At 70.5% G+C, this 56,233-nt stretch carries 58 protein-coding genes (2 of these 58 cut by a window edge); 34 read left to right on the plus strand and 24 right to left on the minus strand.

Going from position 1 to position 56,233, the window contains the following annotated elements; all coding sequences use genetic code 11:
* Positions 1–12, plus strand: partial view of a 2Fe-2S iron-sulfur cluster-binding protein gene (locus COA17_RS05880; RefSeq protein ID WP_096611593.1) — the 3' end only. 306 nt of this gene lie to the left of the window's left edge; the window shows 12 of its 318 coding nt (coding positions 307–318); its start codon lies off the left edge, out of view; the stop codon is at positions 10–12.
* 45 nt (positions 13–57) lie between these two features.
* On the opposite strand, the gene rlmB is transcribed toward COA17_RS05880, so the two are convergent.
* The 3 genes from rlmB to lepB all read right to left on the minus strand — a co-directional run bounded on the left by rlmB (position 58) and on the right by lepB (position 2,419).
* Complete coding sequence (rlmB, locus tag COA17_RS05885; protein ID WP_066711443.1) at positions 58–804, minus strand: 23S rRNA (guanosine(2251)-2'-O)-methyltransferase RlmB; 747 nt, start codon at positions 802–804, stop codon at positions 58–60.
* A gap of 89 nt (positions 805–893) precedes the next feature.
* Complete coding sequence (gene rnc / locus COA17_RS05890; RefSeq protein ID WP_096610941.1) at positions 894–1,595, minus strand: ribonuclease III; 702 nt, start codon at positions 1,593–1,595, stop codon at positions 894–896.
* Entirely contained in the window at positions 1,592–2,419 is an 828-nt protein-coding gene (gene lepB, locus COA17_RS05895) for a signal peptidase I (protein ID WP_096610943.1), read from the minus strand. Before lepB ends, rnc begins: the two co-directional genes overlap by 4 nt.
* 73 nt (positions 2,420–2,492) lie before the next feature.
* On the opposite strand from lepB, the gene pgi reads away from it, so the two are divergent.
* From pgi to gorA, 4 genes are all read left to right on the plus strand, one after another.
* On the plus strand, positions 2,493–3,983 hold the full coding sequence (gene pgi / locus COA17_RS05900; RefSeq protein WP_096610945.1) for a glucose-6-phosphate isomerase: 1,491 nt from the start codon (positions 2,493–2,495) through the stop codon (positions 3,981–3,983).
* A 44-nt stretch (positions 3,984–4,027) separates the two neighbouring features.
* Positions 4,028–4,240: a type II toxin-antitoxin system VapB family antitoxin gene (locus COA17_RS05905; RefSeq protein ID WP_066486393.1), complete on the plus strand. Its 213-nt coding sequence runs from the start codon at positions 4,028–4,030 to the stop codon at positions 4,238–4,240.
* The gene (gene vapC / locus COA17_RS05910) at positions 4,237–4,644 is read left to right on the plus strand and encodes a type II toxin-antitoxin system VapC family toxin (protein ID WP_096610947.1); all 408 of its coding nucleotides are present in this window, start codon (positions 4,237–4,239) and stop codon (positions 4,642–4,644) included. Before COA17_RS05905 ends, vapC begins: the two co-directional genes overlap by 4 nt.
* A 124-nt stretch (positions 4,645–4,768) precedes the next feature.
* Positions 4,769–6,118 (plus strand): glutathione-disulfide reductase, encoded by a 1,350-nt coding sequence (gene gorA, locus COA17_RS05915; RefSeq protein ID WP_096610949.1) that lies wholly within the window; start codon positions 4,769–4,771, stop codon positions 6,116–6,118.
* A 70-nt stretch (positions 6,119–6,188) separates the two neighbouring features.
* On the opposite strand, the gene COA17_RS05920 is transcribed toward gorA, so the two are convergent.
* The 5 genes from COA17_RS05920 to COA17_RS05940 form a co-directional block, all read right to left on the minus strand.
* Positions 6,189–6,650: a hotdog fold thioesterase gene (locus tag COA17_RS05920; RefSeq protein ID WP_066486401.1), complete on the minus strand. Its 462-nt coding sequence runs from the start codon at positions 6,648–6,650 to the stop codon at positions 6,189–6,191.
* A complete protein-coding gene (locus COA17_RS05925) occupies positions 6,647–7,126 on the minus strand; it encodes a vgr related protein (RefSeq protein ID WP_096610951.1) in 480 nt (159 codons plus the stop codon). Before COA17_RS05925 ends, COA17_RS05920 begins: the two co-directional genes overlap by 4 nt.
* Positions 7,123–7,578: a copper chaperone PCu(A)C gene (locus COA17_RS05930; protein WP_245857474.1), complete on the minus strand. Its 456-nt coding sequence runs from the start codon at positions 7,576–7,578 to the stop codon at positions 7,123–7,125. The genes COA17_RS05925 and COA17_RS05930 overlap by 4 nt, the downstream gene beginning before the upstream one ends.
* Positions 7,579–7,617: 39 nt before the next feature.
* Complete coding sequence (hrpB, locus tag COA17_RS05935; RefSeq protein ID WP_096610953.1) at positions 7,618–10,044, minus strand: ATP-dependent helicase HrpB; 2,427 nt, start codon at positions 10,042–10,044, stop codon at positions 7,618–7,620.
* A gap of 182 nt (positions 10,045–10,226) precedes the next feature.
* Positions 10,227–11,219, minus strand: a complete 993-nt coding sequence (locus tag COA17_RS05940; protein ID WP_096610955.1) for an adenosine kinase — start codon at positions 11,217–11,219, stop codon at positions 10,227–10,229.
* Between the two features lie 95 nt (positions 11,220–11,314).
* Here COA17_RS05940 and COA17_RS05945 point away from each other — a divergent pair, with 95 nt between their 5' ends.
* The 11 genes from COA17_RS05945 (at position 11,315) to COA17_RS05995 (ending at position 26,071) form a co-directional block, all read left to right on the plus strand.
* On the plus strand, positions 11,315–11,983 hold the full coding sequence (locus COA17_RS05945; protein ID WP_096610957.1) for an EI24 domain-containing protein: 669 nt from the start codon (positions 11,315–11,317) through the stop codon (positions 11,981–11,983).
* On the plus strand, positions 11,980–12,363 hold the full coding sequence (locus COA17_RS05950; RefSeq protein ID WP_066491313.1) for a hypothetical protein: 384 nt from the start codon (positions 11,980–11,982) through the stop codon (positions 12,361–12,363). Before COA17_RS05945 ends, COA17_RS05950 begins: the two co-directional genes overlap by 4 nt.
* Positions 12,364–12,426: 63 nt before the next feature.
* Positions 12,427–13,371 carry an ABC transporter ATP-binding protein gene (locus COA17_RS05955; protein WP_096610959.1) on the plus strand — a complete coding sequence of 315 codons (945 nt, stop codon included), beginning with the start codon at positions 12,427–12,429 and terminating at the stop codon, positions 13,369–13,371.
* Complete coding sequence (locus tag COA17_RS05960; protein WP_096610961.1) at positions 13,368–14,609, plus strand: ABC transporter permease; 1,242 nt, start codon at positions 13,368–13,370, stop codon at positions 14,607–14,609. The genes COA17_RS05955 and COA17_RS05960 overlap by 4 nt, the downstream gene beginning before the upstream one ends.
* Before the next feature lie 68 nt (positions 14,610–14,677).
* Positions 14,678–15,910 (plus strand): cytochrome P450, encoded by a 1,233-nt coding sequence (locus COA17_RS05965; protein WP_096610963.1) that lies wholly within the window; start codon positions 14,678–14,680, stop codon positions 15,908–15,910.
* Between the two features lie 183 nt (positions 15,911–16,093).
* Positions 16,094–19,438 carry a TonB-dependent receptor gene (locus COA17_RS05970; RefSeq protein ID WP_096610965.1) on the plus strand — a complete coding sequence of 1,115 codons (3,345 nt, stop codon included), beginning with the start codon at positions 16,094–16,096 and terminating at the stop codon, positions 19,436–19,438.
* Between the two features lie 109 nt (positions 19,439–19,547).
* Positions 19,548–20,738, plus strand: coding sequence for a sensor histidine kinase (locus COA17_RS05975; RefSeq protein WP_096610967.1), 1,191 nt, complete (start codon positions 19,548–19,550; stop codon positions 20,736–20,738).
* On the plus strand, positions 20,738–21,541 hold the full coding sequence (locus COA17_RS05980) for a LytR/AlgR family response regulator transcription factor (RefSeq protein WP_066711150.1): 804 nt from the start codon (positions 20,738–20,740) through the stop codon (positions 21,539–21,541). Before COA17_RS05975 ends, COA17_RS05980 begins: the two co-directional genes overlap by 1 nt.
* Positions 21,538–22,467 carry an oxygen-dependent tRNA uridine(34) hydroxylase TrhO gene (trhO, locus tag COA17_RS05985; RefSeq protein WP_245857477.1) on the plus strand — a complete coding sequence of 310 codons (930 nt, stop codon included), beginning with the start codon at positions 21,538–21,540 and terminating at the stop codon, positions 22,465–22,467. The genes COA17_RS05980 and trhO overlap by 4 nt, the downstream gene beginning before the upstream one ends.
* A gap of 191 nt (positions 22,468–22,658) precedes the next feature.
* The gene (locus COA17_RS05990; RefSeq protein ID WP_096610971.1) at positions 22,659–24,515 is read left to right on the plus strand and encodes an ABC-F family ATP-binding cassette domain-containing protein; all 1,857 of its coding nucleotides are present in this window, start codon (positions 22,659–22,661) and stop codon (positions 24,513–24,515) included.
* Positions 24,516–24,736: 221 nt separating this feature from the next.
* Positions 24,737–26,071, plus strand: coding sequence for a NupC/NupG family nucleoside CNT transporter (locus tag COA17_RS05995; protein ID WP_096610973.1), 1,335 nt, complete (start codon positions 24,737–24,739; stop codon positions 26,069–26,071).
* A 15-nt stretch (positions 26,072–26,086) separates the two neighbouring features.
* On the opposite strand, the gene COA17_RS06000 is transcribed toward COA17_RS05995, so the two are convergent.
* On the minus strand, positions 26,087–26,635 hold the full coding sequence (locus COA17_RS06000) for a DUF1993 domain-containing protein (protein WP_096610975.1): 549 nt from the start codon (positions 26,633–26,635) through the stop codon (positions 26,087–26,089).
* 82 nt (positions 26,636–26,717) lie between these two features.
* On the opposite strand from COA17_RS06000, the gene aguB reads away from it, so the two are divergent.
* On the plus strand, positions 26,718–27,569 hold the full coding sequence (gene aguB / locus COA17_RS06005) for an N-carbamoylputrescine amidase (protein WP_096611597.1): 852 nt from the start codon (positions 26,718–26,720) through the stop codon (positions 27,567–27,569).
* 4 nt (positions 27,570–27,573) lie between these two features.
* Here the strand turns inward: aguB and COA17_RS06010 are convergent, their stop codons facing one another.
* Together COA17_RS06010 and COA17_RS06015 are read right to left on the minus strand one after the other, a co-directional pair.
* Positions 27,574–28,323 carry an ankyrin repeat domain-containing protein gene (locus tag COA17_RS06010; RefSeq protein ID WP_096610977.1) on the minus strand — a complete coding sequence of 250 codons (750 nt, stop codon included), beginning with the start codon at positions 28,321–28,323 and terminating at the stop codon, positions 27,574–27,576.
* A gap of 70 nt (positions 28,324–28,393) precedes the next feature.
* Positions 28,394–30,079: a Tle-like phospholipase domain-containing protein gene (locus COA17_RS06015; RefSeq protein WP_096610979.1), complete on the minus strand. Its 1,686-nt coding sequence runs from the start codon at positions 30,077–30,079 to the stop codon at positions 28,394–28,396.
* Between the two features lie 234 nt (positions 30,080–30,313).
* On the opposite strand from COA17_RS06015, the gene COA17_RS06020 reads away from it, so the two are divergent.
* Genes COA17_RS06020 through COA17_RS06040 form a run of 6 tightly spaced genes read left to right on the plus strand, consistent with a single transcriptional unit; the run spans position 30,314 to position 36,113 of the window.
* A complete protein-coding gene (locus COA17_RS06020) occupies positions 30,314–31,138 on the plus strand; it encodes a 3-oxoacyl-[acyl-carrier-protein] synthase III C-terminal domain-containing protein (protein ID WP_176484818.1) in 825 nt (274 codons plus the stop codon).
* The gene (locus COA17_RS06025; protein ID WP_176484819.1) at positions 31,135–32,079 is read left to right on the plus strand and encodes an NAD-dependent epimerase/dehydratase family protein; all 945 of its coding nucleotides are present in this window, start codon (positions 31,135–31,137) and stop codon (positions 32,077–32,079) included. Before COA17_RS06020 ends, COA17_RS06025 begins: the two co-directional genes overlap by 4 nt.
* Positions 32,067–32,894 (plus strand): MBL fold metallo-hydrolase, encoded by an 828-nt coding sequence (locus COA17_RS06030; protein ID WP_096610983.1) that lies wholly within the window; start codon positions 32,067–32,069, stop codon positions 32,892–32,894. The genes COA17_RS06025 and COA17_RS06030 overlap by 13 nt, the downstream gene beginning before the upstream one ends.
* The gene (locus tag COA17_RS06035) at positions 32,891–34,033 is read left to right on the plus strand and encodes an ATP-grasp domain-containing protein (RefSeq protein WP_096610985.1); all 1,143 of its coding nucleotides are present in this window, start codon (positions 32,891–32,893) and stop codon (positions 34,031–34,033) included. Before COA17_RS06030 ends, COA17_RS06035 begins: the two co-directional genes overlap by 4 nt.
* Positions 34,009–35,139 (plus strand): hypothetical protein, encoded by a 1,131-nt coding sequence (locus COA17_RS18730; protein WP_176484820.1) that lies wholly within the window; start codon positions 34,009–34,011, stop codon positions 35,137–35,139. Before COA17_RS06035 ends, COA17_RS18730 begins: the two co-directional genes overlap by 25 nt.
* On the plus strand, positions 35,136–36,113 hold the full coding sequence (locus tag COA17_RS06040) for a Rieske 2Fe-2S domain-containing protein (protein ID WP_141397033.1): 978 nt from the start codon (positions 35,136–35,138) through the stop codon (positions 36,111–36,113). The genes COA17_RS18730 and COA17_RS06040 overlap by 4 nt, the downstream gene beginning before the upstream one ends.
* Here the strand turns inward: COA17_RS06040 and COA17_RS06045 are convergent.
* From COA17_RS06045 to sctU, 13 genes are all read right to left on the minus strand, one after another.
* Entirely contained in the window at positions 36,089–37,303 is a 1,215-nt protein-coding gene (locus tag COA17_RS06045; RefSeq protein WP_141397034.1) for a CoF synthetase, read from the minus strand. The two genes, COA17_RS06040 and COA17_RS06045, sit on opposite strands and share 25 nt — an antisense overlap.
* Before the next feature lie 62 nt (positions 37,304–37,365).
* Positions 37,366–38,214: a hypothetical protein gene (locus tag COA17_RS06050; RefSeq protein ID WP_096610991.1), complete on the minus strand. Its 849-nt coding sequence runs from the start codon at positions 38,212–38,214 to the stop codon at positions 37,366–37,368.
* Between the two features lie 83 nt (positions 38,215–38,297).
* Positions 38,298–38,810, minus strand: a complete 513-nt coding sequence (locus COA17_RS06055; protein ID WP_096610993.1) for a hypothetical protein — start codon at positions 38,808–38,810, stop codon at positions 38,298–38,300.
* 207 nt (positions 38,811–39,017) lie between these two features.
* A complete protein-coding gene (locus COA17_RS06060; RefSeq protein WP_066485476.1) occupies positions 39,018–39,212 on the minus strand; it encodes a hypothetical protein in 195 nt (64 codons plus the stop codon).
* A 27-nt stretch (positions 39,213–39,239) separates the two neighbouring features.
* Positions 39,240–40,088, minus strand: coding sequence for a DUF6683 family protein (locus COA17_RS06065; protein ID WP_141397035.1), 849 nt, complete (start codon positions 40,086–40,088; stop codon positions 39,240–39,242).
* Between the two features lie 131 nt (positions 40,089–40,219).
* Positions 40,220–40,828 (minus strand): hypothetical protein, encoded by a 609-nt coding sequence (locus COA17_RS06070; RefSeq protein WP_070321664.1) that lies wholly within the window; start codon positions 40,826–40,828, stop codon positions 40,220–40,222.
* Positions 40,829–40,972: 144 nt separating this feature from the next.
* Positions 40,973–41,323 carry a LuxR C-terminal-related transcriptional regulator gene (locus tag COA17_RS06075; RefSeq protein ID WP_096610997.1) on the minus strand — a complete coding sequence of 117 codons (351 nt, stop codon included), beginning with the start codon at positions 41,321–41,323 and terminating at the stop codon, positions 40,973–40,975.
* Positions 41,320–42,096, minus strand: coding sequence for a type III secretion system export apparatus subunit SctT (sctT, locus tag COA17_RS06080; RefSeq protein ID WP_096610999.1), 777 nt, complete (start codon positions 42,094–42,096; stop codon positions 41,320–41,322). The genes COA17_RS06075 and sctT overlap by 4 nt, the downstream gene beginning before the upstream one ends.
* A 1-nt stretch (position 42,097) precedes the next feature.
* Positions 42,098–42,367, minus strand: coding sequence for a type III secretion system export apparatus subunit SctS (gene sctS, locus COA17_RS06085; RefSeq protein ID WP_066485463.1), 270 nt, complete (start codon positions 42,365–42,367; stop codon positions 42,098–42,100).
* A gap of 13 nt (positions 42,368–42,380) precedes the next feature.
* Positions 42,381–43,109 carry an EscR/YscR/HrcR family type III secretion system export apparatus protein gene (locus COA17_RS06090; protein ID WP_066485459.1) on the minus strand — a complete coding sequence of 243 codons (729 nt, stop codon included), beginning with the start codon at positions 43,107–43,109 and terminating at the stop codon, positions 42,381–42,383.
* 6 nt (positions 43,110–43,115) lie between these two features.
* Positions 43,116–44,126: a FliM/FliN family flagellar motor switch protein gene (locus tag COA17_RS06095; protein WP_096611001.1), complete on the minus strand. Its 1,011-nt coding sequence runs from the start codon at positions 44,124–44,126 to the stop codon at positions 43,116–43,118.
* The gene (locus COA17_RS06100) at positions 44,123–44,470 is read right to left on the minus strand and encodes a FliO/MopB family protein (RefSeq protein ID WP_245857479.1); all 348 of its coding nucleotides are present in this window, start codon (positions 44,468–44,470) and stop codon (positions 44,123–44,125) included. Before COA17_RS06100 ends, COA17_RS06095 begins: the two co-directional genes overlap by 4 nt.
* A 1-nt stretch (position 44,471) precedes the next feature.
* Positions 44,472–45,623 (minus strand): type III secretion system export apparatus subunit SctU, encoded by a 1,152-nt coding sequence (gene sctU / locus COA17_RS06105; RefSeq protein ID WP_066485456.1) that lies wholly within the window; start codon positions 45,621–45,623, stop codon positions 44,472–44,474.
* Between the two features lie 573 nt (positions 45,624–46,196).
* On the opposite strand from sctU, the gene COA17_RS06110 reads away from it, so the two are divergent.
* The 11 genes in view from COA17_RS06110 to COA17_RS06160 are tightly spaced (at most 43 nt apart) and all read left to right on the plus strand, a layout consistent with a single transcriptional unit that may run on beyond the window.
* Entirely contained in the window at positions 46,197–46,895 is a 699-nt protein-coding gene (locus COA17_RS06110; protein ID WP_070321663.1) for a lytic transglycosylase domain-containing protein, read from the plus strand.
* On the plus strand, positions 46,892–48,907 hold the full coding sequence (locus tag COA17_RS06115; protein ID WP_096611005.1) for a flagellar biosynthesis protein FlhA: 2,016 nt from the start codon (positions 46,892–46,894) through the stop codon (positions 48,905–48,907). The genes COA17_RS06110 and COA17_RS06115 overlap by 4 nt, the downstream gene beginning before the upstream one ends.
* Positions 48,908–48,924: 17 nt before the next feature.
* Complete coding sequence (gene sctC / locus COA17_RS06120; protein ID WP_096611007.1) at positions 48,925–50,898, plus strand: type III secretion system outer membrane ring subunit SctC; 1,974 nt, start codon at positions 48,925–48,927, stop codon at positions 50,896–50,898.
* Positions 50,895–52,016, plus strand: a complete 1,122-nt coding sequence (locus COA17_RS06125; RefSeq protein ID WP_096611009.1) for a hypothetical protein — start codon at positions 50,895–50,897, stop codon at positions 52,014–52,016. The genes sctC and COA17_RS06125 overlap by 4 nt, the downstream gene beginning before the upstream one ends.
* Before the next feature lie 43 nt (positions 52,017–52,059).
* Positions 52,060–52,371, plus strand: coding sequence for a hypothetical protein (locus COA17_RS06130; RefSeq protein ID WP_231738799.1), 312 nt, complete (start codon positions 52,060–52,062; stop codon positions 52,369–52,371).
* Positions 52,372–52,383: 12 nt separating this feature from the next.
* Positions 52,384–52,794 (plus strand): hypothetical protein, encoded by a 411-nt coding sequence (locus COA17_RS06135; RefSeq protein ID WP_176484821.1) that lies wholly within the window; start codon positions 52,384–52,386, stop codon positions 52,792–52,794.
* Between the two features lie 26 nt (positions 52,795–52,820).
* Complete coding sequence (gene sctJ / locus COA17_RS06140; protein ID WP_217990992.1) at positions 52,821–53,591, plus strand: type III secretion system inner membrane ring lipoprotein SctJ; 771 nt, start codon at positions 52,821–52,823, stop codon at positions 53,589–53,591.
* Positions 53,588–54,097, plus strand: coding sequence for a hypothetical protein (locus COA17_RS06145; RefSeq protein ID WP_066488639.1), 510 nt, complete (start codon positions 53,588–53,590; stop codon positions 54,095–54,097). The genes sctJ and COA17_RS06145 overlap by 4 nt, the downstream gene beginning before the upstream one ends.
* The gene (locus tag COA17_RS06150; RefSeq protein ID WP_066488644.1) at positions 54,094–54,690 is read left to right on the plus strand and encodes a FliH/SctL family protein; all 597 of its coding nucleotides are present in this window, start codon (positions 54,094–54,096) and stop codon (positions 54,688–54,690) included. The genes COA17_RS06145 and COA17_RS06150 overlap by 4 nt, the downstream gene beginning before the upstream one ends.
* Positions 54,687–56,024, plus strand: a complete 1,338-nt coding sequence (locus COA17_RS06155; protein ID WP_245857482.1) for a FliI/YscN family ATPase — start codon at positions 54,687–54,689, stop codon at positions 56,022–56,024. Before COA17_RS06150 ends, COA17_RS06155 begins: the two co-directional genes overlap by 4 nt.
* Positions 56,021–56,233, plus strand: the start of a protein-coding gene (locus tag COA17_RS06160; protein ID WP_096611011.1) for a hypothetical protein. 246 nt of this gene lie beyond the right edge of the window; 213 of the gene's 459 nt are visible here — the first part of the coding sequence; its start codon is at positions 56,021–56,023; its stop codon lies off the right edge, out of view. Before COA17_RS06155 ends, COA17_RS06160 begins: the two co-directional genes overlap by 4 nt.

Consider the following 56,233-nt stretch of genomic DNA (forward strand, 5'->3'; position numbering starts at 1 on the left):
GCCGAAGACTAAGGTGGTGTGCGCATCGTGGCGGGCGCCGCCGCGATGCGCATCCGATCACCCGCGCGCGGTCACCGCATAGAGCGCGATCGCCGCGGCATTCGACACGTTCAGACTCTCGACCTTGCCGGATATCGGCAGCTTGGCCAGCTCGTCGCAATGCGCCTCGGTATTCTGGCGCATCCCCTCGCCCTCCGCGCCCAGCACGATCGCGATCCGCTGCGTGCCCATCGCCTGCGCCAGCGTCTGCGTGGCATGGCCCGTCAGCCCGATCCGCCAGAAGCCGGCCTCGGCCATCTCCTCCAGCGCGCGCGCCAGGTTGACGACGCGCACCCACGGCACGCTTTCCAGCGCCCCGCTCGCCGCGCGCGCCAGCGCCCCCGATTCGGGCGGCGAGTGGCGGTCCTGCGTGACGATGCCCAGCGCGTCGAACGCCGCGGCGGAGCGAAGGATCGCGCCGACGTTATGCGGGTCGGTCACCTGGTCCAGCACGATGAGCGGGCGCTGGTCGCCCTCGCCCTGCTGCAACAGGTCGCCCAGCCATACGTCCTCCAGCGGGTCGACCTCCGCCACCAGCCCCTGGTGCGGCGCGTCGGACGGGACCAGCCGACCCAGGTCGGCGACATCGGCATAGACGATCGGCAACACCGGCGGCAGGTCCAGCGCCGCCAGCGCCTCGCGCGTGCCCCAGATCTTGCGCACCACGCGCTCGGGATTGGCGAGCGCGGCCAGCACCGCGTGCCGCCCCCACAGGCGCGTCCGGTTGCCCTGCTGCTGGCTCGGGCGGTGGCCACGGCGCGCCATCAGCGGCGCCCCGCGCGGGTCAATAGGTGATATCTGATACAGACCATGCGCGCGCTATGCGATGCGCGCCGACGCGACGCAACCGCCCGCTATTTCCGCCGCCGCGGCTTCGCGCTGGCCGCCGCCTGTTCCTCCAGCGTCGCCAGCAGCGTGCGCGCCGCTTCGGTCTCCGCCTCCTGCTTGCTCGCCCCCTGCGCGGTCACGCTGTCCTTGCCGACGCTTGCCGCCACGGTGAAGCGTGGCGCATGGCCGGGGCCGGAGCGGTCGACGATCGCATAGGCGGGCACCCCGCGCCGGTTCGCCGCCGCCCATTCCTGCAACGCCGACTTGGGGTGCTGCGGCGCACGCGCATCGGCGTGGAGCCGCTCGGCCCACAGCCGCCGGATCGCATCGCGCGCCGCGTCCAGCCCGGCGGTGCGGTACAGCGCGCCCAGCAACGCCTCCATCACGTCGCCCAGCACGTTGTCGCTGTGCTGCGCGCCGTCGCTATGCGCCTGCTTGCCCAGCCGCACGCGCGCTTCCGCGTCGATCGAGCGCGCGACGTCGGCGCACACCACGCCGGTCACCAGCGCGTTGAACCTTTTGGTCAGCTGCCCTTCGGGTTCGTCGGGGAAGGTCTCGTACAGCCATTCGGCCATCACCAGCCCCAGCACCCGGTCGCCCAGGAACTCCAGCCGCTCGTAACTCTCGCCTTCGCGGCTGGAATGGGTCAGCGCGCGCACGAACGACGCAGTGTCCGCCGGCCGGACGCCGAACGCGCGCTCGACCCAATCGGCCAGATCGTCGCTCAAAAGCCCTCACCGATCCGGTCGAGTCGCGCCGCCGATACCCAGGTCCAAGGCTTCAGCCACGATGCCGAACCGTCGGTGGACCAGAAATTGACGATCGCCTTGCCCTCGATCCGCTCCATCGGGATATACCCCATCCCCTCGGGCGGGGCGAAGCGGCTGTCGGCCGAATCGTCGCGATTGTCGCCCATCAGGAATACCGCGCCCGCGGGCACGTGATAGACGTCGGTATCGTCGGCCTGCGGGATGTTCTCCTGGTCGAGCACGTTATAGCTCTTCCCGTCGGGCAGCGTCTCGCGGAACTGCGGATAGCGGCAGATCGCGCGCCCGGTGCTGTCGACGTCCTGGAACGGCGTGCCGCATTTCTCGGTCGGGAAATTGGGCGAGATCGGCACGATGAAGTCGGCGACCCGCTGCTTGGGGATCGCCTTGCCGTTCAGAAACAGCTGCCCGTTCCGCATCTGCACCCGGTCGCCCGGCAGGCCGATGACGCGCTTGATGACGTCGTGGTCATCCGGCCCCATCGACCGGAACACCACCACGTCGCCGCGCGCGGGATCGCGTGCGAAGAGCCGCCCGGGGATCAACGGCAGCCCCCATGGCAGCGACCAGCGCGAATAGCCGTAATTCCACTTCGACACGAACAGATAGTCGCCGATCAGCAGCCGCGGCAGCATCGATTCGGAGGGGATCGAGAAGGGCGAGAAGATGAAGCTGCGCAGCACGAACACGAACAGCGCCAGCTTCAGCAGGAACCGGATCGTCTCGCTGGTTTCGGAACGGGCGGGGCGGCCGGCGGTTTTGCCGGCGACAGGAGGGGTGGCCATGACGCTTCGCGTCGCCTAACGGCGCGGGCGCGTCAAGCGAAGGCTTGGCACGACAGCATAGGGAAGACGGACAATGGCGGACTGGTCCCGGATCGAAACACTCCCCCCCGAACGGCTGGAGGCGCTGTTCGCCGCCGACGCCGACCGGCTGAAGCGCCTGTCGCTGGACGTCGCGGGCATTCATTTCGACTGGTCGAAGACGCATCTGACCCCCGATGCCGTCGCCGCGTTCGAGGCGCTGGCCAAGGACGCCGACCTCGCCGGCCGGCGCGAGGCGATGTTCGCGGGCGACCATGTCAACGTGACCGAGGACCGCCCGGTCGAGCACACCGCCGAACGCGGCGAGGGCAAGGCCGACAGCGTGTCGCGCGCCGCTTCCTATCACGCGCGGATGCGCGCGGTGATCGACGCGATCGAGGCCGACGCCTTCGGTCCCGTCCGCCACGTCCTGCACGTCGGCATCGGCGGGTCGGCGCTCGGGCCGCACCTGCTGGTCGATGCGCTGGGCCGCGACCATGATCGCTACGACGTCGCGATCGTCTCCAACGTCGACGGCATGGCGCTGGACGACGTGTTCGACCGGTTCGACCCCGCCGCCACGTTGCTGGTCGTCGCGTCGAAGACCTTCACCACGACCGAGACGATGATGAACGCCGAAAGCGTCATCGCCTGGATGACCGGCGCGGGGGTCGAGGATCCCTATGGCCGCGTCATCGCGCTCACCGCCTCACCCGACAAGGCGGTCGAATGGGGCGTCGACGAAACGCGCGTCCTGCCGTTCTCCGAAGGGGTCGGTGGGCGTTACTCGCTGTGGTCGTCGATCGGCTTTCCCGCCGCGATCAAGCTCGGCTGGGAACAGTTCGAGGAATTGCTGGACGGCGCGGCGGAGATGGACCGCCATTTCCGCCTGTCCGCGCTGCACGAAAACGCCCCCGCGCTCGCCGCCTTCGCCGACCTATATTACACCCAGGTCCGCCATTGCGAGACGCGCGCCACCTTCGCCTATGACGAACGGTTGCGCCTGCTGCCCAGCTACCTGCAACAGCTGGAAATGGAATCGAACGGCAAGGGCGTGACGGTGGACGGCAAGCCGGTCGGCCGCCCCACCGCGCCGATCACCTGGGGCGGGGTGGGCACCGATGCGCAGCATGCGGTGTTCCAGCTGCTCCACCAGGGCACGCACATCGTCCCCGTCGAATTCGTCGCGGTGACCGAGGCGGGCGACACCCTGCCCGCCGAACATCACCGCCAGCTGCTGCTCAACGCCTTCGCGCAGGGCGCGGCGCTGATGAAGGGCAAGCAGGCCGACGATCCCGCGCGCAGCTATCCGGGCGACCGCCCGTCCTCGACACTGCTGCTCGACCGGCTCGACGCGCGCACGCTGGGCGCGCTGATCGCCTTCTACGAACATCGCGTATTCGTGGCGGGCGTACTGCTGGGGATCAATTCCTTCGACCAGTTCGGCGTCGAGCTGGGCAAGGAAATGGCCAAGGCCGCGGCGAAGGGCGGCGGAGACTTCGACCCCTCCACCACCGACCTGATCGCCCGCGCCGGTCTGGCGTAAGCGCGGGCGACCGACTATGTGTATGGCTCTGCGGAGCCATACACATGCGGACGAATATCGACATCGACGACGCGCTGATGGCGCAGGTCATGCGGATCACCGGCAAGCGTACCAAGCGCGACGCCATCCACGCCGCGATGGCGCGGCTGGTCGAGTTGGACCAGCAGACCGCGATCCGCGACCTGCGCGGCACGATCGAATGGGTCGGCGATCTCGACGACATGCGGACCAGCAAATATATCGCTGCCGACATATGATCCTCGTCGATACCGGCGTGTGGATCGACTATTTCGGCGGCATCCGAACGCCGCAGACCGATTGGCTCGACGATCATCTGGCGGTTCGCCGTTTCCTGGTCGGGGACCTCGTCCTTGCCGAGGTCCTGCAGGGCTGCCGTACCGACCGGCAGTTCGATACGCTTCATGCCGCGCTGGACAGATTTCGCCTGCTTTCCATCGTCGACGGGCAGGTGGCCGTGGCCGCCGCCCGCCATTATCGCACGCTACGCGCGCTCGGCATCACGATCCGCAAGACGATCGATACGCTCATCGCCACCCGGTGCATCATCGCCGATATACCGCTGCTCTACGGCGACCGGGACTTCGATCCGTTCGTCCAGCATCTCGGGCTTCGCTCTGCGATGCAGCTGCCCGCGCACTGACCACCCTGTCCTACTGCCCGTGCCGCTGTTACCAGCGCGGGCACGAACCGGCCTCCCGCCGGTTCAGCACTAACCCCGCGACCGTCTCAACATTCGCAACATTCGCGCACGCCGGAGCCTGAATATGTCCGACTACGATTACGACCTTTTCGTCATCGGCGCCGGTTCCGGCGGCACGCGTGCGTCGCGGGTTGCGGCGGCGCATGGTGCGCGCGTGGCGGTGGCGGAGGAATATCGCGTCGGCGGCACCTGCGTCATCCGCGGCTGCGTGCCCAAGAAGCTGCTCGTCTATGGCGCGCATTTCGCCGAGGACCTGCGCGACGCGCGGCATTTCGGCTGGGATGTGCCCCCCGACTGTGCGTTCAGCTGGCCGCGGCTGCGCGACAACGTGCTGAAGGAAGTCGACCGGATTAACCAGGCCTATACCACCACGCTGGAATCGAACGGGGCCGAGATCATCCACCAGCGCGCCACCGTCTCCGGCCCGAACGAGGTAACGCTGGCCGACGGCACGACGAAGACAGCGAAGACGATCCTGATCGCGGTCGGCGCGCATCCCGCGGTGCCCGAATGTCCCGGCCATGAACATGGCATCACCTCGAACGAGGCGTTCCACCTCGATGCGGTGCCCCAGCGCGTGCTGATCGCGGGCGCGGGCTATATCGCCAACGAATTCGCCGGCATCTTCCACCAGCTGGGCGCGCACGTCATCCTGATGAACCGGTCGAAGGAGATATTGCGCGGCTACGACCTGCAGATCCGCGACCGGCTGCTCCAGATCAGCATGATGAAGGGGCTGGAGTTCCGCTTCGACGCCACCTTCCAGGGGATCGAGAAGCTGGATGACGGCTGCCTGAAGGTCAGCATGGCGAATCACGAGCCGGCGGTGGTCGACATGGTGATGTTCGCCACCGGGCGCAAACCGAACACGCACGGACTGGGCCTCGACACCGCAGGGGTGGAGCTGGACGATATGGGCGCGGTGAAGGTCGATGCCGACAACCGCTCCACCTGCCCGTCGATCTACGCGATCGGCGACGTCACCAACCGCATCCAGCTGACCCCGATCGCGATCCGCGAAGGGCAGGCGTTCGCCGACAATCTGTTCGGCGGGAAATCGACAATGGTCGACTACGATTGCGTGCCCTCCGCGGTGTTCAGCCACCCGCCGATCGCCGGCGTCGGCATGACCGAGGCGGAGGCGCGGCAGAAGCTGGGATCGGTGAAGATCTATTCGTCCGATTTCCGCCCGATGAAGAACGTGCTGGCCGGCCGCGACGAACGCGCGCTCTACAAGATGGTGTGCGACGGGGAAACCGACCGCGTCGTCGGCATCCACATGATCGGCCCCGACGTGCCGGAAATCATCCAGTCCGCCGCCGTCGCGGTGAAGGCGGGACTGACCAAGGCGCAATTCGACGCCACCGTCGCGCTCCATCCGACCATGGCGGAGGAACTGGTGCTGCTGAAGTAGCGGCGCTCCCAATACGTCACCCCAGCGAAAGCTGGGGTTTCCCGGTAAGGGAACGAAGCGCGGCGCCCGCCTATCCCGCTGCCACCGCGCCGCGCTGCGCCGGGATCACCGCGGCGGTCATCCGCGCGATGCACACCAGCCGCTCGGCCGCGTCGGTGATGCGGATCGTCCAGACCTGACTGGTGCGGCCCAGGGATTCGGCGCGCGCGGTGGCGTGGACATATCCGTCGCCGGCGGGGCGCAGGTGGTTGGCGTTGATCTCCATGCCCACCGCCGCCGACACCGCCGGGTCCAGCGTCGCCATCGCCGCGACCGATGCGACCGTCTCGGCCAGCGCGACGGAGGCGCCGCCGTGCAGCCGCCCGTAGGGCTGCTTCGTCCGCTCGCTCACCGGCATCCGCGCGGTCAGCCAGTCGTCACCGGATGCGACGAATTCGATCCCCAGGAAACCGGGCATCGACGTCGCGCCAACCGCGGTCAGCCGCGCCAGATCGGGAGTACCGCCGTGCCAGATCGTCGTATTCGTGGTCATGCCCGCCTCGTGGTTCCTGAATCGGTGGGAAAGGGAAGGATCGTCTCGTACCGCGCCAGTTCCGGCGCACCGGGTATCCGCGCGCCCCGCCGCAGCAGGAAGGCGTGGCGGACGATCTCCGCCTGCTGCTCGATCCCGTATCGCTCCAGCCGCCAGCCGGGGCGGATCGCATAATGGTAACGGCAGAACGAATGGCGCGCGAGCGGCAGGCAGATGCCGCGCTGGTGCTGCCAGATGTGGCACATCTCGTGGATGAACAGCCCCTGCGCATCCAGCGGCGCATCGGCGAAATCGTCACGCCACAGGTCGCCGCGCGGATGGAAGTGGATCGTGCCGGCCGGCGCCATCACCACGCCGCGCGGCTGGAAGAACGCCCATTTGCGCCGTGCCAGCGCCACCTGCCCATAATCGATCGTGTCGCCGTACACCGACCGCGCCAGCGCCACCTCGCCCTCGGTCAGCGCGCGCCGTGTCACTCCGGCGCCGCCTCGCCCGCGCCGATCACCGTGGCGGGCACCTCCACCGCGGTCCCGTCATCGAAGCGGAAGGTAAGCGGCAACTTGCCATTCGGGGTCACGCCGGCGGGCACGCCGAACAGCATCGCATGAAAGCCGCCGGGCGCCAGCTTGACCGTTCCCGCCTTGGGCACCGGCACCGCCTTCACCGCGTCCATCGCCATCATGCCGTTGCCGGTCATGCGGCTGTTGTGCAGTTCGATGCGCGCGACGCCGGGCGCGGTGATCTGCACCAGCGCCGCGTCCTTCACCCCGCCGTGCAGCACGGCATATCCCGCCGCCGGCCGCCCCGGCACCGCCGCGAGCCGGACATAGGCATCGCCCGCGACCGGCGCCTGCGGCGCGCCGGAACAGGCGGCAAGGATCAGTACCGGTGCAAGCGCCATCATCCGCATCGCATCATCTCCCATCATCTCGCCCCTGCCTACGAAGCCGTGGCCGCGCCCGCAATCCTACCGCCGCGCATCCGCCTTCTTGGTGCGCAGCGTCGCGCTGGCGGCGGCGGGATCGTCGGGCCACGGGTGGCGCGGGTAGCGGCCGCGCATCTCCTTGGCCACTGCGCTCCAGCTGCCGCGCCAGAAACCCGGCAGGTCGCGCGTCGTCTGGATCGGGCGTCCTGCGGGGCTGGTCAGTGACAGGACCAGCGGCACGCGCGCTTCCCCCACCACAGGATGCTCGTCCAGCCCGAACAGCGCCTGGACACGCAGCTCAACGGTCGGCCCGGCCTCCGCGCCATAGTCGATCGCATGGGTCGATCCGGCGGGGCTGGTGAAATCGGCCGGCGCCAGCCGGTCGGTCTGGCGCAGTGCGTCCCAGCCCAGCAGGTTGCGCAACGCATCGGTCAGCGCCCCCGGCGCGATCGCGTCCAGCCGACGCTTGCCGGCCACCAGCGCGGGCAGCCATTCGTCGATCCGCGCGATCAGCACCGCATCGTCCAGCGGCACCCCGGCATAGGCCGCGCGCGTCCGCAGCGCCTGCGCCCCCGCCGACCAGGGGAGCAGCGCCGGCCCGTGACGGCGTACCCCCTCGACCAGCGCGGCGGCGATCGTCGCGGGATCGGCGGTGCTGTCCGGCCCGCTCGACACGCGGATCGCGCCCAGCCGCCGTTCGCGCAGCGCCTGCACCGCACCGGTGGCCGGATCGAAGGTGGCGGTGCGATGGGTGGCGATCCGGTCGGCGAACATCCCCTCCACTGCGTCCGCGCCGATCGCGGCGGCGGACAGGATGCGCGCGCCCGCCGCCATCCCCTGCGTCTCTGCGACCGCCAGCCATTCCTGCCGCGCCAGCGGCGAGGTCGGGTCGAGCCGGAAACCGCGCCCGCCCGCCGAGGCCCAACGCTCGCCATTCGCATCGCGGCGCTTCGCCACCCGATCGGGGAAGGCCAGCGCGATGCACTCCGCGATCGTCCCCTCCCCGTCCCCGGCCCCGTCGCCGCGCCCGCGCACCAGCGCCGCCCAGCGCTTCGCCAGCCCGCGCGCGCTTTCAGCCTTCGCCGACCGATCGCCGCGCCAGCGTCGCCAGCGCACCTCCAGATCGGCATCGGGACCGCCCAGCCCGCGCTCCTGCAACAGCGCCGCGACCTCGGCGGCCAGCCGCTTGTCGGGGGCGAGCAGCAGCATGTGCGCCAGCCGCGGCGCCATCGGTAGCGCCGCCATCGCGCGGCCATGCGCGGTCGGCCGCCCATCCTGGTCCAGCGCGCCCAGCACCGTCAGCCGCGCGCGCGCCTCCGCCACCGCCGCCTCGGGCGGGGGGTCGATCCATGCCAGCTGGCGCGGATCGGCGACGCCCCAGATGGCGGTGGCCAGCAGCAGCGCCGACAGGTCCGCCTCCAGGATCTCCGGCGGGTCGAACCGCGGCATCCCCGCGGTGGCCGCGGCCTCCCACAGGCGATAGGCGACCCCCGGACCCTGTCGCGCGGCACGACCGGCGCGCTGGGTCGCCGCCGCCTGGCTCTCGCGTTCGGTCACCAGCCGCGTCATCCCGACCGCGCGATCGTAGCGCGGGCGCCGCGCCAGCCCGGAATCGACCACCACGCTGATGCCGTCCAGCGTCAGGCTGGTTTCCGCGATCGACGTCGCCAGCACCAGTTTGCGCGCGCCGTCCGGCTCGGCACGGATCGCCCCGCGCTGCGCCGCCGGGTCGAGGCTGCCGTGCAGCCGGTGCAGCCGCACCCCCGGCAGATCGCCCAGCCGTTCGGCGGTCCGCTCGATTTCCGCGATGCCGGGCAGGAAGGCGAGCACCCCGCCCGCCTCCTCCGCCAGCGACCGGCGGATCGCGGCGGCCATGTCGTCCTCGATCCGCGCCTCGCCCGCGCGGCCGATGTGGCGCAATTCCAGCGGGAAGCTGCGCCCGGCGCTCTCCACCACCGGCGCATCGCCCATCAGCGCGGCGAAACGCGCGCCGTCCAGCGTGGCGGACATCGCGACGATGCGCAGGTCAGGACGCAGCGCACCCTGCGCATCCAGTGCCAGCGCCAGCCCGAAATCACCGTCGAGGCTGCGTTCATGCACCTCGTCGAACAGGATCGCGGACACGCCGGCCAGTTCGGGGTCGTTCTGCAACCGCGCGGTCAAGATCCCCTCGGTCACGACGGTGACGCGCGTCGCCGCCGACCGCTTTGTATCGAGCCGCGTGGCATAGCCGAAGGTGCGTCCGACCGGCTCGTCAGCCAGCGTCGCCATCCGTTCCGCCGCCGCGCGCGCCGCCAGACGGCGCGGCGAGGTGACCAGCACCTCGCCGGTGCACCATGGTTCAGCCAGCAGCGCGGGCGCGACCGCGGTGGTCTTTCCCGCCCCCGGCGGCGCGACCAGCACCGCCGCCGCGCCGACGCGCAGCGCGGCGAGCAGATCGGGCAGGACGGCATGGATCGGCAGGGTCATGGGGCGGCCCTACCGCGATCGATACGCTCGGCGAAAGCGCGCGCCCGTGTTCCGGCAATCGCCGGAACCCAGGGCCGGACGCGGCAATGACGGCTGGCGATCATGACCCTGGGCTCCTGCCTTCGCAGGAGCACGGCGGCGCTGTCCGGATCGTCACCCCGGGCGTGACCCGGCATGACGCGTCATACGTGCCCGGTCAGCGTCTTCAGGTCGACCATCGGCCGCGCGCCGAAATGCTGGATCACCTCTGCCGCGCAAATCGCGCCCAGAGTCAGCGACGCCTCCAGCGACTGGCCGCGCGCCTGGCCGTGGAGGAAGCCGGCGGCGAACAGGTCGCCCGCGCCGGTGGTGTCCACCACCTTGTCGATCGGCTGCGCCGGGACGCACACCCGCGCCTCGCCCGCGATCGCGCACGCGCCGCGCTCGCTCAGCGTGACGACCAGCAGGGGCACCTTGCCGCGCACCGCGTCGATCGCCGCCTCGACATCGCCCGTCTCGGTAAGCGACATGATCTCCGCCTCATTGGCGAACAGCACGTCGATCAGCCCCTGGTCGATCAATTCGTGGAATGCCGCGCGGTGGCGGTCGATGACGAATTCGGCCGACAGCGTGAACGCCACCTTGCGTCCCGCGGCGCGCGCGACGTCGATCGCGGCGCGCATCGCCGCACGCGGCTCTTCGGGGTCCCACAGATAGCCTTCGAGATAGAGGTAGCGCGCATCGGCGATCAGATCGCGGTCCAGCGCCGCCTCCGGCAGATAGTGCGAAGCGCCCAGGAAGGTGTTCATCGTGCGCTGCCCGTCGGGCGTCACGAAGATCAGGCAGCGGCCCGTCGTCGGCGCACCGGCGCGCGCGGGCGTGTCGAAGCGGATGCCCGCGGCGCGGATGTCGTGCGCGAACACTTCGCCCAGCTGGTCGTCGGCGACCTGCCCGATGAAGGCGCAGGCGTCGCCCAGCGCGGCCATGCCCGCGATCGTGTTCGCCGCCGAACCGCCCGACACTTCCTGCCCCGGCCCCATCTTGGCATAGAGCGCGTCGGCTTCCTCGGGGGAGAAGACCAGCGCCATCGCGCCCTTGGTCATGCCGTTGTCGGCGATGAAGGCATAGGTGGCGGGGGCAAGGATGTCGACGATGGCATTGCCGATCGCGACCACGTCGTAGCGGGGTTCGGTCAAGGAATTGATCCTGGATGGGGAAAGCGCAAGGTCGCCCGCGTAAAGCGCCGCGTGCCCTTGCGCAACCGCGTCGCGCGGCGCAACGCTGGCGCGCGATGATCCGCGCGTTCTTCCTCGCCGTCGGGCAATTGGGCGATCCGCCGGTGCGCCGCGTGCTGTTCGCCTCGCTCGCGATCACGCTGGCGATCTTTGTCGTCGCAGGCGCGGTGCTGTGGTGGGGGATCGACGCGCTGCTGGCCAACGTGGCGTGGCACGGCGCGCTGGCGGGCGTGGCGGCGACGCTCGTGACCGTGCTGGCGTTGTGGCTGCTGTTCCGCGCGGTCGCGATCCTGGTCGTCGGGCTGTTCGCCGACACGATCGTCGCCGCGGTGGAGCGGCGCCATTATCCCGATCGCCTCGCCGGCGCGCGCGCCGTGCCGTTCCACCGCGGGCTGGCGATGGGCGCCGGATCGGCGGCGCGGTTCGTGGGCGTGAATCTGCTGATGACCCCCGTCTATGTCGCCTTGCTGGTTTCCGGGGTGGGCACTGCGGCGGCGTTCTTCGTCGTCAATGCCTGGCTGCTGGGACGCGACCTGACCGATATGGTCGCCGCTCGGCACATGGACGCTGCGGCGATGCGGGGCTGGCGCGCGGCGACCGCCGGGCGGCGGTTCGCGCTGGGGCTTGCGGGCACCGCCCTGTTCGTGGTTCCGCTGCTCAACATCCTGGCGCCGGTGATCGGCGCCGCGATGGCGACGCACCTTTATCACGGGACCGACCGATGACACCGCAGCCGCGGGCCTGCCGCCTGATCCTGCCGTTCGCGCTGGCGCTGCTGGGCGGCTGCGCCACCACCGGCACCACGGGCGGGGCCGCGCGCGCACCGCTGATCCCGATCCCGCAGACCGGGCTGACGCATATCGTCGGGCAGGATGCCGCCGCGCTGGTGCGGCAGTTCGGCCAGCCCGACGCCGACGTGCGCGAAGGCACCGCGCGCAAGCTGCAGTTCACCAGCGCGATCTGCGTCATGGACGCCTATCTCTATCCCCCCAAACAGGGCGCGGAGCCGCGCGTCACCTGGGTCGACACCCGCCAGCGCGACGGCAGCAGCATCGATCGCGCCAGCTGCGCGGCCGCGATCGCGCGCCGCACCGGCGGCAAGTAAGCGATTGGCGCGGCGCGGCGGCGCCGCTACCACCCCGCGCTGGGCAATCAAAAGGGGCGCTACGTGTCATCCCATCCGTCAGCCGTCGTCGCCGACGGCCTGGTGAAGCGATTCGGCGATCGGCGGGTCGTCGACGGCGTCGACCTAGTGGTGCCGCGCGGTGCGATCTACGGTGTGCTGGGCCCCAATGGCGCGGGCAAGACCACGACGCTGCGCATGTTGCTGGGCATCATCGAACCCGATGAGGGCGAACGCATCCTGCTGGGCGCGCGCCACCCGCGCGACGCCGGCGACCGCGTCGGCTATCTGCCGGAGGAACGCGGCCTCTATCCCGCGATGAAGGCGCGCGAGGCGATCGCGTTCATGGGCGCGCTGCGCGGACTGGACTGGGCCACCGGCCGTGCCCGCGCGGCGGAGATGCTGGAAGCCGCCGGGCTGGGCCATGCGGTGGACGAGAAGATCCGCAAGCTGTCGAAGGGCATGGCGCAGCTGGTCCAGCTGCTCGGCTCGGTCGTGCATCGCCCCGACCTGATCGTGCTGGACGAGCCGTTTTCCGGGCTGGACCCGGTCAACCAGGAACGGCTGGAGGCGCTGATCCTGGCCGAGCGCGATCGCGGCGCGACGATCCTGTTTTCCACCCACGTCATGGCCCATGCGCAGCGGCTGTGCGACCGGCTGGCGGTGATCGCGGGCGGGCGCCGCCGGTTCGAGGGGACGGTCGACGAGGCGCGCGGGCTGCTGCCGCCGCAGGTCCGATACGTTCCCCATCATACCGATGCCGCGCTGGCCGACCTGCTGCCCGGCGATGCGACGCGCGACGGCGACAGCTGGCGTTTCCAGCTGCCAGCGGAGGGGATCGAGGGGCTGCTGACGCGGCTGATCGCCGCCGGATACGGCATCGCCGGCCTCGCCATCGAACGCCCCGGCCTGCACGAGGCGTTCGTGCGCATCGTCGGCGAGGCGGCCGCCGCATCCGGCCCCGCAACCGTGACGGAGCGCGCCGCATGACCCCCTTTCGCCGTCACCTGCGCCAGACGCTGACGATCGCCCGCCGCGATTTCACCGCGACGGTCTTCACCCCGATCTTCCTGCTGTTCCTGTTCGCGCCGATCATCATGCTGTCGTTCAGCCTGATCGGCGGGCTGGGCGCGGCCAATGCCACGCGCGGCACCGCGGCCAAGCAGCGGCTGGTGCTGCTGCTGCCCGCCGACGACGCGCGCGCGGTGATGGCCGCCGACGCGCGCCAGCGCACGCTGCCCGACGATGATCGCGCCCCGCCGCGACTGGTCGCGCATCCGGTCACCGGGGATACCGCGGCGCAGGCACGCGCGATGCTGGACGGGCACGGCGCGGTGGGCGGCATCAGCGTCGCGGCGGTGCTCCACGGCGCGCTCGACCGCCCGGTCGTGAGCTATGCCGCGGGCGACCGGGACGAAGCGCGCTACCTCGCCGCGCTGGCACGCGACGCCGCGCTGGTCCGCCGCGCCGGCGCGCCCGCGCTCGCCGAACCGGTGCTGGAGCGTGTCGCCACCGCCGCTCCGTCCGCCGGCGGGCGCGATGCATCGGCGTTCGGCGCGGTGTTCGGCATCTTCTTCCTGACGCTGTTCCTGTCCGGCCAGGTCGTCGGCACGATGGCGGAGGAGCGCAACAACAAGGTGATCGAGGTGCTGGCCGCCGCGGTCCCGCTGGAAAGCGTGTTCCTGGGCAAGCTGCTCGGCATGTTCGGGGTCGCGGTGCTGTTCGTCGCCTTCTGGGGAACGGTGGTCAGCCAGGCCGGCGCGTTCCTGCCCGGCGATCTGGGCGCGGGGCTGCGCCAGCTGTCGCCCGCGGTCGGCGCGGGGCCGTTCGCGCTGCTGTTCGCCGCCTATTTCGCGACCGCCTATCTGCTGCTCGGCTCGATCTTTCTGGGCGTGGGGGCGCAGGCATCGACGATGCGCGAGATCCAGATGCTGTCGCTGCCGGTCACCATCGTGCAGGTGGCGATGTTCGCGCTCGCATCGGCCGGCGCATCCGATCCCGACGGCTGGCTGGCGATCGGAACGCAGCTGTTCCCGCTCTCCTCCCCCTATGCGATGGCCGGGCGCGCCGCGGCGCTGCCGGGACTGTGGCCGCATGCGCTGGCGCTGCTGTGGCAATTGGTGTGGGTCGCGATCTTCATCACCGTCGGCGCGCGGCTGTTCCGGCGCGGCGTGCTGCAGTCGGGCAGCGCCAAGCCCGCGTGGCGACGGTTGTTCGCGCGGGGATAGGGCGCAGTAACCCCATTGACACCAGTGTCAGTTAGGTTTCTTCTCGCAACCAAAAGAGGAGAGTGACCATGGCGACCCTGGCCCAGGACGTGACCGCGCCCGCCGACCCTTTCGACGTCAGCCGGCCCGAGCTTTATCGCGACGACACCTGGCACGAACCGTTCCGCCGGCTTCGCGCCAAGGCGCCGGTGCACAAGGTCGTCGATTCGGATTTCGGCCCCTATTGGTCGGTGAGCACGTACAAGCCGATCGTCGAGGTCGAATCGCTCCCCGATCTCTATTCGTCGGAGGCGAACGGCTTCACCATCTCGCGGATTGCCGAGGATGAGGTGCGGATGCCGATGTTCATCGGCCGCGACCGCCCGATCCACACCGCGCAGCGCCGCACCGTCGCCCCCGCCTTCACCCCCAGCGAGATGGTGCGGCTGACGCAGAACATCCGCGACCGCAGCGCCGAGGTGCTCGATACCCTGCCCTGGAACACCGCGTTCGACTGGGTCGAGCGCGTGTCGATCGAACTGACGACGCAGATGCTGGCGATCCTGTTCGATTTCCCGTGGGAGGACCGCGCGAAGCTGACCATGTGGTCCGACTGGATGGGTGACATCGAACTGGCCAAGAGCGAGGAACTGCGCCAGCAGCGGCTCGAGAAGATCTACGAATGCGGCGCCTACTTCCAGAAATTGTGGGCGGCCAAAGCGGGCGCGGCGCCGACCCCGGACCTCATCTCGATGATGATCCATTCGGACGCGATGAGCCACATGGACGCCAACGAATTCATGGGCAACCTCATACTCCTGATCGTCGGCGGCAACGATACGACGCGCAACACCATGTCCGGCCTCGTCTACGCGCTCGACCAGTTCCCCGCGGAGCGCGCCAAGCTGGAGGCGGACAGCACGCTGATCCCCAATGCGGTGAGCGAGATCATCCGCTGGCAGACCCCGCTCGCGCACATGGCGCGCACTGCCCAGCAGGATACCGAACTGATGGGGCAGCGGATCGCGGCGGGCGACAAGGTGGTGATGTGGTACATCTCCGCCAATCGCGACGAAAGCGTGTTCGGTCCCAATGCCGACGATTACCAGGTCGATCGCCCCAATGCCCGCCGCCACCTGGCGTTCGGGCACGGCATTCACCGCTGTGTCGGGGCGCGGCTGGCGGAACTGCAGGTTGCGATCCTGCTGGAGGAGATGGCGAAGCGCCGGATGCGCGTGAACGTCACCGGTGCGCCCGATCGCGTGGCCGCCTGCTTCGTCCACGGCTATCGCCACCTTCCGGTGGAAATCTCCCGTTATTGAGGTGGTTGGCCGACCGATAGGTCGGCCGCCCTGTCTCTTTTTTGCAACGCCACCGCGGCGTGTTGCAGCGCCGAACGATAAGACTCGCGACTGTCACGGGAACGACATATTCGCGGCGCAGTGGCGCGCCCAACGGCAATAGCCTGCGCGCCGCGGGCCAAGGGCCAAAAGGGGACAGAATCGATGCGAAACAACCTTTTCGTGGGTGTGGCCGCGGTCGCGCTCATCGCGCCGGCAGCCGCCATGGCGCAGGAAACCACCTCCACCATCCGCGGCAGCGTGACGTCGAACGGCGCCCCCGTGGCGGGCGCGACCGTCGAGGTCGTCAACGTGCCGTCGGGGACGCGCCAGAACACGTCGACCGACTCCAACGGCAGCTTCACTGCTACCGGTCTGCGGCCGGGTGGCCCCTACTCGGTGACGGTGCGGGCGCCGGGCTACACCGACACCACGATCACCGACGTCAACACGATCGTCGCCCAGACGTTCGACCTGCCGATCGAACTGGCCGCCGAAGGCGCCAGCAGCGACATCGTCGTGACGGCATCGTCGATCTCGAGCGCGCGTACCGTCAGCCAGGGTCCGGCAACGGTGCTCAGCGCGACGAAGATCGGCACGATCGCCTCGGTCAACCGCGACATCCGCGACCTGATGCGTCGCGACCCGCTCGCCCGTCTCGACGACACGCCCAGCGGCGGCCGCGCCGTCAGCTTCGCCGGCCAGAACGCGCGTTTCAACCGCTTCACCGTCGACGGCGTCCCGATCACCGACAACTTCGGCCTTAACCCGGACGGCTTGCCGAGCCGCCGCTCGCCGATCCCGCTCGACGCTATCGGCCAGTTCCAGACCAAGGTTGCGCCGTATGACGTGCGCGAGGGCAATTTCCAGGGCGGCGTCGTCAACGTCATCCTGAAGTCGGGCACCAACGAATTCCACGGCACCGGCTTTTATTCCTATTCGTCGGACGAACTGGCCGGCACGAAGACGAAGGCCGGCCCCGGCGTCCCGACCGGGGTCGTCACGCTGCCTAACTACAAGTACGAGAACTACGGCGCCGAGCTGGCTGGCCCGCTGATCAAGGACAAGCTGTTCTTCATGGTCGCCGGTGAGCGCCTGCGCGCGCCGCGACCGATCGCCGAAGGGCCGACCGACAACAACGCCGGCAACGCCGTCCCGGGGCTGACCCAGGCGACCGTGAATCGCATCTCGGACATCGCGCGCACCCGCTACGGCTATGAGACCGGCGGTGTCGTCAACAGCAACCAGGATAAGGACGACCGCCTCGTCGCCCGCATCGACGCGAACCTGTCGGACACGCAGCGGCTCGCAGCGACCTACAGCTACGCCGAAGATTCGATCGTCATCACCAACAACACCAGCGTCAACCCGTCGGCGCCGCAGCTGGGCCTGGCGTCGAACGCCTATATTTCGGGCAACAAACTGCACACCGGCGTTCTGCAGCTGAACTCGCAATGGTCGGACGACTTCTCGACCGAAGTGCGCGGCTATTACAAGAAGTACGTTCGTCTGCAGGATCCGCTGCTGGGTCGCGGGTTCGCGGAGTTCCGCGTCTGCGCCGCCGAAAATTCCGACCGCGGCAACCCGGGTTCTGCCGGCGCCTCCGCTTCGGTCACCTGCGCGCCGAACACGCCGCAGGTCGCATTCGGGCCGGACGTGTCGCGTCAGACCAACGCACTGAACACCGAAACCTGGGGCGGCACCGTGCAGGCGCGCCTGACCCGTGAAGGGCACGACCTGCGCATCTTCGGCGACATCGCGCATGTCGACGTGTTCAATGCCTTCCTCAGCAACTCGAACCCGCGCGGCGGCACTGCCGGCACCTATTACTTTGACTCGATCGCCGACTTCGCAGCGGGCAATGCCCAGCGTTTCGGCTATACCAATGCCGTCCCGACGCCGAACCCGGATCTCGCTTCGGCGGTGTTCAATTACTGGCAGTACGCCTTCGGCGTGCAGGACAACTGGGCGATCACGCCGACGCTGAACGTCAGCTACGGCATGCGCTATGACCTGTATGGCAGCCATAGCCGCCCCTCGCTGAACCCGACGTTCACCAGCCGCTACGGCTTCACCAATGCGTCTTTCCTGTCGGGTCGTGGACTGTTCCAGCCGCGCGTAGGCTTCGACTGGAAGCCTGACCGGCAGCTCAGCGTCCGCGGTGGCATCGGCATCTTCGGTGGCGGCGCACCCGACGTTTATACGTCGAACAGCTTCTCGAACACCGGCATCCTGTCGAACACCATCGACATCCGTCAGCTGAACGACGGCAGCTACGCCGGCAACGCGACCTTCCCGGCCGGGTTCAATCCGCAGGCGATCATGACGAACGTCAACGGTTCGGCGGTGCCGGCGGCAGCGAACACCTATCTTGTCGGCGGCGTCTCCGCGGCGGCGACGAACGCGGTCGATCCCAACTTCAAGCTGCCCTCGCAGTGGCGCGGGACGTTGTCGGTCGACTACACGCCCGAATTCCTGGGCGGCGGCTGGAACTTCGGCGGCGACTTCTTCTGGTCGAAGGTTCGCGACCAGGTGTTCTGGACCGACATCCGCTCGGTCCCGACCACGTCGCGCACCCCGGATGGCCGCGTGCGCTACACGTCGCTGACCACCTTCTCCGACACGCTGAATGACATCCTGCTGACCAACACCTCGCGCGGTCGCAGCTATGTTGCGGTGGCGCGCGTCAACAAGCAGTTCGACTTCGGGCTGTATGCAGGCATCAGCTACACCTACCAGAACATCAAGGATCAGACCCCGGCGACCTCGTCGACAGCTGGTTCCAACTACGCCAACGGCGCGTTCCTTGACGGCAACAACGCCGCATACGGCGTGTCGAACGACGAGGTGCGCCACAACATCAAGTATGACGTGACCTTCGATCACGCCTTCTTCGGCGATTACAAGACGACGTTCGCGTTGTTCGGCGAAACCCGCATCGGCCGTCCGTACAGCTACACGATGCAGGACACGTCCAGCGGGCGCAGCACAATCTTCGGCACCACCGGTTCCGGCACGCGCTACCTGATCTACGTGCCGACCGGCATCGACGATCCGCGCGTCTCCTATGACAGCACCACCACCCGCGACACCCTGGACGCCTTCTTCCAGTCGTCGGGCCTGGCGAAGTATCGTGGGTCGATCGCGCCGCGGAATGCGTTCAATTCGAAGTGGTTCACGCGCTTCGACCTGCACGTCGCTCAGGAAATCCCGACGTTCGTCGGCAATTCGCGGATCCAGCTGTTCGCGGATATCGAGAACTTCACGAACTTCCTGAACAAGAACTGGGGTCAGATCCGCGAGTACGGTTTCCCGTACAATGCGGTGGCCGCCCGCGTGACCTGCCTGGTCGCTGCGACGCCGACCGGCACCACCGGTACCGCGCCGACCAGCACCGCGCAGCCTTGCGCCCAGTATCGCTACAGCCTGCCGAATGCGACGCCGACCGATACGATCTACGCGCCGCAGTCGCTCTACACGATCCGCATCGGCGCGCGCTTCAGCTTCTGAGCTGCGGCGCCCACCGGGCACCACCCAACGCAAAGGCCGTCGCCCCAACCCGGGGCGGCGGCCTTCGTCGTTTTGCACCGGGCGGCGCGGCGTTGTAGAGAGGCGGACGATGGCAACGTCACCCGCTCCCGCCGGCCCTGCCCCCGTCGCCTCGACCGGGGCCGCCGCCTCCCGCCCGCCCGCCGCGACCGGCTATGTCTCCGCCGCGGGGCAGCGCCCGCTGTTCGTCCGCCCGTTCTTCGAGGACAAGTCGCGCGCCTTCTGGAAGCTGCAGGCGGCGGGATGGAGCGGCTATCTGATCCTGCGCTCGGTGTCGTCGCTGTCGGGCAATTTCTCGCTCCAGACGATCGTGCCGGTGATCGTCGAATCGATCGTCGGCTATTGCATCACGCTGCTGCTCTCGACGCTGTACGGCTATTACCGCTCGTTGCCGCGCGTCACCGGCATCATGCTGACGATCTTCACGCTGGCGGCGGCGACGTTCCTCTATGCGCTGCTCGACGCCTTCTCGTTCAGCTTCATCAAATTCGCCGCGCCGGGCGTCGACCTATCGCTGCTGCTGGGCACGTTGTTCCTCAATTTCACCGTGCTGGCGGGGTGGTCGGCGCTGTATTTCGGGATCAACTTCTATCTGATCGTCGAGGATCAGATCGACCAGATGGAGCATCTGGAGAATCAGGCCTCCTCGGCGCAGCTGGCGATGCTGCGCTATCAGCTGAACCCGCATTTCCTGTTCAACACGCTCAATTCGATCTCGACGCTGGTGCTCCTGAAACAGACCGAGCGCGCCAATGCGATGCTCAGCCGGCTGTCGTCGTTCCTGCGCTACACGCTGGCGAACGAACCCACCGCGCACGTCACCGTCGCGCAGGAGGTGGAGACGCTGAAACTGTATCTCGAGATCGAGAAGATGCGCTTCGAGGACAGGCTGCGCCCGAAGTTCGAGATCGATCCCGCGGCGGAAAAGGCGCGCCTGCCCTCGCTGCTGCTCCAGCCGCTGGTCGAAAATGCGATCAAATACGCCGTCACTCCGCAGGAGGACGGCGCCGAAATCTGCGTCGCCGTTCGGCTCGTCGGCGACAGGGTGCTGCTGGGCGTATCCGACACCGGACCGGGTTTGATGCCGACGAAATCGCGGCCATCCCTTTCAACCGGCGTGGGTATCGCCAATATCAGGGAGCGGCTGGCGCAGGCTTATGGGCCTGATCACCGCTTCGATGTGCGTGCCATGCCGACGGGCGGGTTCGGGGTCGAGATCGAGATCCCGTTCCAGCTCGAAGTACCGAACAGAGAGGTGTGATGACCATTCGTACCATCCTCGTCGACGACGAGCCGCTTGCCATCCAGGGGCTGGAGCTCCGCCTCGCGGCGCACGACGACGTCGAGATCATCGCCAAGTGCCAGAACGGGCGCGAGGCGATCAGCGCGATCAAGACCCATAAGCCCGACCTCGTCTTCCTCGACATCCAGATGCCCGGTTTCGACGGCTTTTCAGTCGTGCAGGGGCTGCTGGACGTCGAACCGCCGCTGTTCGTGTTCGTCACCGCTTATTCCGATCACGCGATCCGCGCGTTCGAGGCGCAGGCGACCGATTACCTGATGAAACCGGTCGAGGAAGCGCGGCTGGCCGACACGCTCGACCGCGTGCGCCAGCGCCTGTCGGAGCGGCAGAGCGTCGGCGAGGCGGAGAAGCTGAAGGAAGTGCTGGCCGAACACGCACCCGAGGCGGCAGCGGAGATCGGCGACGGCAATGCCGAACAGCCCAATGCCAGCCGGTTCGAGAAGATGATCAACATCAAGGACCGCGGGCAGATCTTCCGCGTCGACGTCGACACGATCGAGCGGATCGACGCGGCCGGCGATTACATGTGCATCTACACCGGCGACAACACGCTGATCCTGCGCGAGACGATGAAGGACCTGGAAAAGCGGCTCGACCCTCGCCGGTTCCAGCGCATCCACCGCTCGACGATCGTCAACCTCGACCTGGTCAAGCAGGTGAAGCCGCACACCAACGGCGAATGTTTCCTGGTGCTCGATTCGGGCGCCAGCGTGAAGGTCAGCCGCAGCTATCGCGACGTGGTGGCGCGCTTCGTCCATTGACGACCCAGCTGCCGATCCGGGTTTCCGCGCTCTACCGCTTCGCCCGACTCGACGATCCGCACGCCGCGCGCGGCCCGCTGCTGACGGCCGCGCGCGACGCGGGGGTGAAGGGAACGTTGCTGCTGGCGCATGAGGGCGTCAACGGCACGATCGCGGGCGCCCCCGAGGCGCTCGACCGCGTGATCGCGCAGGTCCGCGCGCTGCCGGGCTGCGCCAACCTGTCGCTCAAGCACAGCTGGTTCGATGCCAACCCCTTCCACCGGCTGAAGGTGAAGGTGAAGCGCGAGATCGTGACGATGGGCGTCGCGGTCGATCCGCTGACGGATGCCGGCACCTATGTGGCGCCCGCCGACTGGAACACGCTGATCGCCGATCCGGAGACGCTCGTGATCGACACGCGCAACGATTATGAGGTGGCGGTCGGCACCTTCGCCGGCGCGGTCGATCCCGGCACCGCCAGCTTCGCCGACTTCCCCGCCTGGTTCCGCGCGCACCGCGGCGACCTGATGGCGGGCAAGCGGCGCGTGGCGATGTTCTGCACCGGCGGCATCCGCTGTGAGAAATCCACCGCCTTCCTGAAGGGCGAGGGGGTGGAGGCGGTCCACCACCTCGACGGCGGCATCCTGCGCTACCTGGAGGAAGTGCCCGCGACCGACAGCCTGTGGGACGGCGAATGTTTCGTCTTCGATCAGCGCGTCGCGGTCGGGCACGGGCTCGCGCCGGGCACACATGTGCTGTGCCACGCCTGCCGGATGCCGGTCAGCCCCGCCGACTGCGCCTCGCCGCTGTATGTCGAGGGCGTCAGCTGCCCCGCGTGCCACGCCACCCGCGACGATGCGCAACGCGCCGCCGCCGCCGAACGCCACCGCCAGCAACGCCTCGCCGAAGCGCGCGGCGAGGCGCATGTCGGGCGGCGGTTCGACTAAGCTTCGTTCGCCTGCCCCCAGCCCGCTGCGTCCCCCCAGCGAAAGCTGTTGTCCTTCGCGGCACGGGCGCCCCGCCAACCAATCAGCAGATCCCGGCCTTCGCCGGGATGACGTGCGGGCGAGAGGCGGCCGCCACACCGTCCCGCCCCACCTTCCCGATCCCGCCGCAATGCGGTACAGCGCCGCGCATCATGCTCAACCTCAACGGCATCACCGTGCGCCTCGGCGGGCGCACGATCCTCGACAGCGCCAGCGCCGCCTTGCCGCCGGGAAGTCGCGTCGGACTGATCGGGCGCAACGGCGCGGGCAAGTCGACGATGGTCCGCGTCATCGCCGGCCTGCTGGAGCCGGACGACGGCACCCTGGACATGCCGCGCGGCGCGCGCATCGGCTATATCGCGCAGGAGGCGCCAGCCGGCGACAGCACGCCGTTCGATACCGTGCTGGCCGCCGACACCGAGCGTGCCGCGCTCTTCGCCGAGGCGGAGACGTGCGAGGACATGGACCGGCTGGGCGACATCCACGAACGGCTGATCGCGATCGACGCCCACGCCGCGCCCGCCCGCGCCGCGCGCATCCTGGTCGGCCTGGGTTTCGACGAGGAAGCGCAGCAGCGCCCGCTCGACAGCTTCTCGGGTGGGTGGAAGATGCGCGTCGCGCTCGCCGCGCTGCTGTTCTCGCAACCCGATCTGCTGCTGCTCGACGAACCGTCGAACCACCTCGATCTGGAGGCGGTGATGTGGCTGGAGGATTTCCTCAAATCCTATCGCGCGACGATCGTGGTGGTCAGCCACGAACGCGATTTCCTCAACAACGTCGTCGACCACATCCTGCATCTGCAAGGCGGCAAGACGACGCTTTACGTCGGCGGCTATGACGCCTTCGAGCGCCAGCGTGCCGAACGCATGGCGCAACTGGCCGCGGCGAAGGCCAATCAGGAGGCGCAGCGCGCGAAGCTTCAGGATTATGTCGCGCGCAATTCCGCCCGAGCCTCCACCGCCAAACAGGCGCAGAGCCGCGCCAAGATGCTGGCGAAGATGCAGCCGATCGCGGAGATGGCGAACGACCCGACGCTCAGCTTCGATTTCCCCAATCCCACCGAACTGCGCCCGCCGCTCATCACGCTCGACCATGCCAGCGTCGGCTATGGCGACACGCCGATCCTGTCGCGGCTCAACCTGCGGCTCGATCCCGACGATCGCATTGCGCTGCTCGGCCGCAACGGCAACGGCAAGACCACGCTGGCGCGGCTGCTGGCGGCGCAGCTGGCGCCGCTCGACGGGCACATGTCCGCCACCGGCAAGATGAAGGTCGGCTATTTCACCCAGTATCAGGTGGAGGAACTGGACCCCGACGACACGCCGCTGGCGCATATGACGCGCACCATGACGGGCGCGACCCCCGCGGCGGTGCGCGCGCAGCTGGGCCGGTTCGGCTTTTCGGGCGATCGCGCCACCGCGCGCGTCGGCACGATGTCCGGCGGGGAGCGCGCGCGACTGGCGCTGGCGCTGGTCACGCGCGAGGCCCCGCACCTGCTGATCCTTGACGAGCCGACCAACCACCTCGACGTCGACGCGCGCGAGGCGCTGGTGCAGGCGCTCAACGCCTATACCGGCGCGGTGCTGCTGGTCAGCCACGACCGCCATATGGTGGAACTGACCGCCGACCGGCTGGTGCTGGTCGACAAGGGGCAGGCGCGCGAATTCAACGGCACGCTCGACGATTATATCGCGATGGTGCTGGCGGGCGAGGGCAAGCCGGCAGGCGCGAAGGGCAACAAGAAGGACGACCGCCGCGCCGCCGCCGAACGGCGCGAGGCGGACAAGGCGCTCAAGAAGCGCGCCCGCGACGCCGAGGCGGAGGTCGCCCGGCTGATCGAGGAGCGCAGCGCGGTCGACCGCGCGATGTTCGACCCGTCGACCGCCGACCCGAAGCTGTCGAAACTCACCATGACCGATCTGATGAAGCGCCGCGCCGACCTGTCCGAACGGATCGAGGCGGCCGAGGCGCTGTGGATGGAGGCGAGCGAGGCGCTGGAGACGGCGTAACGCCGCCACACGCCGCGCCAGTCCTCCACTATCGTCGCCCCAGCGAAAGCTGGGACCTTTCCGTGGTAGACACACCCCCACCAGCTCCCAGCCCGCACGGGGGATGACGGACAGGGCGCCTCCCCGCCCCAGGGGACTGGCCATGCCCACGCGCGCATGTCATGTAACACCTTTGCGCGGGGGGCCGCGCCGGTCATCGAATCCGCGGAATCATCACCAGAATGCAGAGATTTCTCATCGGCGTCGCGGGCATCGCCGTCATCCTCCTTCTGGCGGTGCTGCTGTCGGCGGATCGCCGCGCGATCCGGCTACGCATCGTCGGCAGCGCCTTCGCGCTCCAGATCGTCATCGCGATCGTCGTCCTCTACTGGACGCCGGGGCGCGCCGCGCTGGCGGGGGCGTCGGCGGGCGTCTCCGCGCTGCTCGGCTATTCGCAGCGTGGCACCGAATTCCTGTTCGGCAAGCTCGCCAGTCCCGAGATCGGCGGACAGAGCTTCGCGATCGCCGCGCTGCCGGTCATCATCTTCTTCGCCAGCCTGGTGTCGATCCTCTATTATCTGGGCGTGATGCAGCTGGTCGTGCGCTGGATCGGCGGCGCGATCGAGAAGGTGATCGGCGCCAGCAAGGTGGAAAGCCTGTGCGCCGCCGCCAACATCTTCGTCGGGCAGAGCGAATCGCCGCTGGTCATCCGCCCCTATCTGGCGGGCCTCACCCCGGCGCAGCTGTTCACGGTGATGACCAGCGGGATGGCCGGCGTCGCGGGAACGATCCTGGCGGCCTATGCCTCGATGGGAATCCGCATCGACTATCTGCTCGCCGCCAGCTTCATGGCCGCGCCGGGCGGGATCCTGATGGCCAAGATCATCATGCCCGATCGCGTGATGCCGCCGGAGGGCGAACTGCCGCTGGGCGACCTGCCCGACGAGGCGCAGCAGATCGCGCTGGCGGAGGCGCGGATCAGCGGCCGCGGCCCTGCCGCGCTGCTGCCCGAAGGGACGCCCGGCGAACCGTTGCCCGAGGCGACGCATGACGAGGAGAAGCCCGCCAATCTCATCATGGCCGCCGCGCAGGGCGCGCAGACCGGCGTGCGGCTGGCCGTCGCGGTCGGTGCGATGGTGCTAGCGTTCGTCGCGCTGGTCGCGCTCGCCAACGGGCTGCTGGGCGGGGTCGGATCGTGGTTCGGCCACCCGGAGCTGAGCTTCCAGGGGCTGCTCGGCTATGTCTTCCAGCCGGTCATGTACCTGCTCAACGTGCCGTGGGACGAAGCCGGGATCGCCGGCGGGCTGTTCGGGGAGAAGATCGTCCTCAACGAATTCGTCGCCTATATCGATCTGGGCAAACAGGCCGCGCAGCTCAGCCCGCGGACGATCGCGGTCGTCACCTTCGCGCTGTGCGGCTTCGCCAATTTCTCCTCGATCGCGATCCAGATGGCCGTCACCGGCAGCCTGGCGCCCAACCAGCGCCCGACGATCGCGCGGCTGGGCCTGCGCGCGCTGGCGGCGGGCAGCCTGGCGAATCTGATGAGTGCGGCGCTGGCGGGGCTGCTGATCGGCTGACCGCGGCGCCGCCCTTCACGCCCCAGGAGCGGTGCCGGGGCGCAGATAGGCGAACATGTGCGGCACGTAGTCGCCCTTGCCGATCGCCACGCCATGATGGCGCAGGATCGCATAGGCGGTGACGACGTGGAAATAGAATTGCGGCAGCGCCCAGTCGCGGACGTATTCCTCCGCCGCCATGTTGAATGCCATCCCGTTCGGCAGTTCCAACGCCACCGGCGCCTCGGCGTCCAGCCTCGCCTCGGCCAGGAACGCGAGCGCCTCGTCGATCCGCGACCGCGCATCGGCGACCGACCCGGGTGCCTCCCCGGCCCCGCGCGCCTCCGATCCCAGTGCGAGCAGCCGCCCCGGCATGTCCTCGCCGCGCAGCCGGTATCCCGCTTCCTGCGCCTGCAACGCGGCGAAGCGCAACTGCGTCGCCAGCGGGTACATGTCGTCCGCCAGCCGCGCCGACATCAGCGCTTCCATGCGGTCGGGCATCTGCTGCTGCGCCGTGTCGAGCAACCCGCACAGCATGCGCAGCATCTGGCGATACGTCGGGATCAGAAGGTCGGTCGGGGTCATGGCCTATCGCTATAGCTGCCTGGTGACCGTAAGACGACTCACCGTCTGGCGCGGCGCGGCAACCGACATTATGTGCGCGCGCATGACCCAGATCACCGTCGCCGCGCTCCAGCTCGCCTTTTCGGGCGATATCGATGCGAACATCGCCAAGGTTTCCGACGCCGTGCGCGAGGCGCATGGCCGCGGCGCGCAGGTGATCCTGCCACCCGAACTGTTCGAGGGCGAATATTTCTGCCGCGTCGAGGACGAATCGCTGTTCGCCAATGCCGCGCCGCTGGGCGAACACAAGGCAGTGCTGGCAATGCAGGCGCTGGCGGAGGCGCTGGGCGTGTGGATCCCCACCAGCTTCTTCGAACTGGACGGGCCGCATCACTATAATTCGCTCGCCATGATCGGTCCCGACGGCGAGGTGCAGGGGCTGTACCGCAAGAGCCACATTCCCGACGGGCCGGGGTATGAGGAGAAATTCTATTTCCGCCCTGGCAATACCGGGTTCAAGGTGTGGCGGGGCCCCGACCGATCGACGCTGGGCGTCGGCGTCTGCTGGGACCAATGGTATCCCGAAGCCGCGCGCGCGATGATGCTGATGGGCGCCGAACTGCTGTTCTATCCCACTGCGATCGGCAGCGAACCGCACGACACCTCGCTCGACACCGCGCGGCTGTGGCGGCGCGCGATGGTCGGCCATGCGGTGTCGAACGTCGTGCCCGTCATCGCCGCCAACCGCGTCGGGGTGGAGCACGGCCAGACCTTCTACGGCACCAGCTTCATCACCGACGAGCGCGGCGATATCCTGGCGGAGCTGGGCCGCGAGGACGAAGGCGTCATCACCGCGACGCTCGATCTCGACCGCGCGCGCCGCCACCGTGCCGCCTTCGGCTTCTTCCGCGATCGCCGCCCGGAACTCTACGGCCGGCTGACGCAGGACATCTGACGGCTCAGCGCGGCGGCCAGCGCCCGTCGGCGGCCAGCGCCAGCACCTCGCGCGGGGTGGGCGCAGGGGAAGGCCAGCCGAGCCGCGCCAGCCCGTCGGTCAGACGCGCACGCGCCGCCGCCTCGTCGGGCACATCGGTGACCATCGGCATCGCCAGCGACGCGGCAAGGTTCGCGCCGCCGATGTCGATCGCGAACGGATCGGCGCCGGCGACGAGCAGCAACTCGGCGATCGCGAACCGCTCCATGTCGAGCGCGACGTGCAGCGGGCGGCGATCCAGCGTGTCGCGCACGTTCGGGTCCAGCCCATGGTCCAGCAGCATCCGCACCCCCGCCGCCGATCCCAGCGCGATCGCCGCGCGCACCGGCTCCAGCGCCCCGCGCGCCGGCGCCGGTGCCGCGCCATGTTCGGCCAGCAGGACATAGGCCAGCTCCGGCCCGTTCGCGTGCAACGCCAGCACCAGCGGCGCGCCATCGCCTGCGCCATCGGGGTCGACGCCATGCGACAGGATCTCACGCAGCAGCATCGCATTGCCCGTGGCGACCGCCACTTCCGCCAGCGACCGGCCGTCCGAGCTGGTCTGCGCCAGCGCCGGATCGCGCTCCATCAGGAAGCGCACGCGCGCGATGTCCGCGGCTAGCACCGCGTCGATCAGGTCGCGGCCCGATCCGCCCAGCCCGGCCGCCTCGCGCAATGCTCGCGCATCCGGCAGGTCCGCGCCTGCGACAAACCGGTCCGTGGCGATCCCGTCCATGTTGCGCTCCGCTGGCCTTTGCCGCGGCATCGCGGCGCGCTCCGGCGCTGTCAAGCGATGCGGCGTGCGCTTATCGGGCCGCGGTGCTGGCCAGCACCCAGTCGATCTGATGCCGGTTGATCGGGGCGAGCGGGCCGTAATGATCCCAGGCGGTCTTTCCCTCCGGCATCACCGACGGCAGCCGCTGCGTCTCGCCGAACGCGCGCGGGGTCAAGGGCCACAGGTTTTCCTGCGCCGTCGTCAGGATCTCGCCCGGCACGGCGTAATTGGTGGCGTGGCCCGGCGTGATCCCGGCGTCGCGCGCCACCGCCTGCCCCTGCAGCCGGGAGATGAAGTGCAGACCCGCGGCGTTGAACGTCGTCGCCTCGCGTCCGGCGGCATTGGCGGCGTGCGAGGCAAGGCCCCCGCCAAGCGAATGGCCGACGAAATCGACGTTGATCGACGGATCGACGCGCGCGATCGACTTCCCGATCTCCAGCGCCCGCGCATAATGGTTAGACGGCAGGCCCAGCCCCTGCAAGCCGTTGCTGACCCAGTCGCCCGCGCGCGTCGGCCCCGATCCGCGGAACGCGATCGTGTAATCGCCCGATCCGGCCGGGCCGTTGCGATAGACCTCCGCATGAAACGCGCCGCGGTCGAGCATCTCGGGCGTCAGGTTCAGCGCGCGCAACTCGCCCGCATCGGTGACCGTGCTGACGCCGGGCGGCAAGTCGCCGCGGCCATAGACATGCTCGGCCATCTGCGCCTTTGCGTGCAGCGGCGACGGCGGCACGTCGGGCGCCGCCAGCCCGCGCGTACCCGGCGGCGGCGGCGGGGCGACCGTATCGGTCAGCGGCCCGCGCAGCGACGGCGCGGCATCATTGGCGGCGCGCAGCGGCGGGGCAAGGTCGTTCGCCGCCTGGCGCGTGACGTCGCGCGCGACCGTCGATCCGACCACTTCCGCGCCCTCGCGCGCGGCGCCGCGCATCCCGGCGGTCAGCAGCCCGCGCGCCGGCCCGCCGCCGACCGGCACGACGTACGTCGCGACCGTGCCGACATCCATGCCGATCTCTTCGGTGCGGCCCTCGGCGATCGCCTGGCCGTACCGGTCCAGCGTCCCGCCGACCGCATCGGTGGTGGCATCCCACGCACGGCTCACATCGGCACCGATCCGCGACGGGTCCTGCACCGCCGACTCGAGATAGCGCCCGGTCGCGTCCGCGGCGTTGCCGACCGCGCCGACCACATTGCTCGCCAGTTCCTGCCGCGCCTCGGCCGACACCTGCAATTCGGAGGCGGTCACGCCCAGCTGCCCGACGGTGCCGAGCAGCCCGACGCCCTCGCGCAGCACGCCGCCGGTGAAACCGACCTGGAAACGGGTGATCGATTCGGCATTGCCGATCGCGTTGCGCAGCCCCTGCGACAGGATGTCGTCGCCGGTGATATGGCTGCGCGCGGCGTCGGCGGCATTGCCGATCTCGCTGCCGGTCCAGTTGACCGCGCTGGTGATGCCGTTGCGGCCCGCCTCGGTCGCGTCGCCGATCCCGTCGCGCACCGTGCTGGCGACATCGCGCACGTCGCCATTGCTGATCGCGCTGCCCAGCCGGTCGAGGAACCCGCGCGGTTCGGGCGGGGGCGGAGGCGGGGGCGGGGGTGGCGCGGGCGGGTTCCACCCCGCGGCATAACGGTTCGCCGCCGTCGCGCCCGCCGACGCGCCGGCCAGAGATGGCGACGATTGCGGCGTGAGCGCTGCCCGCTGGACCGAATCGACCATCATCCTTCCTCCTGCGGCATTACCGACATGATCCGTCTTGTCCCATGGCCGCGCGCGCCGAACCATAATCGGATCGACTAGCCCCGCCCCGCGCGGCGTTTCCGATTGCGCTGGCCCCGAGCAGCGGGCCATGGTCGCGCGGTCATGACCTTCGCGCTCGCCGGGACCGGCGTTCATCTTCCGCCGCGTTGCGCGGCCGGCCGGCCGCTCGCCGGCGCGGGGGATACGACCTCCGGCATGGCGGCGCTGGCCGCGCGCGACGCGCTCGACGCCGCCGGTTGGACCGCACATGACGTCGAAATGGTGATCGGCGCATCCAGCGTCATGGAACAGCCGATCCCCGGCACCGCGACGCTGATCCAGCGCCGGCTGGGCATCGGCGCGGCGGGCGGCGCGGCGTTCGACGTCAACGCCACCTGCCTGTCGGCGCTGGTCGCGCTGGACGTCGCGCTGATGGGGATCGCCGCAGGCCGCTGGCGGCGGGTGCTGATCGCGGGCGCCGACCTGCCGCGCCGTGCGATCGACCCCGCCGACCGGGCCACCGCCGCGATCTTCGGCGACGGCGCCGCCGCGCTGGCGGTGGCCGCCGGGGGGACGCAGCAGCTGCTCGCCAGCCGGTTCGAAAGCTGGGGCGACCATGCGGATCTGTGCACGCTGGCGGCGGGGGGTACGCGCGTCGATCCGTTCGCGGACCCCGCCGCCTTTCGCGACGCCGCGCGCTTCCGCATGAACGGCCCGGCGCTGTACCGCGCCACCGCGCGGCTGTTCCCGGCGTTCCTGGACCGGCTGCTGGACGCCGCCGGCGTCACGCGCGACGCGATCGACGTGATCGTCCCGCATCAGGCCAGCCGCCCCGCCATCGCCCATCTGGCGCGCGTCGTCGGGGGCGACCGTGCGCGGATCATCGACATCCTCGATGGCAACGGCAATCAGGTCGCCAGCAGCCTGCCGCATGCGCTGCACGTCGCGCGCACGACCGGGCGGCTGACGCCCGGCGCCAACGTCCTGCTGGTCGGCAGCGCCGCCGGCATCGCGCTGGGCGGCATGGTGATCCGCTGGTGACGCGCGTCGCGCTCGTCACCGGCGCGACCGGCGGGGTCGGGCGCACGCTGGTGCCGCTGCTGCGCGCGCACGGGTGGAAGGTGCGGGCCACCGGGCGCACCCCGCGCGGCGATGATGGGGATATCCTGCCGATCGACCTGACGCAGCCGCTGCCGCCGGCCCTGTGCGACGGGATCGACACCGTCTTCCACCTCGCCGCGCGCTCCTCGCCCTGGGGACCCCGCGCGGCGTTCGCGGCGATCAACCACGACGCGACGCGCCGGCTGGCGACGGCGGCGCGCGACGCCGGATGCCGCCGCTTCGTCCATGTCTCCACCCCGTCGATCTACGTCACCACCACCGACCGGATCGCGATCACCGAATACGACGCCCCCGCCGCACGCTTCACCAATGCCTATGCCGCGACCAAGTGGCAGGCCGAAGCGGCAGTGCGCGACGTCGGCATCCCCGCCACGATCCTGCGGCCGCACGCGATCGTCGGCCCGCACGACACCGTTCTGCTGCCCCGGCTGTTGCGCGCGATCGAACGCGGGCGCGTGCCGCTGCCGTCCGGGGGCCGCGCGCTGGTGGAGCTGACCGACGTGCGCGACGTCGCCGCCGCGCTGGTCGCCGCCGCCGATGCGCCGCCGACCATCGCGAACCTGTCGGGCGGCGCGGCGCTGACGGTCCGCGCAGTGGTCGATCGGATCGCCGCGCGCCTGTCGCGGCCGGTGCGCATCGTCGCACTGCCGCGCCCCGTCGCGATGGCCGCCGCCGCCGCGCTGGAGGGCGCGGCGCAGCTGACCGGGCGCGAGCCGCTGCTGACCCGGTACACCGTCGCCGCGCTCGGCTGGTCGCGCACCTTCGATCTGTCGCACGCGCGCGACGCACTCGGCTGGGCGCCCGCCATCACGCCGGAGGAAGCGATCGATCACGCGCTGGACGCCCGATGCGCGCGGTAAGCGTCCGCGCGTTCCGCGTCGGCCATTGCCGCCATCCGCAGGCGATGACGATCCGCGGCGGCCGCTGGGCGCCGGTCGAATTCCCCGCGCTCGCCTTCCTGATCCGCCACCCGGACGAAGGCGCGATCCTGTTCGATACCGGCTACGATCCCGCCTTCCTCGAAGCGACGCGGCCATTCCCCGAACGATTGTACCGCTGGGCCACCCCACCGCATCTGGCACCGGGCGAGGCGCTGGCCGATCAACTCGCCGCGCACGGCATCGCCGCCGATGAGGTGCGCCACCTGATCCTGTCGCATTTCCACGCCGATCACATGGCGGGGACGCATCGGTTCCCGAAGGCTACCGTCCACGCCGCGCGCGCCGGATGGGCGGCGATGCACCGCGGCAGCCGCTTCACCGCAGTGCGCGGCGGGATGCTGCGCGCACTCGCCCCGCCCGGCATGGAGGCGCGGATGCGCTGGTTTGAGGATGCGCCCGCCGCCGCCTTGCCCGACGATGCCGCGCCCTTCGCCGATGCGCGCGACCTGCTGGGCGACGGATCGCTGCTGATGGTGCCGCTGCCCGGCCATTGCCCCGGCCATTGGGGGCTGTTCGTGCGCGAGGATGCCGGCTGGCATTTCCTGGTCGCCGACGCCGCCTGGTCCAGCGCGGCGATCCGCACCGACACGCCCCCGCCACTGCTGACGGCGCGGCTGCTGGGCGATGCCGCCGCCGGGCGCACGACGCTGCACAAGCTGCATCTGCTGCACCGGCGCAACCCCGACGTGCGGCTGACGCCGTCGCATTGCGCCGAGTGCGCCGCCGGGCTGTGACCGGAATCGTGCCGGGCACGGTCATCGTCACCGGCGCGCGCGCGCCGGTCGCGCTCGATATCGCGCGCTCGTTCCGCGCGCTCGGCTGGACGGTGCATCTCGCCGACAGCGTACCCGCCACGGCGGCGCGCTGGTCGCGCCCCGCCTTCTCGGTCCACCGCCTGCCGCCGCCGCGCACCGCCTTCGCCGCGTTCCGCGCCGCGCTGGCGCGGCTGGTGGAGGCGACCGGCGCGACGCTGGTCGTGCCGACGTGCGAGGAGGTGTTCTATATCGCCGCCGCCGCGCCGCCCGCGCGCGTCTTCGCGCCGCCCCCCGACGTGTTGCGCCGGCTCCATTCGAAGGCGCTGTTCGCCGACGTGGCCCACGCCGCAGGGGTGGCAATGCCCGAAACGCAGGCGATCGACGACGCTGCCGCGCTGGCCGCGCTGCCGCTCGACCGGATCGTGCTGAAGCCGGAATATTCACGCTTCGCCGCTGCCACGCTGATCCGCCCGTCACCGCGCGCGGCCGCGCGGCTGCGCCCGTCACCGGCGCACCGCTGGGTCGCGCAGGCGTTCGTCGCGGGGGAGGAACTGTGCCTGTGGACCGCCGCACACGCCGGGCGCCTTACCGCGCACGCGCTCTATCGCCCCGCATGGCGGCACGGCCGGTCGGCGGCCTATGCGTTCGAAGCGGTCGACTGGCCCCCCGCGATCGACATGGCGCGGCGGATCGTGGCCGCAACCGGGGCGACCGGGCACCTGTCGTTCGACCTGATCCGCACCCCCGATGGCGCGGCGGTGCCAATCGAGTGCAATCCCCGCGCGGTCAGCGGCGTGCACCTGTTCGACGGCAGCGCGCTGGCGCGAGCGATCCTGGGCGAATCGGTGCCGCCCCCCGCCCCCGGCACGCGTCGCCACCTGGCGCCCGCGATGGCGCTGCTCGGCGTGCCGTCCGCGCTGGCGGCACGGCGCTGGCGTTCGTTCCGGAACCAGTGGCGCGACGGCCGCGACGCGATCACCCGCCCCGGCGATCGCTGGCCCGCGGCGGGGGCGCTGGTCGATGCGGCGCGCTTCGCCGCGCTCGGCCTGTCGCGCTGGCACAGCCCGACGCGCCAGACCACCGCCGACATCGAATGGAACGGCGGACCGATCGCGTGAAGCTGTTCGATCCCGCCGCCACGGACGCGCCATGGGGCGACACGCCCGCCGCCGAGCGCGCCTATATCGCGATGCTGGCCGACGTACCCGCGCATATCGCCAATGTCGCGACCGAATGGCGCGCGCTGGCCAGCGACGGGCGCGTCCTTCCGGTGACCGTCAATGACGGCGCGCGCGGCAACAGCTATGTCTGCACGCCGCGCGCCGCCTATGTCGATTATGCGCGCGCCGAGCTGGCGATCATGGGGGTGCGCGGCGCCGCGGCGTGGCGCGCGCTGCTGGGCGGGGTCGACGCGCTGCTGGGCGCGGCCCGGATCGACCGCATCGTCCATGTCGACAACTGGCTGCTGTCGACCAACCTGCACGGCGCCTGGGACGGCGCGGACCTGCCCGCGATCCGCGCCTTCCTGGTCGGTCGCTTCCCCGATCATGTGCTGGCGATCCGTTCGGTCGACAACTGGTCGTCGCCCGCCCTGGCGCAGGCGGCACGCGCCGATGGCTGGGTGATGGTGCCGTCGCGGCAGGTATGGGTGGTCGCCGATCCCGCGCGCGACTGGCGCCCGCGCAACGCCTTTTCCAACGACCGGCGGCTCGTGGCGCGCAGCGGGCTGACGATCGAAACCGCCCGCGCGGACGATGCCGCGCGGATCGCGGACCTGTATCATCAGCTGTATGTCGGCAAGTATAGCGCGCTCAATCCGGTGTTCACGCCGCGCTTCGTCGCCGCGACCATGGCCGGCGGGTCGATCGACTATCGCGTCGCGCGCGCGGGCGACGGGCGCGTGCTGGCAGTGGCGGGGCTGATGGCCCGCGCCGGGGTCGCGACGCCGCCGGTGGTCGGCTATGATCGCGGCTTCCCGGCCGCCGCGGGCCTTTACCGGATCGCCTCCTGGATGTTCATGACGATGGCGATGGAGCGCGGCTGGCGGCTGCACGGATCGGCGGGCGCGGCGCATTTCAAGCGGTTGCGCGGCGCGCGCGGGGTGATCGAATATCACGCCATGCATGTCGCCCACCTGTCGCGCCCGCGCGCGCTGGCGATCCGCGCGCTCGCCGCCGCACTGGGACGATTCGCGGTGCCGATGATGCGGCGCAACGGCTGGTGAGCGGCTGGCCGGCCGCCGTTGCCGCCGGCTGGCACCCGGTCGCGGTCGCCGCGCGGCTGGGCACGCGTCCGCTCGCGCGGCGGCTGATGGACGTGCCGCTGGTGGTGTTCGCCGCCGATGGTGTGCCGGTGGTGATGCACGACCGCTGCCCGCACCGCGCGATGCCGCTGTCGGCGGGCAGCGTACAGGGCGGCGCGATCGTCTGCCCCTATCACGGCTGGGCGTTCGGGGCGGACGGGCGATGCCGCGCGGTGCCCGGCGCGCGCACCGTCCCCGACGTCGCGGCCGCCACGCTGCCGGTGCGCGTGGCGGGCGGGCTGGTGTGGACGACGCTGGGGAACGGCCCCTTCCCGCGCCTGCCCGCGGTAATGGACGACCCGGCGCTCGACCGCTTCTGGTGGGTGCCACGCGCCTCGACCGCGCGCGTGCTGGATGCGCTGGAAAACCATCTCGATCCCGCGCACCCGCACCTTGTCCACCCGTGGCTGGTCCGCGCGCCGCACCGCCGCCGTCCCGCGCGGGTGGAGGTGACGGTCGACACGACCGGCGCACACGCCCGCTATATGGAGGACGCGCGCGCCACCGGGCTGCTGCCGCGCCTGCTGGAGGGGCATCGCTGGACCAGCATCGGCCGCCTCCACCCGCCGACGATCGGGGAGGTCGCCTTTACCGGCCGCGACGGCCCGACGCTGTCGATCGCGGTCGTGTTCGTTCCCGAAAGCGCGCGCGTGACGCGCCCCTATGCGCATTTCGCCACCCCGCGCGGCATGGTCCCGGCGGCGGTGAAACGCTGGCTGCTCACCGCCTTCCACTGGCCGATCCTGCAGCAGGACCGCCGCGTGCTGGCGCGACAGGCGACGCGCGAGGGCGATTATGCGCGCGGCCCGCTCGATTTCCTCGGCCCGGCGATCTGGGGTTTCGCAAACGGCACGCCGCCGCCCCCGCAACGCTACACGGCGGACATGCTGCTCTGATCGCCGCGCCAGTCGCGGCGGACACGGCGCAGCTTGGTGGCGTCGGTCGGCGGGATACCATGGGTCACCGTGATCGCCGCGCGGGCGCCGATCCGCGCCAGCGCGCGCGTCAGTCCAGCCTCGACCGCCGCCGCATCCGCGCCCGGCGGGATCGCCACCGCGATCGCCGCCGCGCCGGTCTGCACGATGCGGAAATCGTCGATACGGCGGTCGGCGTCGATCACCGCGTTGCGCAACACGTCCGGTGTCACCGTCACCGACCCCGCCGCGCCCGGCAGCACGAACAGGTCGTCGCATCGCCCCTCCACCGCCGCCACCGCCTGCAACGCCGATCCGCATGCGCACGCCCGCGGGTCGAGCCGCAGCAGGTCGTTCATGCGATAGCGCACCATCGCCTGCGCCCGCCGGGTCATGTCGGTGACGATCGGCTGCACCAGCCCGCCGCCCGCCGCCTCCCATTCGAACGCCACCACATCCTCCGCCAGATGCAGCGTGCCGTGCGCGCACGATACGCCCAGCAACCCCTCGGTCGCCATGTAGATCTGGCGCAGCGGCCGCCCGGTTGCCGCCTCGATCACCGGCACGTCGACGGGGTCGAGCACCTCTGCGGCGCTGAACGCGGTCGTCCCGCGCGCGATCAGCCCGCGCAACGCCAGTTCGCGCAGCACCTTGGGCGGGGCGACGATCGTGTCGGGCGCGAAGGTCGCGAAGCGCCCCGCCCAGCGGTCCAGCCCCTCCCCCAGGTCGAACAGCCCTAGCATCACCCGGCTGCCGCCCCCCGCCGCGCCGTACAGCCGCGAAAAGCCCGGCAGCGCCAGCGCCACGCGATGCCGCCGCCACAGCGCGTCGGGCAATGCTTTGGCCAGCAACGTGCCGAGCCACACATAGCGTTCGGCGTCGCTGACGACGAAATAGCCGCGGTTGCCGCTGGTTCCGGTACTGTGCCCGATCGCATGGCCGGCGATGCGGCTTTCCCCTGCGGCCAGCGCGTCGCGCACCGCGTCCAGCGGGATGCCGGCGCGGTTCATGGCGGCGAAATTCGCCAGCAGTTCCGCCTTGTCGATCACCGGCCAGCTATCTGGCCGCGCCGGATCGACGTGCCGATAATAAGGGATGTGCCGGTGCAGGTGCCGCCCCAGCCGCCGCAGACCCCGCGCGCGATGCGTCTCCACCGCCTCCCGCGTCGTCAACCGCGCGGCGCGCCAGCGCGCCAGCGCATAGGCGCGCGCCGCGATCGCCGCGCCGATCGGGCTCAGAGCGGCTCGCGCCGGTCGACGCGGTACAGCATCTCCGCGCCGAACGCGCGAACCGCCGCGCGCAGGTTGACGTCGGACAGCGGATCACGCGCGATCTGGTCGATCGCCTCGAATGCCGCCGGCCCGTGGCGCTTGCTGGCGAACAGCGGGGTCGCCGCCTCGGGCACTGCGCTTTCCGCGCCCGGCCAGCGCGACAGGCACGCCAGCCCCGCCACCATCTCGCGCAGTTCCTGCGGCGCGATGTCGATCTTGCGCAGCGTGGCCGCGCGGCGGAATTCGTCGGGGTAGCTATCCTCGAAATCGGCGAGCACCGCCGCCTGCTGCGCCGGATCGGCCGAGGTCGGCGCGGTGCAGGTCGATGCCTGCCGCGTCCCGAACCCCGGCGCGCCGCCATTCCCCTGTCCGGCGGGACGCGCATCGATCAACCGCATCCGCCCGTCCTGCCATGCAAAGCGCACCGTCGGTCCGCCCGCCGCGGTCGCCGGCATCGTCACGGTGAAGCCGCCGCGCCGTGCGGTGGCGCGCGCGGTGCCGGCGCAGGTGCCGAACGGCTCGCTGATCGCAGGCGCCGTCCCTGCCCGAGTGGCGACGACGACGAAGCGCGACGGGCACGCTCCCGCCGCATCCCCGCGCACCAGATGATAGGTGGTGGGACCGGCCGGATAGCTGCCCACCACCGCCAGCCGGTCGACCAGTTGCGCGCCGAACGGGCGCGACAGCACCGTCTTGCCCGCGGCCAGCGCCTGTTCGCTGCCGGCGCTGATCACGGTCAGCTTGCGCTGCGCGGTCGCGGGGGTGGTGAGGATCGCGGTCAGACTGGCGGCCGCGACAAGCGTTCGGAGCATAAGCGTGATCCTAGCGGGCGATTGTTACGCAACCAAATCGTGCGACGCCGCCCGTGGTTCCCGCGGCGCACGCCGGGCGCGGATCAGAAGCCGTTCTGGCGCCCCAGCGTCGCGGCGGCGGCGTCGATCCGCGCGATCACGCCGTCCATTCCCTCGCCCGCCGGCGCACCCTGCGCGGCATCCAGCGCGGCGGAAAGGCCGGCGATCTGTCGCTCTCCGCTCGCACCCGACAGCCCCGCGGCCTGCACCATCGCGCCGCGGGCCACGCCCTCCAGCGCGCGCAGCAGATCGCCCTCCTGCGTCGGCGTACCGCCGAACCGCGCAGACAGTTCGCCGGCGATCGCGTTCAAGCCATAGACATCGCCGCGCCGCGCCAGCACGCCGGCATCGGGCACGAAACCCGCCGCGTCATTCCCGGCGCGCGCCGCCCATGCCGCCGCGCCCGGCGCCTGCCCGCCGACCGCCCCGACCCAGGCGAGCACGCGCTGGCCGATATCACCGATCGCACGGCTCGCCGCGTCCACGGCCGTGGTCCCGCGCGCCGAATCCAGCGCGGCGGCGGGGGCAAGCGGGGAAAGGCGGTCGATCGCGGTCATCTCTTGGTTATCCTCGAACGGCGCATCCCGCCGTCATCGTCACGACTACCTAGCCCCGCCCCCGCCGCGCCGCCATAATCGAAGCGACTAGGGAGGCGGACGGGTGAGCGTGCGGCGCCACGACCTGCGCCGAAACCTGCTGGCGCGACAGCGTGCCGGACGCCCCGAAACCGGCTAGCGCGACGATCCGAAGCACCGCTGCCGCCGTCATCCGCCAAACCGGCCCAGTGCACCTGGGCGTGCCAGCAGGTCGTCGAGCGCGCCCGGTCGCGTCAGCGGCTCGCGCGCGATGTCGCCCGCGGTATGCTGGATCGCGACGGCGGCGTCGTTGCGCGCCTGCGACGGCGTGGTCACCGTCAGGTCGATCACGACGGTCGGGCGGTTCACCGGCGATACGGTCATCGTCACAGCTCCTGCTGATGCGCGCGACTATCCGCGCGCACGGTTGCGATAATAGAGGACGCCCCCCGCCACCGCGGCCAGCGCGCCCGCGCCCAGCAGCGGGCCGCCCCCCGCGCCCGCGCCGCCAGGGGGCTCGTCGATGGCGCCCGTACGCCGGGTCGGTACGAAGCCGTTGCGGGTCAGCGCGATCGCATCGAGGTCGAGGCCGGATGCGCGCGCGCCCTTGCGGACCGCCGCCGCGATCCGGCCGCGGGCCGCCGGATCGCGGCCGACACCTTCCATCGTCGCGGCGATCAACACCGCCTGGACCAGATTGGCCTCGGCGACCTGCTGCTTCACCGCGTCGCCCGCCCCGACGAGCTGCGGCACCGCCCCCAGTGCCTCGGCCGCCTGGCGGCGCACCGCGGCAAAGGTGGCCGCGTCCGGCGTATCGTCGCGCCCGTGCGCAGCATACCAGGCGGCGATCCAGTAACTGGCGAAGGCATCGGCGGCATTGTCCGTACGCCCGCCGACGCCGCGCAGCGCACGGTCGATCTTGGCGAACAGCGCCGGATCCTCGACCAGCCGCCGCACCTCCCCAGCGCCCTGCGGGTTGGCGGCGGTCAGTTTCTTCACGAAGCCGGCGACATTGCGCCGCCGTACCTCCTGCGACGGGCGATAGGCGAAGGCGGCGGGGGATACCGCCCGCGCCGGAGCCGCCGCGCCGGGGCCGCGTCGCGCAACCGACCGGCCCGCCGCCTCCATCACGCTGTCTTCCATCGCATAGATGCCCATGCCGGTCATATCGACCGCCGCGCCGTCCTGCGCCCGCACGGCAGCGGGGACGGCGGCGGTGCCGGCGATCGTCAGCAGGGAAAACAGCAGGGTTCGGTTCATCATCTTGCTCCGACGAGATGGCGATGGATGTCGCGAATGCGACGTTTCGGATGCGCAAAGGGTTCCCCTGACAACGACGGAAAGGGGCGGGGCGATGCCGCCCCGCCCCCCCCGATCGATCGCGGCGTCGCTTACTGCTTGCGCGCGCCCTGGCTAAGCGCTTCGCCCAGCGTCTTGATGACGGTGTTGGCCGAGGAGAAGAACTGCGAGAATTCCTGCGACTTGGCCGCGAACTTCAGGTTCTGCGACGATTTGTTCGCGCCATCGCCCAGCGTCTGCGACATCTGGTCCATCTCGTTCGCCAGCTTGTCGGCGACGCGGCCCAGGTTCTCGGCCAGCGCCATCAGCCAGCTGCGCCCGCCGCCCGAACGCGCCTCGCGCGCTTCGCGGCTCTGCGCCAGGTCGGTCGTGGCCTGGTCGATCAGGTCGGTCAGGTTGCGCTCGACCTCGCCCGCCTCGAACGGGCTGGCGCCGAACTGGCTGCCGAAGCCCTGCACCACGTCGCCCAGGCTGCGGCCCGCGCCGCCGATATCACCGGCCTGCAACGCGAAGCTGGAACGCGCCATGTCGACCACGCCCTGCGGCAGGCCCAGCTTGTCGCCCAGCTGCTGGATGAACTGCTGCCCCACCGCGGACACCAGCGGGCGGGCGAACATCATGCCGATGCCCACCGGGCCCATGCCCAGTGCCGCGATGTTGAGGGGATTCACGATCGAACCGATGCCACCCAGAAAGCCCATCTTGCGTCTCCTGTCGTCGTCGCGCCGCCGTGGCGCCCAATCCGTCCGACGGTTCGTGCCGTCGTGGTGATCGATGTACGCGGCCCCCGCAGCCCCCGCACTCCACGGAACGACTAGCCGCGCTAGTCGAAACGATTAGTCGGCTCAGTCGGCCGGGTAGAACAGCAGCCCCGCCAGCGCCGCCAGCTCGCGCATCCCGTCCAGCTCCAGCTTGCGCGCGACGTTCGACAGGTGGACCCGCACGGTATTGTCGGAGATCAGCAGCAGCGTCGCGATATCGGCGTTCGACCGGCCCCAGCCCAGGAAGCGCACGCACGTCAGCTCCATCGGGGTCAGCCGCAGCAATGCCTCGCGGTGGCGGCGCGGGACGCGCGCGGCCTCCACCATATGCTCGCCCAGCGCGACCGGCGCGGGCGCGGCGCCGGGCAGTGCATCGGCCTTGCGCAGCAGCTCGGCGATCGCGGCCAGGCGATCGTCCTCCACCGTCGCGGTCATGTCGCCAGCCCGGTCAGGATGCCGTGGATCACGCTGGGCCGGCTCGCCATATCGCGCAGGATCGCGGTAACGTAGCTGCCGATCAGCAGAAGCAGCACGAACGATGCGGCGAACGCCTTGATCGACATCGACAAGGTGAAGACGTTCAGCTGCTGCGCGAACCGGTTCATCAGTCCCAGCCCCGCGTCGATCAGGAACAGCACCGTCAGCACCGGCGCGGCGAACAATGTCGCCAGCACCATCAGCCGCCCGAACTCGCCCTCGAACAATGCCAGGCTCGATCCGGTCAGCACCGGCATCGGCGCGGCGACCGGCCAGATCGCATAGCTTTCCATCAGCACCCGCAGCAGCAGCGACAGCCCACCGCCCGCCACGAACACCACGCTCGCCAGCCGCCCCAGGAACGCGCCGTTCAGCGACGTCTGGTGGCCGGACAGCGGATCGACCACCTGCGCCAGCGTCGCCCCGACCTTGGTGTCGATGATGTTGCCTGCCGCCTCCAGCGCCCACAGCACCGACCCGAAGAAGAAACCGATGACGATGCCGACGAACACCTCCTTCAGGATGATCGTCGCCCATTGCCCCGGCCCCAGCAGCGACGGGTCGAGCGGCGGCTGCAACGCCAGGCTGACGACGCCCAGAGACACGAAGATCGAATTGCGCACCAGCGCGGGCACCGTCTCGCTGGAAAACATCGGCAGCAGCAGGAACGTCGCCGCCACCCGCGCGGTCGCGACACCCAGCAGAAGCAGCTGATCGGCCCAGCCGCCCATGTCAGTGCTGGATCATCGCCGGGAAATTGGTGAAGATCCGGTCGCTGAACCGGTACAAGGATCCGCCCAGCAGCGCCGCGGTCAGGAACAAGGTCAGCACAATCGCGAAGAACTTGACCGTATATTGCAGCGTCTGTTCCTGCACCTGCGTCGCGGCCTGCAACACCGCCACGATCAGCCCGGCGACCGCCGCAACGATGATCGGCGGCGCCGACAGGACCAGCACCAGCCATAGCGCGTCGTTGGTCAGGCTGACGAAATCGCCGTTCATCGCGCCGCCCCCCTCACACGTAGCTCAGGACAAGGCCGTGGGCGAGTTTCACCCAGCCGTCGACCAGCACGAATAGCAGCAGCTTGAACGGCAGCGAGATGGTCGTGGGCGACAGCATCATCATCCCCATCGCCAGCAGGATGTTCGATATCACCAGGTCGATGACCAGGAACGGCAAGAAGATCAGGAAACCGACCTGGAACGCCAGGCTCAGTTCGCGCACCACGAACGCCGGGATCACGACGATGAAGTCGCGCTCGGTCATTTCCGCGGCGCGGTTCGGTTCGCCGACGCGGCGCGCGGTCTTCAGGAAGAAGCCGCGCTCGGTCGGGGAGCTGTGCTTGAGCAGGAAGTTGCGCAGCGGCTCCTTGCCGGCATCGACCGCATTGAGCATCGAATTGGTCGATTGCAGCACGCCGCCCGAACCTGCCCCGCCGACCGGGGCGCCGCCCGGCCCCGGCACCATCGGGGCCGACACCGCCGCCGCGCCGCCGTTGTTCTGCGCGATCGCATTCTGCATCTGCTGCCCCACCGGGTACATCACGTACAGCGTCAGGACCAGCGACAGGCCGTTGAGGACGATGTTCGGCGGCACCTGCTGCAGCCCCAGCGCATTGCGCAACAGGCTGAGCACGACGACGATCTTGGTGAAGCTGGTCACCATCACCGCGAAGAACGGCGCGATCGCCAGCGCGATGACGACGACCAGCGCGGAGCCGGGCGTAAAGGTGGACAGGTCCATCGGGGACTACTCCTCGCCGCGGGTGGCCACCCGGTCGAACAGCACGCCGAACCCCTCGCCGACCGCGACCAACTCGCCGCTGCCGATCGTCGTGCCGCCAGCGACGACCCGCACGCGCAGCGTGCCGCCGGTCTGCGGCAACGGCAGCACGCTGCCGGCCGCGAGGCCGGCGACGTCCTGGGCGGACAGCAGCCCACCGTCGATCTCGATACAGGTCGGGACCGACAGCGAATCCCATTCCGGCGGCGCGGACGCCGCGGATGGCGATGGATCGGTATCGGGTGCGGGCACGAGGTCTTCCTGCAACGTCATGCTTCCCTTCGATGGTTCAAGCCGCGCCGCGACGTCGGTGTCGCGGCCGGGGATGGAAAGGCGCGCGACCAGCGGCCCGATACCGAGCAGCAGCAGGTCGCCGCGCCCGATCGTACCGCGTCGCGCCGCCGGAATGGCGGGCGCCGGAATGGTGGCGCGCCAGCGCGCGCGCAGCGTGTTGACCAGCGCGGGCGGCGGTGCGGCGGGCAAGGCCGCAGCGGCCACCTCCCCCGCGCCGGCCAGCGCGATCAGCAGGCGGTGGCGGATCGTATGCCGCGCGCACGATGCGTCCAGTCGCAGCAAGATGAGATCGTCGGGCACCTCGGTCACCAGCGCGCTCGGGCGCAGATCCTCGCCCAGCGCGGTTTCCAGCGCCGCCAGCAACGGCTCGATCGCCGGCAGCAGCCGCGCGGCCAGCGCGGGATCGGGAACGCCGTCCCCGCCGGTCAGCCGCACCAATTCCCCCTCGACCAGCAGCGGCGCGACATAGGCGCGCTGCCCGCCCGCCTCGAACCCGATCCACGCACCCGCCGCGCGCCGGTCGCGCGCGAAGGCGGCGCGCGCCGCCAGCGTCAGCGCACCCGAATGCCGCGCGTTCAGCGCCCCGATCAGCCGCGTCTGGCGGTCGGCACGATCGGCATCGATCGCGCGCAGCCGGTCGCGCAGCGGTAACGGGCGTTCGGCGGTGAGGCGCGACGCGGTCATGCGCCCGCCTCACGCCCGTCGGACCGCAGGTGGAAGGCGGGTGCCGCGGGCACCGGCGGCGCGCCATCACCCCAGTTGCGCAGCAGCGTCACCGATCCGGGGGACACGCCGATCAGCATCAATTCCCCCTCCGCCTCCACCAGCATCAACCGTTCGCGCTGCCCCACCGCCAGCGCACGGACGAACCGCAGCTGGCGATCAGGCTCGCCCTCCCGCCGGCCCAGCCCGCGATCCTGCCACTGGCGCAGAAAACGCAGGCACACATAGGCGAGGCCCAGCACGATCGCGAGCGCGATCACCATGCCGAACAGGCCCGTCACCGCCGTGCCGATCGCCGAATCCATCTCAGTTCGTCTCCCACCGATGTTCGCCCAGGTCGTGGTGCTGCGGCGCCTCGCCCGCGCGGACCTTTTTGGCCCACAGGATGATCTGCGCGATCGCCTCGAACATGTCGCGCGGCACGATGTCCTCGACCGCGGCATCCTCGTACAGCTTGCGCGCGACCGCGACGTGGCGGACGATCGGCACCCCCGCCTCCTCCGCCGCCTCGCGCATCGCCTGCGCCAGCGGGCCTTCGCCCTTGGCGGCGACGACCGGCACGGGCGCGCTGTCCGCGTCGTAATCGATCGCGATCGCGATGTGCGTCGGGTTGACCACCAGCACGTTGGCACCGCGCGCCGCGCCGACGGCATTCTGGTTGGCCCATTCCTCGTGCAACTGGCGGCGATTGCCCTTGATGAGCGGGTCGCCCTCGTTTTCCTTATGCTCCTGCCGGATATCGCGCAGGCTCATCCGCATCTTCTTCAGGAAGCTGTGCTTCTGCCACGCCAGGTCCAGCACCGCGACCATCACGAACACCGCGAAGGTCCACAGCAGCGCCTGGCGCACCAGCGATCCGGTGAAGCCCAGCACCGATGCCGCGGCGGCACGCCCGTCGGTCTGCGCCGCGGGCTGGAGCAGCGGGCCGGTCCGCTCGACGATCTCGCCCAGCGATCCGCGCAGCACCAGCCAGATGACCATCACAATCAGCGCCGCCTTGGCCATCGTCTTCACCAGTTCGATGACGTTATCCATGCTGAACATGCGCTTCATCCCCGCGACGGGGTTCAGCTTGTCCAGGCTCGGCGTCAGCTTCTCGGTGGTGAAGACGCCGCCGGCCTGCAGGAATTCGGTCAGCACGCCAACGACCGCGGCCGGGATCAGCGCGACGGCGCAGATCGCCAGGAGCGCCCACAGCGCGCTCGCGCCCAGCCCGGCGGCGGCCACCGCGAACGGCTGGTCGCCGCGCGCGATCAATTGGAAGCTCTGGTCGAAAAGGGTCGCGATCCGCGTCCCCGCGAAGCCGGCGCCGAAGACGAACACGATCAGCCAGACGAACAACGTCGCCGTGGCGGTGACGTCGCGCGATTTGGCGACATCGCCCTTCTTGCGCGCATCGGCCAGCCGCTTGGGTGTCGGCTTCTCCGTCTTGTCGCCGCCGTCGTTCTTCCCGGCCACATGGCTCTCCCGTCCACACGACATGACCGGCGGGATGACTCACCCCGCCCGTACGCCGTCGAAGCGCCGGAACCACCCGTCATTGGCGTCCGCACCCTGATGACCAGGGTGCATGATGTGCCGGACCGCAGGACCCGTTTGCGTGTCTGACCACTCCCATATCGACATGGAAACATTTCGAGTCAATCGCGACACCGATTCGCACACCTGTCCGCAAAATGTCATGAAACCAGCCCATTACGCACGGCGATCGATCGGATTTTCCGCAGAATCCGGCGGGTTCACACCGATCCGGCAGCAAATCGGTCGCCCGACATAATTTCGTCGCAATCGGGACGAAACGTGAAAATGTCACGACGGAATGAACAAATTCATGCTTCTATCATTTGGCTGACTGGGGCATGTTAATGGTGTCGGACGCCCGTCGTCCGGTGCCGCAGGACCCCGCTTGCCGCACGATCCGTCGCATTGCGCGACGTGTCGTAGAGGAGGAGTGGGATGTGCACTGAAGGATATACGGAAGACCGTGCCGCTCCGGTGCGCGGCGTTGTCCGATTCTCGTGCCGTACAGCATTGATCGGCCTGGCGGTCGCCGCGGGAACGCTGCCTGGCGTCGCCACGGCGCGTACCGCGTCCGCGCGCATCGACTGCGGCGCTGCGGTCGCCGCGCGCTTCAGCGAGGCGAGCCGCTGGTGTGCTGCTCCCGCCTCCCCGGCTGCCACCGCCGCGACGACGGGCACGACGCCGCTTCCGGCTGCGATCGCGCCGGTCGCCGTCGCCGAACAATCGCCGGTGTCGGTGCGGATGCCCGGATTCGACCGCCGGCTCGCCGCCGCCGTCCGCCAGGTGCGCCGCCGCGGCGGCGCGTCGGCGCCCGACGCGCTGGTCGTTGCGATTGGCCGCCAGTATCGCATCGATCCGCATCTGCTCGCCGCGATGGTCGCGACCGAAAGCGCCGGCGATCCGCGCGCGGTGTCACCAAAGGGCGCGCTCGGCGTGATGCAGGTGATGCCCGCCACTGCGCGCAGTCTGGGGGTGCGTGATCCGCGCGCGCTGCTGGGCAACCGCCCGCTCGCGCTCGCGACCGGTGCGGCGTATCTGAAGCAACTCCAGCGCCGCTTCGGCAACAACGTGCCGCTGGTCGTCGCGGCCTATAATGCCGGACCGGGCGCGGTGCAGAAGTACCGCGGCGTGCCGCGCTATCGCGAAACGCAGGGCTATGTCCGCGACGTGCTGGGCCGCTACGCCACCGCGCGGGGTGCCGCGCAATGAGCGTCCAGCATTATCTCGCCTCCAGCGACACTGCGCCGCGCGTCGGGCTGGCCTCGCGCTATGCCGACGTCGCGCTGATCGGCTTCGTCGTCATCATTATCGGCTCGCTGTTCCTGCCGCTGCCGACGCTGGTCGTCGACCTACTGGTGGGCATCAACATCACCTTCGGCGTGATGCTGCTGCTGACCACCTTGTACGTGCGCGGGCCGCTCGACTTCTCGTCCTTCCCCTCGATCCTGCTGGTGTCGACGCTGTTCCGCCTGTCGCTGTCGGTTGCGACGACGCGCATGATCCTGCTGGACGGGCATGGCGGGCATATCATCCAGACGTTCGGCACGATGGTGGCGGGCGGCAACATCGTCGTCGGGCTGGTGGTGTTCCTGATCATCACCGTCGTCCAGTTCATCGTCATCGCCAAGGGCGCGGAGCGCGTGGCGGAGGTCGCGGCGCGCTTCAGCCTCGATTCGATGCCGGGCAAGCAGCTGTCGATCGACAGCGACCTGCGCTCCGGCCTGATCGACAAGGACGAGGCGCGCCGCCGCCGCCGCGTGCTGGAAATGGAATCGAAGCTGCATGGCAGCCTCGACGGCGCGATGAAGTTCGTGAAGGGCGACGCGATCGCCTCGATCGTGATCGTCGTCGTCAATCTGATCGGCGGGCTCGCGATCGGCGTGATGCAGCAGGGCATGGACCTGGGCGCCGCCACCCACAAATATTCGATCCTGACGATCGGCGAAGGTCTGGTCGCGCAGATCCCCGCATTGCTCGGCGCGATGGCGGCGGGCCTGATGGTCACGCGCACCACCGATGAGGAGGATACCAGCAACCTCGGCCAGACTATCCAGCGCCAGCTGTCGGGGCATCCGCGCGCGCTGCTGGGCGTCGGCGCGATCGCGGTACTGATGGCGGCGGTGCCCGGCTTCCCGGTGGCGGTGTTCCTGGGGCTGGGCGCGGGCGCGATCGGCACCGGCGCGTTCCTGCATCCGCGGCTGCGCCCGATGATCCTGAAACACGCCGGCCCGCTCGCCCGCATCGCGTCGCGCGGGCGGGAGACGCCGCCGCCCGCCACGCTGGTCGCCGAACCCGCCCTGCCCAAGCCGGTCGTCCCGCTGCTGCTGGAACTGTCCGGCCCGCGCCCCTCGCGTGAGGAAGGGGACGCGCTGGCCGCCGACATGGCGGCGATGCTGGAGCGGTTGCAATATCGCTCGGGCGTGCCGCTGCCGCGGCTGGCGATCCATTTCATGGCGCCCGACGCGCGCGCCGCGTGGCAGTTGCTCGCCTACGAACTGCCGGTCGGACATGGCCTGCGCGAGGGTGCGGGCGCCGATACCGCCGCGCTGATCGCCGCGGTGGAGGGCGTGCTGCGCCGCCACCTGTCGCGCTTCCTGGGTGTCCAGGAAGCCGTCACGCTGCTCAACCGGATCGGCGACGATTATCCCGAAGTGGTCAAGGAAGCGGTCCGCGCGCTGCCCGCCGCGCGCATCGCCGAGGTCCTGCGCCGGCTGGTCGAGGAAGAGGTGCCACTGCGCAACATGCGCGACGTGCTCGAAGGGTTGACCGACGCGGCGCAGGGCGAACGCGACGTGCCGCGGCTGGCGGACATGACGCGCATCGCGCTCAAGCGGTACCTGATCGACGCCGCCGCGCCCGACGGGGAAGTGCGTGCATTGGTGGTGACGCCGGAACTGGAGACGATGGTGCGCGAGGCGACGCGCCTGGTCGACGGCGCCGAGCGGCTCGCCGTGCCGCCCGATGTCGCGCGCGATCTGGTCGCCACGATCGCCGCCACCGCGCAGGAAACGCGCGCCAATGCGCTGGTCACCTCGTTCGAGGCGCGCCGCGCCGTGCGCAAGCTGATCGAGCCGGACCTCTTCGACCTGCCGGTCCTGGCCTTCAACGAACTGTCGTCGCTGACGCGGCTGGAAATGGTCGGGCAGATCGGAATGCCCGCCGCCGGCCTGGCGCACCGCGACGCTGCGACACCAACTGAACCGGCCATGGCGGCCGAGTGATTCCGGGGAACAACTGCATGACGCCACACCGCCTGTCGATGCTGACGCTGGGCAAGCGCACGGTCCATCATCGCGCCGGCATCGCGCTGGTTGCGTCGCTGGCGTCGGTGACGCCGGCCACCGCGCAGGCGCCGGCCGCGACACCTGCGCCGGCCTCCGCGACCACCGCCGCGCCGGGCGAGCTGACGCTGTCGCCGCGCGACCAGCCGATCGGCGCGTTCCTGCGCGATCTGTTCGGTCGCGTCGGGCGACCGGTGGTGCCCAGCCCCAGCCTGACCGGCACCGTCAACGGCGTGTTCCGCGGATCGGTGAACAAGATCTTCGCCGACGTGGCGCGCGCCTTCAACCTTGTCAGCTATGACGATGGCGCGGCACTGTACGTCTACGGCGCGAACGAGGTCAGCGTCCAGACGCTCAACGTGGGGCAGGCAACGGCCGCGCGCGTCGTGCGACAGGTCGCGGCGCAGCGGCTGGCCGACCGGCGCAACTATGCGCGCGCCTCCGCGGACGGCACGCTGGTCGTCAGCGGCACGCCGCGCTTCGTGCAGCAGGTGCAGCAGATGGCGCAGGGCGGCACCGCCACCGCGGGCCGCGGTAACCTGCCGCTCGGCAGTCCGCTGGGCGGCGCATCGTTCGGCGCGCCGCCGCCGGTCCAGCCGCTCGAATTCCGCGTCTTCTACCTGAAATATGCGCGGGCCGAGGATACCGTCAGCACCGCTGGCGGGCGCGAGCTGCGGCTGCCCGGACTGGCGACGATCCTCCAGAATCTGGTGCTCAACCAGCGTCCCGGCGGCAGCGCGCTGTCGGGCTTTGCGCCGACGCTGGGCGCGCGGCTGGTGCGGCAAAGCCAGCCGCGGCTCAAGGGGCTGGGGCTGGGCGGGGTGATGCCCAATGCGGCGCAGACGCCCGCCAACGGCCTGCCCGTCCCCGGCCTCTACCCCACCGATAGTGGCGACGTGCTGGGCTATGGCGGGTTCGGCAGCACCGGCGGCGGGCTGGGCGGCGACATCGTCGCGCCGCTGACGCAGGACATCGTCCGGATCGAGCCGAACCCGTATCTGAACGCGGTGATCGTGCGCGACGTGCCCGAACGCATGGCGGCGTATGATTCGCTGATCCGCGCGCTCGACGTCGAACCGCAGGTGGTGGAGGTCGAGGCGACGATCATCGACATCAACACCGACAAGCTGCGCCGGCTGGGCGTCAACTGGCGGCTGGGCAGCGGCGGGTTCGGCTTCCTGTTCGGCGACGGCACGTCGAACGATACGCTGCTGACCCGCAACCCCGCGCTGTCGCGCCGCGACAACACGACGGCGATCACGCCGCAGGGTCAAGGCGGCACGATCTCCACGATCATCGGCAGCCAGCGCGAGTTCCTGGGCCGTATCCAGGCGCTCGAGACCAAGGGCGTCGCGCGCGTCGTCAGCCGGCCGCAGGTGCTGACGCTGTCGAACGTCGAGGCGATCTTCGACCGCACCCGCACCTTCTACGTCCGCGTCGCCGGGCGGGAGGAGGTCGACCTGTTCAACGTCACCGCCGGCACCGTGCTGCGCGTCAACCCGCACGTCTTCCGCGATCAGGACCAGACGCGCATCCGCATGCTGGTCAATATCGAGGACGGGTCGATCAGCCGCGATTCGCTGGTCGAGAACATCCCGATCGTCGAACGCGCCAGCGTGTCGACGCAGGCAATGGTGCTCGACGGCGAAAGCCTGCTGCTGGGCGGGATGACCGTCGATGCCGATGCCGACAGTTCGTACAAGATCCCGCTGCTCGGCGACATTCCGCTGCTCGGCAACCTGTTCAAGGTGCAGCAGCGCAGCCGCTCGCGCACCGAACGGCTGTTCCTGCTGACCCCGCGGCTGGTCTCGCTCGGCTCGCGCGTCGGGCCGACCACGGTGGCGACGACGACGCGCGTCACGCCGGCGCCGGTCAACCCGCCCGCCAACCCGAAGCCCGGCTTCAGCACCGACGGGAGTATCATGCGGTGACCGTCGCCGAACCCGTGCTGCGCATCCTGAACGGCCGGCTGGCCGGGACGGAAAAGCAGTTGCCCGACAGCGGGGCGGTGTCGATCGGGCACCAGTTCTGGCACGACGTCGTCGTGCGCGATCCCGCGACGAAGGGGATGGCCGTCGACCTGGCGCTCGCCCCCGACGGCGCGGCGCAGGCGACCGTGCTGGAGGGGGAAGCCGAACTGCTCGGTTCCACCATCCCGGTCGGCGGCACCGCGATCGTCCCGCCATACGTCCCGCTGTCGATCGGCGGGATTGCGATGGCCTGGGGCGAACGCGGGTCGGATCGCTGGGCGGACGCGACCGGGCTGGTCGCCACCGTCCCCGCCCCGCCGCCTGCCCCGCCCAGCGCCAGCGACCACGCCTGGGCGTTCGCGGGCCGCGCGGGCGAGGGCGCGGCACAGGTGTTCACGCGCACCCGGCTGGCGATCGTCGCGGGCGCGGTCGGCATGATCGCGCTCGCCAGCGCGGCGGTGCCGATGGTCGATGCGCTCCACCTGCGCGGCACGCCGCCGGAACGGGTCGAGCGGGCGATGGCCAAGGCCGGGCTGCCGGGCCTGTCCGCGCATGAGGATGCGACGACCGGCGCGGTCACCGTCACCGGGGTGGTCGCCAACGATGCGCAGCGCACGCGCGCGGTCGATGCGCTGCGCGATACCGGCATCGCCGGCAGCGTGGCGGTGCTGACCAGCGCCGATCTGGCGCGCTCGGCGGTCGATGTCGCGCGGATGAACGGCATCCAGGCGGTGGCCCGCCCGATCGGGCGGACCGCGATCGAGCTGCGCGTGACCCCGATGGCGCCTGAGGACGAACAGAAACTGGCGCAGGCGGTGCGCGGCGACGTGCGCGCGTTGACGCGTCTGTCGCTGCGCGACGATCTGCCGCCGACCGAGGACGTCCCGCTCAAGACGGTGCAGGATGCGACGAAGAAGGTGTCCACCGTCGTCGGCGGCGACCCCGCGTTCATCCAGACCGTCGACGGGGCGCGCTATTTTCCGGGCGCGGTGATGCCCAGCGGGCACCGGCTGGTCGCGATTCAGGGTAACATGGTCGTGTTCGAGAAGAGCGGGCGACAGACCCGCGTGGCGTTCTGAACCCGGGGATTTGGGCAACAGGGGCAAGCGAAGGAGAAGGCAAGTGACGGACAACAGCATCACCGGCGGCCTCGGCATGATCGCCGCCACCCCCCTGACGGGGAACCGCATGGCCAAGGGCAATGCGCCGGGCACCTGGTTCGAGGCGCTCGCCGATGCCTGGGGCCAGACGCTCGACGGGCAGGCCGCGCGGATCGAACAGATGTCCGACAGCGTCGGCCAGGGCGGCGACAATCCGTCGCAGATCACGAAGCTGACCGCCGAATCGATGCGGATGAGCTTCATGGCGAACAGCTCGTCCAGCTCGATCGACAGCGTCGGCAAGGCGCTCGAGACGATGGCGCGCAAGGGCTAAGGAGGGCCGCACATGTCGATCGAAGCCATTGCGGCATCCGCCGCGGGCGCCGGCGGCGCCGGGATCGCGATGCCGCCGGGCGACACGGTCCAGGCCGGGCCGAACGCCTCCATCGCCGACATCACCAGCTTCCAGTCGTCGATGACGGCGGCGGCGTCCGGCGCCTCCCCCGTGGGCGGCCCTGACCAGCTGTCGCCCGCGATCAAGGCGATGTTCAACCAGCTGGAAAAGGTGAACGGCGAGGCGCGCAACGTCGCCGATTATGCGCAGGCCGCCTCGGCGAAGGGCGCTGACATGACCCCGGGCGAGGTCGTCAACCTGACGATGAAATGCCACGAGTTCATGTTCCACTGCCAGCTGACGTCGAACATCGCCAACCGCACCTCCGACGGGGTGCAGCAGCTGTTCCGGCAGCAATCGTGACGGTCCGGCGGGAGGAGGAGCGGCGCATGGACGCCATCGTGCGACAGCTGCGGATCGTACTGGCCGCGCTGGGGCTTCTCCTCCTGGCCGCATGCGGCCGCGCCGAACTGTACGGCAAGCTGACCGAGGCGCAGGCCAACGAGATGATCGCGGTGCTCCAGCGATCGGGGATCGAGGCCGACAAGACCAGCGCGGGCGAGAACGGCTGGACGCTCACCACCGCCAAAAGCGACTTCGGCCGCGCGGTGGAGATCCTCCAGTCGCAAGGCTATCCGCGCCAGGATTTCGCGACGCTCGGCACCGTGTTCAAGAAGGAAGGCTTCGTCTCCTCCCCCACCGAGGAGCGCGCGCGGCTGAACTGGGGGCTCAGCCAGGAACTGTCGCGCACCCTGACCGAGATCGACGGCGTGGTGCAGGCGCGCGTCCATCTGGCGCTGCCCGAGGACGCGCCGCTCGCCGAGCAGAAGGCGCCCGCCAGCGCATCGGTGTTCATCAAATACCGCCCCGGCACCGACATCAACGGCCAGATCGGCAAGATCAAGGCGCTGGTCGTCAATTCGATCGAGGGGCTGAAATACGAAAACGTCAGCGTCGAAACCTTTGCCGCCGCGCCGGCGCCGGTCGCGGTCGGCACGCCCGCCGCGTCGGCGGGCGGCGGCGACGCGCTGGTATGGGCGCTGGCGATCGGTGCGCTGGCGGTGGTCGGCGCGCTCGCCTATCCGGGCGTGCGCCGCTGGCGGCTGCGGCGGCAGGCGGCGGCGCGACGCGCGATCGTGCCGCAGGACGTCCAGCCGTGAGCGCGGCGGCGGAACGCGCGGCGCTGGCGCGGATCGGCGCCAGCCTCGCCGAACTGGCGGGCGAACGCGGCGAGCGGCGCGCGCGCGCGCTGATCGAGCGTGGCCCCGCGCCGGTCGCCGCCAGCTTCGCCGATCTGGCGCGCGCGCCCGACTGGCTGCAACGCCCGCGCCCCGCGCTGATGCGGCTGGCGGTACGCGCGGCACTGGTCGCGATGGCGCCCGCGATCGCGGCGTCGATCGACGGCGACTGGCTGCGCGAGTTGGCGCGCCGCGCGGGCGACAGCGCGCTCGACGCCGCGATCGCGCTGGCGCCAGACGTGCCGGGCGGCGGGGTGGCTGCGGTCGCCGGCGATGCGATCGACGCGCTCGGCTTCGACCTAATGCGCGCCGCGGTACCGGGCGTGCTGCACCGCTATCTCGAATGGGCACCGAGCGCGGTGCGCCGCTGCGACGCCGCGCTGGCGCGCTTCGCGGTCGCCGCCGCCGCGCGGGAGGGGACGGCATGAGCTACGTGCTGATCCACGCCGATACCGCCGCGACGCTGGTACGTGACGATCCGATCGTCCCCGCCACCGACCTGCCCGCCTTCTCCGAGGCGCGCACCCTGCTGGAGGCCGCCGCCGCGATCCGCGACGCCGCCGCTTCCGACGCACGCACCGCCGCCGATGCCGCCCGCGAGGAAGCGCGCGCCGCGGGCCATGCCGAGGGGCTGGCGACCGGCGCGGCGCAGGTGCGCGACGAACTGCTCCGGCTTGCCGCCGCAGATGCCGCGCGGCTGACCGCGCAGCGCGACGATCTGGCGCGGCTCGCGCTGGAGGTGGTGCGCCGCATCGCGGCCGATCTCGGCCCTGCCGAGATGGTCGCCGCGCTGGCCGATCGCGCCGCCGCATCGGTGTCTCCCGATCCGTCACCGGTAGTGCGCGTCCATCCCGATGCGGTCACGGCGACCGCCGCGCGGCTGGGATCGCGTGCGCGTATCGAGGGCGATTCGCGCCTGTCCCGCGACGATTGCGTGCTCGCCACCCCGCTGGGGGAGGTCCATGCCGGGCTGGAAACGCAGCTCGCCGCGCTGGCACGCGCCTGGGGAATCGCGGGATGATCGCCCCGCGCGAGATGTTGCTGGACGGCGGCGTCGATGACCTGCTCGCGCGGCTGCACCGTTCCACCACGGTCGAACGGCGGGGGCGGCTGGTCGAGCTGCTGGGCACGACGATGAAGGTCACCGGCATCGCCGCGCGCATCGGGGAAACGTGCGAGGTGGTCGTCCCCGCCACCGGCGATGCGGTGATGGCGGAGGTGGTCGGCATCGCCGGCCAGGCGACGATCCTGACCCCGCTGGGCGATGTGCGCGGCCTGTCCGCCGATGCCGAGGTGGTGGTGCGCCCCGGCGAGGATCGCGTCCCCTATGGCCCCGCATTGCTCGGCCGCGTGCTCGACGGGCGCGGCCGCCCGATCGACGGCAAGGGCGATCTGCCCGCGGGGCTGCCGACCGTTCCGCTCCACGCCCCCGCCCCCTCCCCGATGGAGCGCACGCTGATCGACCGCCCGCTGGAAACCGGCGTGCGCGCGATCGACACGCTTCTGACGCTGGGCGAAGGGCAGCGGATGGGCGTGTTCGCCGCCGCCGGCGGGGGAAAATCGACGCTGCTCGGCATGCTCGCGCGCTTCGCCAAGGCGGAGGTGATCGTCATCTCGCTGATCGGCGAACGCGGGCGCGAAGTGCGCGAGTTCATCACCGACGCGCTCGGCGAGGATGGGCTGGCGCGCTCGGTGATCGTTTGCGCCACCTCCGATCGCGCGGCGATGGAGCGGGTGCGCGCCGCGCATCACGCCACCGCCATCGCGGAGGGATTCCGCAGCCAGGGCAGGAGCGTGCTACTGCTGATGGATTCGGTCACCCGCTTCGCGCGCGCGCTGCGTGAGATCGGGCTGGCGGCGGGCGAACCGGCGGTACGGCGCGGCTTTCCCCCGTCGGTCTTCGCCGAACTGCCGCGGCTGTTCGAGCGCGCGGGCACCGATGCCAACGGCGCGATCACCGGCGTCTACACCGTCCTGTTGGAGGATGAGGACGGCGGCGACCCGGTAGGTGAGGAAGTGCGCTCGATCCTCGACGGGCATATCCTCCTGTCGCGCAAACTGGGCGCGGCGGGCCATTATCCCGCGATCGACGTGCTCGGCAGCCTGTCGCGACTGTTCACCCGGCTCGCCACCCCCGATCATCGCGCCGCCGCCACCGCGGTGCGCGCGCTGATGGCCAAACATGCCGAGATCGAATTCCTGGTGCAGGTCGGCGAATATCGCCCCGGCGCCGACGCGCTCGCCGATCGCGCGATCGCCGCGCGGCCGGAGATCGATGCGCTGCTGCGCCAGCCGGAGACGGAGCGCGCCGCGATGGCCAATGCGCTGCTGATGCTGCGGAGCATCGGTGGATGAGCGCGCGCGATACGATCCGCCAGGCCGGACAGCTCGTTCGCCTGCGCGATGTGCGCGTCCGCGCGGCGGCGGCGCGACTGGCGGCAGCGCGTGCCGCGACGCAGGAGGCGGAACGTGCGCGCCGCGACGCGGATGCCGCCGCCGATGCCGCCGGCGCCGCGCATGACGCCGCACGCGCCGATCTGGCGACCGATCCGGCGGAGGCCGAA

This window comes from Sphingomonas ginsenosidimutans, assembly GCF_002374835.1.
GTDB lineage: Bacteria > Pseudomonadota > Alphaproteobacteria > Sphingomonadales > Sphingomonadaceae > Sphingomonas > Sphingomonas ginsenosidimutans.

Excerpts from the sequence above, each read along its gene's own strand:
- vapC (WP_096610947.1), top strand. The coding sequence starts at position 4,237 with ATGATCCTCGTCGATACCGGCGTGTGGATCGACTATTTCGGCGGCATC.
- sctS (WP_066485463.1), bottom strand. The coding sequence starts at position 42,367 with ATGAACGGCGATTTCGTCAGCCTGACCAACGACGCGCTATGGCTGGTG.
- COA17_RS06095 (WP_096611001.1), bottom strand. The coding sequence starts at position 44,126 with ATGACCGCGTCGCGCCTCACCGCCGAACGCCCGTTACCGCTGCGCGAC.
- sctJ (WP_217990992.1), top strand. The coding sequence starts at position 52,821 with ATGGACGCCATCGTGCGACAGCTGCGGATCGTACTGGCCGCGCTGGGG.
- COA17_RS05970 (WP_096610965.1), top strand. The coding sequence starts at position 16,094 with ATGCGAAACAACCTTTTCGTGGGTGTGGCCGCGGTCGCGCTCATCGCG.
- rlmB (WP_066711443.1), bottom strand. The coding sequence starts at position 804 with ATGGCGCGCCGTGGCCACCGCCCGAGCCAGCAGCAGGGCAACCGGACG.
- COA17_RS06155 (WP_245857482.1), top strand. The coding sequence starts at position 54,687 with ATGATCGCCCCGCGCGAGATGTTGCTGGACGGCGGCGTCGATGACCTG.
- COA17_RS06020 (WP_176484818.1), top strand. The coding sequence starts at position 30,314 with ATGGCGGCGCTGGCCGCGCGCGACGCGCTCGACGCCGCCGGTTGGACC.
- COA17_RS06090 (WP_066485459.1), bottom strand. The coding sequence starts at position 43,109 with ATGGACCTGTCCACCTTTACGCCCGGCTCCGCGCTGGTCGTCGTCATC.
- COA17_RS05950 (WP_066491313.1), top strand. The coding sequence starts at position 11,980 with ATGACACCGCAGCCGCGGGCCTGCCGCCTGATCCTGCCGTTCGCGCTG.
- COA17_RS05905 (WP_066486393.1), top strand. The coding sequence starts at position 4,028 with ATGCGGACGAATATCGACATCGACGACGCGCTGATGGCGCAGGTCATG.
- hrpB (WP_096610953.1), bottom strand. The coding sequence starts at position 10,044 with ATGACCCTGCCGATCCATGCCGTCCTGCCCGATCTGCTCGCCGCGCTG.
- COA17_RS06115 (WP_096611005.1), top strand. The coding sequence starts at position 46,892 with ATGAGCGTCCAGCATTATCTCGCCTCCAGCGACACTGCGCCGCGCGTC.
- COA17_RS05920 (WP_066486401.1), bottom strand. The coding sequence starts at position 6,650 with ATGACCACGAATACGACGATCTGGCACGGCGGTACTCCCGATCTGGCG.
- COA17_RS06060 (WP_066485476.1), bottom strand. The coding sequence starts at position 39,212 with ATGACCGTATCGCCGGTGAACCGCCCGACCGTCGTGATCGACCTGACG.
- sctC (WP_096611007.1), top strand. The coding sequence starts at position 48,925 with ATGACGCCACACCGCCTGTCGATGCTGACGCTGGGCAAGCGCACGGTC.
- COA17_RS05980 (WP_066711150.1), top strand. The coding sequence starts at position 20,738 with ATGACCATTCGTACCATCCTCGTCGACGACGAGCCGCTTGCCATCCAG.
- COA17_RS06015 (WP_096610979.1), bottom strand. The coding sequence starts at position 30,079 with ATGATGGTCGATTCGGTCCAGCGGGCAGCGCTCACGCCGCAATCGTCG.
- aguB (WP_096611597.1), top strand. The coding sequence starts at position 26,718 with ATGACCCAGATCACCGTCGCCGCGCTCCAGCTCGCCTTTTCGGGCGAT.
- COA17_RS05960 (WP_096610961.1), top strand. The coding sequence starts at position 13,368 with ATGACCCCCTTTCGCCGTCACCTGCGCCAGACGCTGACGATCGCCCGC.
- COA17_RS06075 (WP_096610997.1), bottom strand. The coding sequence starts at position 41,323 with ATGACCGCGACGGTGGAGGACGATCGCCTGGCCGCGATCGCCGAGCTG.
- COA17_RS06150 (WP_066488644.1), top strand. The coding sequence starts at position 54,094 with ATGAGCTACGTGCTGATCCACGCCGATACCGCCGCGACGCTGGTACGT.
- COA17_RS05945 (WP_096610957.1), top strand. The coding sequence starts at position 11,315 with ATGATCCGCGCGTTCTTCCTCGCCGTCGGGCAATTGGGCGATCCGCCG.
- pgi (WP_096610945.1), top strand. The coding sequence starts at position 2,493 with ATGGCGGACTGGTCCCGGATCGAAACACTCCCCCCCGAACGGCTGGAG.
- COA17_RS06000 (WP_096610975.1), bottom strand. The coding sequence starts at position 26,635 with ATGACCCCGACCGACCTTCTGATCCCGACGTATCGCCAGATGCTGCGC.
- COA17_RS05975 (WP_096610967.1), top strand. The coding sequence starts at position 19,548 with ATGGCAACGTCACCCGCTCCCGCCGGCCCTGCCCCCGTCGCCTCGACC.
- COA17_RS06070 (WP_070321664.1), bottom strand. The coding sequence starts at position 40,828 with ATGGGCTTTCTGGGTGGCATCGGTTCGATCGTGAATCCCCTCAACATC.
- COA17_RS06065 (WP_141397035.1), bottom strand. The coding sequence starts at position 40,088 with ATGAACCGAACCCTGCTGTTTTCCCTGCTGACGATCGCCGGCACCGCC.
- COA17_RS05990 (WP_096610971.1), top strand. The coding sequence starts at position 22,659 with ATGCTCAACCTCAACGGCATCACCGTGCGCCTCGGCGGGCGCACGATC.
- COA17_RS06100 (WP_245857479.1), bottom strand. The coding sequence starts at position 44,470 with ATGGATTCGGCGATCGGCACGGCGGTGACGGGCCTGTTCGGCATGGTG.
- gorA (WP_096610949.1), top strand. The coding sequence starts at position 4,769 with ATGTCCGACTACGATTACGACCTTTTCGTCATCGGCGCCGGTTCCGGC.
- lepB (WP_096610943.1), bottom strand. The coding sequence starts at position 2,419 with ATGGCCACCCCTCCTGTCGCCGGCAAAACCGCCGGCCGCCCCGCCCGT.
- COA17_RS06010 (WP_096610977.1), bottom strand. The coding sequence starts at position 28,323 with ATGGACGGGATCGCCACGGACCGGTTTGTCGCAGGCGCGGACCTGCCG.
- COA17_RS06055 (WP_096610993.1), bottom strand. The coding sequence starts at position 38,810 with ATGACCGCGATCGACCGCCTTTCCCCGCTTGCCCCCGCCGCCGCGCTG.
- COA17_RS05995 (WP_096610973.1), top strand. The coding sequence starts at position 24,737 with ATGCAGAGATTTCTCATCGGCGTCGCGGGCATCGCCGTCATCCTCCTT.
- COA17_RS06030 (WP_096610983.1), top strand. The coding sequence starts at position 32,067 with ATGCGCGCGGTAAGCGTCCGCGCGTTCCGCGTCGGCCATTGCCGCCAT.
- COA17_RS05930 (WP_245857474.1), bottom strand. The coding sequence starts at position 7,578 with ATGATGGGAGATGATGCGATGCGGATGATGGCGCTTGCACCGGTACTG.
- sctT (WP_096610999.1), bottom strand. The coding sequence starts at position 42,096 with ATGGGCGGCTGGGCCGATCAGCTGCTTCTGCTGGGTGTCGCGACCGCG.
- COA17_RS05965 (WP_096610963.1), top strand. The coding sequence starts at position 14,678 with ATGGCGACCCTGGCCCAGGACGTGACCGCGCCCGCCGACCCTTTCGAC.
- COA17_RS06050 (WP_096610991.1), bottom strand. The coding sequence starts at position 38,214 with ATGCTCCGAACGCTTGTCGCGGCCGCCAGTCTGACCGCGATCCTCACC.
- COA17_RS06135 (WP_176484821.1), top strand. The coding sequence starts at position 52,384 with ATGTCGATCGAAGCCATTGCGGCATCCGCCGCGGGCGCCGGCGGCGCC.
- COA17_RS18730 (WP_176484820.1), top strand. The coding sequence starts at position 34,009 with ATGGAACGGCGGACCGATCGCGTGAAGCTGTTCGATCCCGCCGCCACG.